Annotated in this window: 55 protein-coding genes and 1 pseudogene (1 of these 56 only partly in view); 17 read left to right on the forward strand and 39 right to left on the reverse strand. The window is 58.3% G+C overall.

Going from position 1 to position 55,767, the window contains the following annotated elements:
* Positions 1–201: 201 nt before the first annotated feature.
* Entirely contained in the window at positions 202–1,236 is a 1,035-nt protein-coding gene (locus ABIE32_RS16280; protein ID WP_429017675.1) for a dienelactone hydrolase family protein, read from the reverse strand.
* Between the two features lie 118 nt (positions 1,237–1,354).
* Here ABIE32_RS16280 and ABIE32_RS16285 point away from each other — a divergent pair, with 118 nt between their 5' ends.
* Positions 1,355–1,735, forward strand: a complete 381-nt coding sequence (locus ABIE32_RS16285) for a helix-turn-helix domain-containing protein (protein WP_429017676.1) — start codon at positions 1,355–1,357, stop codon at positions 1,733–1,735.
* A gap of 27 nt (positions 1,736–1,762) precedes the next feature.
* Here ABIE32_RS16285 and ABIE32_RS16290 read toward each other — a convergent pair whose 3' ends face one another.
* From ABIE32_RS16290 to ABIE32_RS16300, 3 genes are all read right to left on the reverse strand, one after another.
* Positions 1,763–2,494: a hypothetical protein gene (locus tag ABIE32_RS16290; RefSeq protein WP_429017678.1), complete on the reverse strand. Its 732-nt coding sequence runs from the start codon at positions 2,492–2,494 to the stop codon at positions 1,763–1,765.
* Positions 2,495–2,496: 2 nt separating this feature from the next.
* Entirely contained in the window at positions 2,497–2,916 is a 420-nt protein-coding gene (locus ABIE32_RS16295) for a type I restriction endonuclease subunit M (RefSeq protein WP_429017679.1), read from the reverse strand.
* Between the two features lie 170 nt (positions 2,917–3,086).
* The gene (locus ABIE32_RS16300) at positions 3,087–4,169 is read right to left on the reverse strand and encodes a hypothetical protein (protein ID WP_429017681.1); all 1,083 of its coding nucleotides are present in this window, start codon (positions 4,167–4,169) and stop codon (positions 3,087–3,089) included.
* 297 nt (positions 4,170–4,466) lie between these two features.
* Between ABIE32_RS16300 and ABIE32_RS16305 the strand changes: the two genes are divergently transcribed.
* From ABIE32_RS16305 to ABIE32_RS16340, 8 genes are all read left to right on the forward strand, one after another.
* Positions 4,467–4,766, forward strand: a complete 300-nt coding sequence (locus tag ABIE32_RS16305) for a type II toxin-antitoxin system Phd/YefM family antitoxin (protein WP_429017682.1) — start codon at positions 4,467–4,469, stop codon at positions 4,764–4,766.
* A 57-nt stretch (positions 4,767–4,823) separates the two neighbouring features.
* Complete coding sequence (locus ABIE32_RS16310; RefSeq protein ID WP_429017683.1) at positions 4,824–6,944, forward strand: site-specific DNA-methyltransferase; 2,121 nt, start codon at positions 4,824–4,826, stop codon at positions 6,942–6,944.
* A 28-nt stretch (positions 6,945–6,972) separates the two neighbouring features.
* Complete coding sequence (locus ABIE32_RS16315; protein WP_429017685.1) at positions 6,973–9,570, forward strand: DEAD/DEAH box helicase; 2,598 nt, start codon at positions 6,973–6,975, stop codon at positions 9,568–9,570.
* A 9-nt stretch (positions 9,571–9,579) separates the two neighbouring features.
* A complete protein-coding gene (locus ABIE32_RS16320; protein WP_429017687.1) occupies positions 9,580–10,857 on the forward strand; it encodes an SIR2 family protein in 1,278 nt (425 codons plus the stop codon).
* Positions 10,854–12,551: an ATP-binding protein gene (locus ABIE32_RS16325; RefSeq protein WP_429017688.1), complete on the forward strand. Its 1,698-nt coding sequence runs from the start codon at positions 10,854–10,856 to the stop codon at positions 12,549–12,551. The genes ABIE32_RS16320 and ABIE32_RS16325 overlap by 4 nt, the downstream gene beginning before the upstream one ends.
* Before the next feature lie 9 nt (positions 12,552–12,560).
* Positions 12,561–13,076, forward strand: a complete 516-nt coding sequence (locus tag ABIE32_RS16330) for a DUF6933 domain-containing protein (protein ID WP_429017690.1) — start codon at positions 12,561–12,563, stop codon at positions 13,074–13,076.
* A gap of 7 nt (positions 13,077–13,083) precedes the next feature.
* On the forward strand, positions 13,084–13,587 hold the full coding sequence (locus tag ABIE32_RS16335) for a hypothetical protein (RefSeq protein WP_429017692.1): 504 nt from the start codon (positions 13,084–13,086) through the stop codon (positions 13,585–13,587).
* 221 nt (positions 13,588–13,808) lie between these two features.
* Entirely contained in the window at positions 13,809–14,810 is a 1,002-nt protein-coding gene (locus ABIE32_RS16340) for a site-specific integrase (RefSeq protein WP_429017694.1), read from the forward strand.
* Positions 14,811–14,836: 26 nt separating this feature from the next.
* On the opposite strand, the gene ABIE32_RS16345 is transcribed toward ABIE32_RS16340, so the two are convergent.
* From ABIE32_RS16345 to guaB, 13 genes and pseudogenes are all read right to left on the reverse strand, one after another.
* Positions 14,837–15,910: a hypothetical protein gene (locus ABIE32_RS16345; protein ID WP_429017696.1), complete on the reverse strand. Its 1,074-nt coding sequence runs from the start codon at positions 15,908–15,910 to the stop codon at positions 14,837–14,839.
* Positions 15,911–15,952: 42 nt separating this feature from the next.
* Positions 15,953–16,216 (reverse strand): annotated as a pseudogene (locus ABIE32_RS16350) (helix-turn-helix domain-containing protein); the annotation flags it as partial.
* A gap of 32 nt (positions 16,217–16,248) precedes the next feature.
* Entirely contained in the window at positions 16,249–16,650 is a 402-nt protein-coding gene (locus ABIE32_RS16355; RefSeq protein WP_429017698.1) for a type II toxin-antitoxin system MqsA family antitoxin, read from the reverse strand.
* A 2-nt stretch (positions 16,651–16,652) separates the two neighbouring features.
* Positions 16,653–16,955, reverse strand: coding sequence for a type II toxin-antitoxin system MqsR family toxin (locus ABIE32_RS16360; protein WP_429017700.1), 303 nt, complete (start codon positions 16,953–16,955; stop codon positions 16,653–16,655).
* 388 nt (positions 16,956–17,343) lie between these two features.
* Positions 17,344–18,360, reverse strand: a complete 1,017-nt coding sequence (locus ABIE32_RS16365; protein WP_429017702.1) for a hypothetical protein — start codon at positions 18,358–18,360, stop codon at positions 17,344–17,346.
* Positions 18,361–18,883: 523 nt separating this feature from the next.
* Entirely contained in the window at positions 18,884–20,737 is a 1,854-nt protein-coding gene (locus ABIE32_RS16370) for a DUF927 domain-containing protein (protein WP_429017703.1), read from the reverse strand.
* Positions 20,734–20,976, reverse strand: coding sequence for a helix-turn-helix transcriptional regulator (locus ABIE32_RS16375; RefSeq protein WP_429017704.1), 243 nt, complete (start codon positions 20,974–20,976; stop codon positions 20,734–20,736). The genes ABIE32_RS16370 and ABIE32_RS16375 overlap by 4 nt, the downstream gene beginning before the upstream one ends.
* Before the next feature lie 184 nt (positions 20,977–21,160).
* Complete coding sequence (locus tag ABIE32_RS16380; RefSeq protein WP_429017705.1) at positions 21,161–21,844, reverse strand: hypothetical protein; 684 nt, start codon at positions 21,842–21,844, stop codon at positions 21,161–21,163.
* A 14-nt stretch (positions 21,845–21,858) separates the two neighbouring features.
* Positions 21,859–23,190, reverse strand: coding sequence for a tyrosine-type recombinase/integrase (locus ABIE32_RS16385; RefSeq protein WP_429017707.1), 1,332 nt, complete (start codon positions 23,188–23,190; stop codon positions 21,859–21,861).
* Between the two features lie 212 nt (positions 23,191–23,402).
* Positions 23,403–25,019 (reverse strand): glutamine-hydrolyzing GMP synthase, encoded by a 1,617-nt coding sequence (gene guaA / locus ABIE32_RS16390; protein WP_395024468.1) that lies wholly within the window; start codon positions 25,017–25,019, stop codon positions 23,403–23,405.
* A 32-nt stretch (positions 25,020–25,051) separates the two neighbouring features.
* Positions 25,052–25,492 carry a type II toxin-antitoxin system VapC family toxin gene (locus tag ABIE32_RS16395; protein ID WP_429017710.1) on the reverse strand — a complete coding sequence of 147 codons (441 nt, stop codon included), beginning with the start codon at positions 25,490–25,492 and terminating at the stop codon, positions 25,052–25,054.
* Positions 25,489–25,749, reverse strand: coding sequence for a type II toxin-antitoxin system Phd/YefM family antitoxin (locus tag ABIE32_RS16400; protein ID WP_224149334.1), 261 nt, complete (start codon positions 25,747–25,749; stop codon positions 25,489–25,491). Before ABIE32_RS16400 ends, ABIE32_RS16395 begins: the two co-directional genes overlap by 4 nt.
* Positions 25,750–25,842: 93 nt before the next feature.
* Positions 25,843–27,318, reverse strand: coding sequence for an IMP dehydrogenase (gene guaB / locus ABIE32_RS16405; RefSeq protein WP_224149335.1), 1,476 nt, complete (start codon positions 27,316–27,318; stop codon positions 25,843–25,845).
* A 141-nt stretch (positions 27,319–27,459) separates the two neighbouring features.
* On the opposite strand from guaB, the gene ABIE32_RS16410 reads away from it, so the two are divergent.
* Positions 27,460–28,014 carry a DUF4124 domain-containing protein gene (locus ABIE32_RS16410; protein WP_429017711.1) on the forward strand — a complete coding sequence of 185 codons (555 nt, stop codon included), beginning with the start codon at positions 27,460–27,462 and terminating at the stop codon, positions 28,012–28,014.
* A gap of 66 nt (positions 28,015–28,080) precedes the next feature.
* Here the strand turns inward: ABIE32_RS16410 and ABIE32_RS16415 are convergent, their stop codons facing one another.
* Together ABIE32_RS16415 and ABIE32_RS16420 are read right to left on the reverse strand one after the other, a co-directional pair.
* Positions 28,081–28,425, reverse strand: coding sequence for an RnfH family protein (locus tag ABIE32_RS16415; protein WP_429017713.1), 345 nt, complete (start codon positions 28,423–28,425; stop codon positions 28,081–28,083).
* The gene (locus tag ABIE32_RS16420; protein ID WP_395024463.1) at positions 28,418–28,858 is read right to left on the reverse strand and encodes a type II toxin-antitoxin system RatA family toxin; all 441 of its coding nucleotides are present in this window, start codon (positions 28,856–28,858) and stop codon (positions 28,418–28,420) included. Before ABIE32_RS16420 ends, ABIE32_RS16415 begins: the two co-directional genes overlap by 8 nt.
* Positions 28,859–28,992: 134 nt before the next feature.
* Between ABIE32_RS16420 and smpB the strand changes: the two genes are divergently transcribed.
* Entirely contained in the window at positions 28,993–29,466 is a 474-nt protein-coding gene (gene smpB / locus ABIE32_RS16425) for an SsrA-binding protein SmpB (protein WP_429017715.1), read from the forward strand.
* Between the two features lie 94 nt (positions 29,467–29,560).
* Positions 29,561–29,959, forward strand: coding sequence for a COG4315 family predicted lipoprotein (locus ABIE32_RS16430; RefSeq protein WP_429017717.1), 399 nt, complete (start codon positions 29,561–29,563; stop codon positions 29,957–29,959).
* 74 nt (positions 29,960–30,033) lie between these two features.
* On the opposite strand, the gene ABIE32_RS16435 is transcribed toward ABIE32_RS16430, so the two are convergent.
* From ABIE32_RS16435 to ABIE32_RS16460, 6 genes are all read right to left on the reverse strand, one after another.
* A complete protein-coding gene (locus ABIE32_RS16435; RefSeq protein WP_429017719.1) occupies positions 30,034–31,131 on the reverse strand; it encodes an enoyl-CoA hydratase/isomerase family protein in 1,098 nt (365 codons plus the stop codon).
* 227 nt (positions 31,132–31,358) lie between these two features.
* The gene (locus ABIE32_RS16440; protein WP_429017721.1) at positions 31,359–32,414 is read right to left on the reverse strand and encodes an acyl-CoA dehydrogenase family protein; all 1,056 of its coding nucleotides are present in this window, start codon (positions 32,412–32,414) and stop codon (positions 31,359–31,361) included.
* Positions 32,415–32,430: 16 nt separating this feature from the next.
* Positions 32,431–33,588, reverse strand: a complete 1,158-nt coding sequence (locus ABIE32_RS16445; protein WP_429017723.1) for an acyl-CoA dehydrogenase family protein — start codon at positions 33,586–33,588, stop codon at positions 32,431–32,433.
* Positions 33,589–33,602: 14 nt separating this feature from the next.
* Positions 33,603–34,580: a Bug family tripartite tricarboxylate transporter substrate binding protein gene (locus tag ABIE32_RS16450; protein WP_224149343.1), complete on the reverse strand. Its 978-nt coding sequence runs from the start codon at positions 34,578–34,580 to the stop codon at positions 33,603–33,605.
* A 78-nt stretch (positions 34,581–34,658) separates the two neighbouring features.
* Complete coding sequence (locus tag ABIE32_RS16455) at positions 34,659–35,168, reverse strand: MaoC family dehydratase (RefSeq protein WP_429017725.1); 510 nt, start codon at positions 35,166–35,168, stop codon at positions 34,659–34,661.
* 25 nt (positions 35,169–35,193) lie between these two features.
* A complete protein-coding gene (locus ABIE32_RS16460; protein WP_429017726.1) occupies positions 35,194–36,369 on the reverse strand; it encodes a CaiB/BaiF CoA transferase family protein in 1,176 nt (391 codons plus the stop codon).
* 106 nt (positions 36,370–36,475) lie between these two features.
* Between ABIE32_RS16460 and ABIE32_RS16465 the strand changes: the two genes are divergently transcribed.
* The gene (locus tag ABIE32_RS16465) at positions 36,476–37,375 is read left to right on the forward strand and encodes a LysR family transcriptional regulator (RefSeq protein ID WP_429017728.1); all 900 of its coding nucleotides are present in this window, start codon (positions 36,476–36,478) and stop codon (positions 37,373–37,375) included.
* Between the two features lie 59 nt (positions 37,376–37,434).
* Here the strand turns inward: ABIE32_RS16465 and ABIE32_RS16470 are convergent, their stop codons facing one another.
* The 8 genes from ABIE32_RS16470 to ABIE32_RS16505 all read right to left on the reverse strand — a co-directional run bounded on the left by ABIE32_RS16470 (position 37,435) and on the right by ABIE32_RS16505 (position 47,036).
* On the reverse strand, positions 37,435–37,929 hold the full coding sequence (locus ABIE32_RS16470) for a YcxB family protein (RefSeq protein ID WP_429017729.1): 495 nt from the start codon (positions 37,927–37,929) through the stop codon (positions 37,435–37,437).
* A gap of 181 nt (positions 37,930–38,110) precedes the next feature.
* A complete protein-coding gene (gene typA, locus ABIE32_RS16475) occupies positions 38,111–39,940 on the reverse strand; it encodes a translational GTPase TypA (protein WP_429017731.1) in 1,830 nt (609 codons plus the stop codon).
* A complete protein-coding gene (truB, locus tag ABIE32_RS16480; RefSeq protein ID WP_224149349.1) occupies positions 39,937–40,968 on the reverse strand; it encodes a tRNA pseudouridine(55) synthase TruB in 1,032 nt (343 codons plus the stop codon). Before truB ends, typA begins: the two co-directional genes overlap by 4 nt.
* A gap of 3 nt (positions 40,969–40,971) precedes the next feature.
* Entirely contained in the window at positions 40,972–41,349 is a 378-nt protein-coding gene (gene rbfA, locus ABIE32_RS16485) for a 30S ribosome-binding factor RbfA (protein ID WP_184709727.1), read from the reverse strand.
* Between the two features lie 95 nt (positions 41,350–41,444).
* Positions 41,445–44,291, reverse strand: a complete 2,847-nt coding sequence (infB, locus tag ABIE32_RS16490; RefSeq protein WP_429017732.1) for a translation initiation factor IF-2 — start codon at positions 44,289–44,291, stop codon at positions 41,445–41,447.
* A gap of 23 nt (positions 44,292–44,314) precedes the next feature.
* Positions 44,315–45,799 carry a transcription termination factor NusA gene (gene nusA / locus ABIE32_RS16495; protein WP_429017734.1) on the reverse strand — a complete coding sequence of 495 codons (1,485 nt, stop codon included), beginning with the start codon at positions 45,797–45,799 and terminating at the stop codon, positions 44,315–44,317.
* Positions 45,800–45,868: 69 nt separating this feature from the next.
* Entirely contained in the window at positions 45,869–46,465 is a 597-nt protein-coding gene (gene rimP, locus ABIE32_RS16500) for a ribosome maturation factor RimP (protein WP_224149352.1), read from the reverse strand.
* Positions 46,466–46,670: 205 nt separating this feature from the next.
* Positions 46,671–47,036 carry a thioredoxin family protein gene (locus tag ABIE32_RS16505; protein WP_429017735.1) on the reverse strand — a complete coding sequence of 122 codons (366 nt, stop codon included), beginning with the start codon at positions 47,034–47,036 and terminating at the stop codon, positions 46,671–46,673.
* Between the two features lie 203 nt (positions 47,037–47,239).
* Between ABIE32_RS16505 and ABIE32_RS16510 the strand changes: the two genes are divergently transcribed.
* Complete coding sequence (locus ABIE32_RS16510; protein WP_429017737.1) at positions 47,240–48,217, forward strand: DnaJ C-terminal domain-containing protein; 978 nt, start codon at positions 47,240–47,242, stop codon at positions 48,215–48,217.
* A gap of 2 nt (positions 48,218–48,219) precedes the next feature.
* Positions 48,220–48,546 (forward strand): MerR family transcriptional regulator, encoded by a 327-nt coding sequence (locus ABIE32_RS16515; RefSeq protein ID WP_429017739.1) that lies wholly within the window; start codon positions 48,220–48,222, stop codon positions 48,544–48,546.
* A 150-nt stretch (positions 48,547–48,696) separates the two neighbouring features.
* Here ABIE32_RS16515 and ABIE32_RS16520 read toward each other — a convergent pair whose 3' ends face one another.
* Positions 48,697–48,867, reverse strand: a complete 171-nt coding sequence (locus ABIE32_RS16520) for a hypothetical protein (protein ID WP_224149356.1) — start codon at positions 48,865–48,867, stop codon at positions 48,697–48,699.
* Positions 48,868–49,218: 351 nt separating this feature from the next.
* Between ABIE32_RS16520 and ABIE32_RS16525 the strand changes: the two genes are divergently transcribed.
* A complete protein-coding gene (locus ABIE32_RS16525; protein ID WP_429017740.1) occupies positions 49,219–49,833 on the forward strand; it encodes a lipocalin family protein in 615 nt (204 codons plus the stop codon).
* Between the two features lie 125 nt (positions 49,834–49,958).
* On the opposite strand, the gene ABIE32_RS16530 is transcribed toward ABIE32_RS16525, so the two are convergent.
* From ABIE32_RS16530 to ABIE32_RS16545, 4 genes are all read right to left on the reverse strand, one after another.
* Positions 49,959–50,711: an ABC transporter ATP-binding protein gene (locus ABIE32_RS16530; protein WP_429017742.1), complete on the reverse strand. Its 753-nt coding sequence runs from the start codon at positions 50,709–50,711 to the stop codon at positions 49,959–49,961.
* Positions 50,708–51,487, reverse strand: coding sequence for an ABC transporter ATP-binding protein (locus ABIE32_RS16535; protein WP_429017744.1), 780 nt, complete (start codon positions 51,485–51,487; stop codon positions 50,708–50,710). The genes ABIE32_RS16530 and ABIE32_RS16535 overlap by 4 nt, the downstream gene beginning before the upstream one ends.
* 66 nt (positions 51,488–51,553) lie before the next feature.
* Positions 51,554–53,194, reverse strand: a complete 1,641-nt coding sequence (locus ABIE32_RS16540) for an ABC transporter ATP-binding protein (RefSeq protein ID WP_429017746.1) — start codon at positions 53,192–53,194, stop codon at positions 51,554–51,556.
* Positions 53,187–54,335 carry an ABC transporter permease gene (locus ABIE32_RS16545; protein ID WP_429017816.1) on the reverse strand — a complete coding sequence of 383 codons (1,149 nt, stop codon included), beginning with the start codon at positions 54,333–54,335 and terminating at the stop codon, positions 53,187–53,189. The genes ABIE32_RS16540 and ABIE32_RS16545 overlap by 8 nt, the downstream gene beginning before the upstream one ends.
* A 50-nt stretch (positions 54,336–54,385) precedes the next feature.
* Here ABIE32_RS16545 and ABIE32_RS16550 point away from each other — a divergent pair, with 50 nt between their 5' ends.
* Complete coding sequence (locus tag ABIE32_RS16550; RefSeq protein WP_429017748.1) at positions 54,386–54,970, forward strand: DUF2127 domain-containing protein; 585 nt, start codon at positions 54,386–54,388, stop codon at positions 54,968–54,970.
* A gap of 22 nt (positions 54,971–54,992) precedes the next feature.
* Here the strand turns inward: ABIE32_RS16550 and ABIE32_RS16555 are convergent, their stop codons facing one another.
* Positions 54,993–55,767 carry the 3' portion of a microcin C ABC transporter permease YejB gene (locus ABIE32_RS16555; RefSeq protein WP_224149362.1) on the reverse strand. 254 nt of this gene lie beyond the right edge of the window, so only the last 775 of its 1,029 coding nucleotides appear in the window; the start codon falls outside the window, past its right edge; its stop codon occupies positions 54,993–54,995.

Below are 55,767 nucleotides of genomic sequence, written 5' to 3' on the forward strand. Positions count from 1 at the left end.
GAAGCGGATCAAGATATCCCTTGGCTCTCTCAGCCCTGTCGAATACCGGGCGAGCCTTGGACTTGCGGCGTAAACCAGTCCAAGTTTTTATCCGCATCCCCAGTGGGTCAGTTCTGGATGGAAATCAACACGTAGTCCAGAAAAACCCAACTACACCCTATTACATCCGAGCTTACAGCAAGTTTGACGGTATTTGGTTGTTCACTGCACCCCCATGAATTTGAGTACGTCCGCCACCACGGCATCGCTTTGCGCGGCATCGCCGCCCACAGCAGCGCGGACGTGCGCCATACAACCCCGAACCGCTGCGTGCCACTCGTCGTAGTTTTTAAGTTCTTGATTCTTCTTCAAGTCGCGGGCGTTCTTGCCAAGTCCGCTACCAGCAACCGTGGTCATCTGTAGCTCCAGATCGCAGGGCTTCGCGCTGTGGGCTTGTTCGTATCGGAACCGACGCCCACCGCCATCCCATGCGTGGTAAGCGCCCTTGTATTCCTTGGTCGTGACCGTATTCCCTGCATCGGCAAGCTCTTTGGCGTACCGCTGGCAGATTGACACGTCCTGATAGTCCTCGCGTTCGCGGTCAGGCAAGGCAAAGAAAATCGGCGCTGAGGCTTTCTCCGCATAGTCAGCACGGTATCGGATATTGCACATGCCGGGGTACATCGGAATGTGCCCAGCGAATTTGGCACCATTCGTGTTGACCGCCGCTTGGTACATCGGCCACGCTGCATAGAACGCCGGATTGCCTCCACGGCTCATTCCTATGACGTAGATTCGATTGCTGTCGATCTTGGGATGTGTTGCCAGCACGCGCAAGGCGTTCAGTGCATCGGCGGTTTGGGACGGCATCGTGACCTGATCGCCCAACTGATTGGTGTTCGTCTCTGACACACCTCGCGGCTTGTAGCTGTCCACCACGAACACCGCCACCCCAGCCGGATTCAGCTTGGCAGCCCACAAATCGTAAGCCCACGGCTCCACTCCGGCGCTGCCGTGCATGATGACAAGTGCGGGCACTTTGCCATCAACTTTCTTGGGCATCAGTAAATCGCCCCAAACGGTTTGCTGCGTGGTGTTGCTGGTGTTCTTGCGGGCGAACTGCCACATATCGGGGACGTTCGCGCTTTGAAATTCGATACGACCTGAACGTCCATCAGACAAGTTTTCCGATTGAGCAATGGCACCACCAATGAATGTGCAGCACAGTGCCGCAAAGATCAGTTTTCTGAAGTTCATAGATTCTCCTTTTTGACAAAACAGCTTGTCCAATAAATAGGCATATACACCTCATAGTGTCTCATACTGAGTAGTTAACTACGTCGCTTCACAGGCCACAGTTCTGCACCCTTGGGGCATGAGAACAGACCCCAAGACACAGGCCGTCGAGCCGGGTGTTGACGGTTCTTCCCGTGACCTGCCGAACTCCGTGACGCTGGCCTTGGGCCAGAGCGTCAAACGCCATCGGCATGCCGCCAAGCTCTCACAGATGAATCTGGCCTTTGAGGCCGAAATGGAGCGCAGTCACGTCTCGCGCATTGAGCGAGGCGTCTCCAACCCTTCGCTGTTTGCGCTGGCCACCATCTGCCATGTGCTCAAGATCACCCTGCCCGAGTTGTTCGAGGGGATCACCGACACCATCGCGCCAACTGCACAGGGTGGGCCAGTACGGCGCAAGAACCAATCGGTGTTGGAAAAAGCGCCGCCACCGCCCAGCCGCAAGATGCCGCTGCGCTGACCGCCTAGATTCCGTCAGCGTCGCGGATCAGCCGCTGCTCAAGTCGGTACGCTGGAACCTCACCGCGCCCGTCAGCCGCACGACCTCAGCAGGCCACTCCGGTGAGTCATACAGCCAATGCACGGGCTTGGATGGCGACTCGTTCAACAAGCCACGCGCAGCAGACGGCACTTGAACGCGCAGACGGGCATTGAATGCGCGAAACACCGGCTCGTCGGCGCTGGGGTCGATCAGCAGCACAGTATCGACAGCAGTCTCACGCCCAACTTGAGTGCCCTCCACGCCAACGCCAAGCGCCCAGTGGTGCGTCCTGCGGTTGAGCACACTCCTAAAACTCAGCATCACCAGATCGCCACGACTCAGGGAACGTACCGCGAAGTGATCCAGATCGGCATCACCTTTGAAACGCGCGGTCAGTTTGAGCGGCAAGCCCAGCCGGTTGACACGCTCCACCAGGTCGTCGGCCATGCAGCCCTGAAAGTACACATCATGGAATTCGCGCCACACATCGGCGGGGACACCGTATTTGCGTTGTGCCATGTGCGTCAGTGCCTCGGCTTTCGCCAGATTGAGTATGACCAATACACTGGCGAGGCAATGCACCGAACAGGCACCGTCGATTTCAGACTGACGAAAACACACGCCCATCGGCTCTTCGCGTTTGACTTTGACCGTCAGCACATGGCCAACGATCAGAGCCGGGTGTGTGCGTTGCCATCGAAAGCTAGGGCTGTGAGAGACTTCTTTGCGGGCCGCCATCGTCAATAGTCCTCCGGCAGCAGCAGGGTCGTCACACAGCGCACGCCAGCGTCATTGGCTGCATCGGTGATGATCCAGATAGTTGGTAGGCGGTCGCGCTTGTTGCGAGGGATGGTTGCCAATACTTCTGGGGACACCAAGCGGTATACCGAAAAAATCCTTGATCCGTCCTCCAGCGCCTGTTCATTGAGCTTGGCATCGTCGGCACACAAGTCGCCGCCATCGCCATGAACGTGCCGATTCAGCAGCATCAGCGGATTGCTTTGATGCTTTTCCAATAGTCGTAGCGCCGCAGGGGTTGCAACCACTTGCCCGAGGCCAAACTTCGCCGCATTGGTGATGAGGGTGTACCGTGGGGTGAATGATTCTTCTGGTTTGCCATCGTTGGACGGGATGGAATGCGTGTTGCTGGTTTGGTTCATAGTGTTCTCCAAGAGTGGTTGAAATGCGCACCGTGCTTGCCTGATAACGGACGTGAGTAAGCCTCCGAAGTCACAGGTCGGATCACCTCACGCACCGGCATCACCGGGGCACGGCAAGAAGAAAAGTCAGAAAGTCATACGGTCATGAGTTATGACCGTATCGGGCTTGGCTACGCCGCTGCGTACAGAGCTTTGAGCAGCGTCAGTGGCTTGACCACCGCATCGGCTCGGCGACAGTCGAGTACGGCTTGCGCCAGCGCCCGGCACACAGTCTCGAAGTCAAGTTGTGATGCCAGCGCCTGCACCGATTCGGCTGTCACTGTCATACCCGTTTGCCAATGCACCAGCGCAGCCAGTTGCTCGACTGTCAGATGCCGGGATTGACGTGCCGCGATGTAGGCATCGGCCACCAAGGGCGGCATGTACTCATAGAGCATGCCTTCAGGCATGTCATCAGGGTCCAAGCAGCGGTCAAACGGCAGTGATTGCAAGTCTGCCAGCATGGCCGCGTGCGTCAGGTACTGCGTTTCCAAAACTGCGAACAGCTTCTCGGTGGCAACCGCATACGCGAATGCGCCATTGCCCCGATGCCAGTCCGTGTTGTCGATCAGATGCAGTGCCAGCAACGTGGCCGGATTGGCTAACAACGCCGCCGCATCTTGGGGCGACACGCCCAACAGCACAGAAAACACATGGTCACGTTCGGCCAGATCACGCCAGTTCAAGCACATCAGTACAGCATGCAGCGCGTTCTGGTCAGGCTCAAATGTGTCTGAATCAGACTGCGGCCAACCATCCGGGCTGGCGGCATACGCCAGTTCGATCAGAGCGGTTTCCGCAGGCCGCAAGTGCAGCAGCGTTTCTAGCTTAAAGAGGTTGCGTTCAGCAATGCACGGCGGGTCAGGTGCTGGTTCCCACAGCGCCTCAATTTGTTCAGACAAGGCCACCACATCAACACGTGGCAACTCGTAACCACGAGGCCACAAGAATCGGGGCAATTCGGTCGGCAAGTCTGGGCATGTATCCAAGCCCAAATCACGCCTAAGGTAGCGCCTGAGCAGATGCGCAATCCACAGCCGATCAACGGACTCCGGCAGGGCTGCCAAGGACGTACCGATGCGCAGCATGAACTGGCGCTCCAGAAACTGCCTGTACATCAGGTTGTGACGGCTGGGCAGCCTGCTCAAAAAATCAGTGTGAAAGGCTGTCTCAAGGGTCGCAAAGGCTTGCGACACTGTGGGTTCGATTTGCACGGGGTTCTCCGTGCCCCGCTGACCAATGAAGGCGCAGGGCTGGACGGATCAGCCGGGGCAAATTGTGGGTGATGGAAGACAGCGCGGTCGAGCTTCAGCGGCACGCGCCAACGGACTGCAAAAGCACCGGAAAACGGCACCGCAGACGCTGGAAACTGTCAATTTTCAGTCATTGTACCATAATTTGTGCTAATATATGTGCAAATAAGCTGGATTTTGCTGCGTTACAGCAAAATACTGTATGAAATATCAGCCGTAGAATGAGTTGCACAAACTTTCGCACAAGCACCGACCACCATGCGCTTTAGCACCGATGAGATCAAGCCCTTCTATGAAGTGCGGCAGAACCTGTCCAAAGCCATCGACGAGGTGGAGCGAGACGGCGGCGAAGTCGTGATTGCAAAGCATGGCAAGCCAGTCGCCGCTCTGCTATCGGCTGCGGGGCTGTACCGCTACCGTGAGGTGGATCGGTTGATGGTGCAACTGCTAGATGTACTGGCGCAGAGAACAAACCTTGAGCCGGCCATCTCCGACGAGCAAATCGCCGCTATCGTCGAACAAGTGCGGTCAGCCAACGAACATACAAGAAAGCAATGAGCAGCCTTATGTCCATGATTTCAGAACAAATGGCATTGCTGCGCACGGAGGGAAGCCATGTCACGGCTCACTGACCTCATCGCGCAAGCCAAAGCCAAAGACACCCAGCTTGGCGCAGACCTTGAACGTGAGTTCAAGGCGCTTTCAACGCGCCTGCCTTTCGGTCTGAACTTTGAGCGCCACAGCCCCGAGGCGGTGGAACTGCCACTGCGCCCCATCCGCAAGGGCGACAAGGTGCGCGTCCTGCCTCCACGTGGCTCAGTCAAGAAAGGCGATCAACGCCTATGGCAAGTCAAGTCCATCCACAAGGCACAAAAAAATGCCGACCTTGAACTGATGGGCGTTGAGGCAGTGGAAATCCAGACCGTCGCGCTCGATGACTTGGTGGTTGTGGCCGAATTCCGCGACACCATTTATCCCGGTTTGGCCAGCACCGGAAAAGTAGAACGTGGTGGCGATGCACCGTTTCACACGGTCATCAATGGCGAAAACTACCATGTGCTCAAGGCACTGACCTATACCCACCGTGGCAAGGTGGATGCCATCTACATTGACCCACCCTACAACACGGGCGCAAAAGACTGGAAATACAACAACGATTACGTCGAAAGTGACGACCAGTATCGGCACAGCAAATGGTTGGCGATGATGGAGCGGCGTTTGTTGGTGGCAAAGGAATTGCTCAATCCTGCGGACTCGGTGTTGATCGTCACGATTGATGAGAAGGAATATCTACGACTTGGACTGCTCCTTGAGCAAATTTACGAGGACGCCAAAATTGAAATGGTTTCTTCCGTTATCAATCCAAAAGGAACGGGTAGGAGCGGAGATTTTGCTCGAACTAACGAGTTCCTTTTTTTCGTGCGATTTGGATCGGCAAAAGTAGGCGGTATGCCTGATGATGCAGATGTAGGCGCTGAAGTTGGATGGGAGACTATGCGCCGACGTAATCTCGCTTCTGTCCGCGGCAGGAAAGGAAAAGGTGCTTGCGGGCCAAATCAATTTTTTCCAATCTTTGTCGATGCAACGACAGGAGCGATAGTCGGGCGGGGTGACCCCTTGCCACCTGAAACCCTGCGCGAAAGCATTGTCCCCCCTCAAGGGGCTGTGGCTGTATTTCCTGTTCGCCCCGATGGCACAGAAATGAACTGGGAATACACGGATTCAGCTTTTGATAATTGGTGGCCAAAGGGTTTCATCCGTGCGAACGGCAAAAAGGATGAGCCGCAGGCTTACATCATTCAGCATCTGCCAAACAAAGCCAGAAAAGAAATAGACGCCGGAACGGCTGTGATTGAGAAACGACGTGAAGACGGTTCTGTAGTTGCAAAGTATATTGACGCGACTTTGAAGCATGTGACGACGCAGTGGGAGTTCACCTCACACAGCGCAGAGCATGGTGGCACTGGTGTTCTGAAGTCCGTCATACCCGAGCGAAGATTTCCCTTCCCTAAGTCTCTGTATGCCGTCGAAGATTCACTTAGATTTTTTGTGGGAAGCAAGCCCAACGCAATCATCCTCGACTTCTTCTCTGGCTCCGGCACCACAGCCCACGCTGTGATGCGCCTCAACCGTCAAGACGGTGGTCACCGCCAGTGCATCTCCGTCACCAACAACGAGGTTGCAGCGGACGAACAAAAAGCACTGCGCGAGCAAGGCTTACGCCCCGGCGATGCCGAATGGGAGAAGCACGGTATTTGCGACTACATCACTAAGCCCCGCGTAGCTGCTGCGATCACGGGCCAAGCCCCCAGCGGTGAACCGATCAAGGGCGATTACAAGTTCACCGATGAATTCCCTATGGCTGAGGGGTTTGAGGCCAATGCAGAGTTCTTTACGCTGACCTACGAAGCACGCAACGCGGTCAACCACAATCTGGCCTTTGCCCGCATCGCCCCTCTCCTCTGGCTCAGGGCCGGTTCTCAAGGCAAGCGCATCGACAAGCTGCCTGCCACTGGCTGGGCGTTGGCAGATACCTATGGATTGCTGAGCGAAGTTGATCAAGCCACGCCATTCATCCGTGCCGTGCAAAAAACGCCCAGCCTGCGGGTGGCCTACATCGTGACCGATGATGATCGGCGGTTTCAGGCGATAGCGAAGCGCCTACCAAACAAGGTGGAGCCTGTGCGACTGTATGAGTCGTACCTGACCAATTTCAGCTTCACGAATGGGGAATGAGCGTGGGGAATAAGAAGAGGAATCAAGCATGAAGTTCACCCTTAAAGACTACCAGCGCGACGCAGTACGCGATGCCTTGGCCAATCTCAAAGACGCCCGTGACGATTGGCTTCGCAAGTCGCGCAAGAGTGCGTTTTCGCTGACCGCCGTTACCGGCGCGGGTAAAACCGTGATGGCAGCGGCAGCTTTTGAGGCCCTGTTTCATGGTGACGATGAGTTGGACTTTGACGCTGACCCGGGCGCGGTGGTGATCTGGTTCAGTGATGACCCTTCGCTCAATGAGCAAACACGCTTTCGCTTGATGGAGGCGAGTGACCGGATCAACCACTCTGACATGGTGGTGGTGGAAAACACGTTCAACCAGCCACGGTTTCAGGCGGGAAAGATTTACTTCCTCAACACCCAAAAGCTGAGCAAGAACAGTCTGCTGGTGCGCGGCCATGATCCGGCAGAACTTCAAGCCAAGGGTGGCGACCTGCTCCCTGAGACGCGGCCAGATTTGCGCGCCTTCACCATCTGGGACACGATCCAGAACACGATTGAAGACCCCGAACTGACCTTGTATCTGGTGCTGGACGAAGCGCACCGAGGCATGGGCAAGCAGACCACTGCCGCAGAAAACTCCAAGAGCACCATCGTGCAGCGTCTCATCAACGGCTCCGGCGGGGTGCCCGGCATTCCGGTGGTCTGGGGTATCTCGGCCACCGTGGAGCGGTTCAACCAAGCCATCGTGTCAGCGGGCAAGCACATCAGATTGCCCAATGTTGTGGTCGATGCGGCAAAAGTACAGGAATCGGGTCTCATCAAAGACACGATCTTGCTGGACATTCCCGATGAAACGGGTGACTTTGATACCGTGCTTGTGCGTCGGGCAACGGACAAGCTCAAAGAGTCCACATTTGCATGGGCTGAATACGCCAAACAGCAAGAAGAGGCCCGAGTGGTCATTCCGCTGATGGTGCTGCAAGTACCCAACACACCAGACCCCAACGAAATTGGTCGTGCGCTGGATACCATTTTTGAACGCTACCCTGAGTTGCCTGCCGCCAGCGTAGCCCATGTGTTTGGCGATCACACCACGCAGCGGTTTGGCAACCGCGATGTGCCTTACATCGAACCGCAGCGGGTGCAAGAGTCCAATTGGGTGCGGGTACTGATTGCCAAAGATGCCATCAGTACGGGCTGGGATTGCCCTCGTGCTGAGGTCATGGTTTCATTCCGTTCAGCCAGTGACGAAACCCACATCACGCAATTGCTCGGGCGCATGGTTCGCTCGCCTTTGGCGCGTCGGATACCCGGCAACGACCGGCTCAACGCAGTGGACTGCTTGCTGCCCAAGTTCAACAAAAAGACAGTTGAAAAAGTGGTTGACGTGCTGATGAAGGGCGACGAGTCAGGGCCGCCCACAGGCCGCATTTTGATTGACTACGTGGAAGTCAAGCCCAACCCAGATGCGCCCTATGCAGTATGGCAACTGTTTGAGTCTCTGCCATCGCAGACCCGCCCACAGCGCGGCGCGAAGCCCGCCAAACGCCTGACTGCACTGGCACATGAACTGGCCTCTGACGGCATTCTGGCTGGCGCAGGCAGACAAGCGCACAGCAAGCTGCATGAAGCTCTGGATGCGTTTGCCACAAGCCAACAAGACAAGATTGAGGCCAAACGCAAAGCAGTGATGACCGTGGACGGCAAGACGGTCAAGGCTGATTTGAAAGGCAAAGAAAAGAGTTTTGACGAGTTTTGGGAAGATGCCGATGTGGCCGTCATTGATGATGCCTACCGGCGTGCCGCCCGCGTGCTGAGCCCTGACATTGCCAAAACCTACGTTGAGCATCTGGCACAGAAAACCGCCAGCATCGACGACGACCCCGAGGACTACCTTGAAGCCATCACCGAAGCACGGGTAACGGTCGCGGGCATGGGGTTGGTGACTGAAATCGGGCCTTATTTCGACGCCAAGGCCGATGAATTGGCGAAGACACTCCTTGAGACCTATTCTCCCCAAATCAAGACACTGAGTGACGACCGCAAAGAGACGTATCGGCAAATCATTGAGATGAGTACCGCCCCCCAAAGCGTCGATCTGGCCAAGCCAGAATCCCGCTATGAGGCAACGAAGGCGGTCGAGAACGGCCACTCGTCCACGTTCCCCACCTGGAAGAAGCATCTCTTGTGCGACAAAGATGGCAAGTACCCTGCGGAATTGAATGATTGGGAGCGAGCCGTTGTTGAAACCGAGTCCAAGCGTCCCAGCTTTCTTTTTTGGTATCGCAATCCACAGCAGCCCGGTCAGTCATCGCTGGGCGTGGCCTACAAAGAGGATGACGAATACAAAATCGTTCGCCCTGACTTCGTTTTCTTCTCGGAGCAGGACGGCAAAGTCGTTGCCGATATTGTCGATCCCCACGGCATCCATCTGGCGGACGCCTTGCCTAAGCTGAGAGGCTTGGCTGAGTATGCGCAGACCCATGCAGCAGCCTATCGACGGATTGTTTCGGTAGCCGAAGTCAACGGCAAGCTAAGAGCACTGAATTTGAAGGATGAAGGCATCCAAGAAGCCGTTCATAAGGCGGATAGCGCAAAGGGCTTGTATGAAGACGGGGCTGCGGACGACTACATCAACTGAGGGGAGAAAATGAAAATCCGGTCTGCATACACAAATAAATCGTGGCTGATGCCATTGCCGATAAGCTCAACGGCCTCTGATGAAAAGAAGTCAGACCGAGACATAGCAAAGGAGCAAATTCACCGCTCACTGGCAGAAATTGTCCGGTGTCAGAATTTAATTGTGTTGTCAGGTCTTGGGACTTCGCTTTGTCTGACGGATGATTCAGTACCTCCAAAAAGAAAAGCTCCGACAATGTCCGACCTCTGGGGACGGGTGAAGGCAGCCTATGCGTCAGGTGATGAAAAAAAGTGGAAGGAAATTCTTGAAAGCGTTCGCCATACAGCAGGCAGCGAAAACATCGAGGAATTACTGTCTGCTTGTAAGATCGCTGAGAATTTTCTCCGCGATGGCGAACTGAAGAAGCTTCAGGACTTTATCCAGTTGGCGGAAACTGAAATTCGGACGGCCGTCAATTTTTTAGTGAACACGGACTCGCTGCCGGTACATAGCGCATTCCTTCAGCGCATTGCTCGCCGCTCCACAGGTAAGAGTCGAGCAAAGATTTTCACCACAAATTACGACCTGTGCTTTGAGCACGCGGCAAAAGCTGGCCGATTCGTTGTGATTGATGGATTTTCACCCACGCTCCCGCCAACTTTTGATCCTGTCTACTTCACCTATGACATAGTTCGGCGCGGCTTGGATGGTGATGCGTCGGCATTCATACCCAATGTTTTCCACCTGTACAAGCTGCATGGCTCCATAGATTGGGAGCGCACTGAGGCCGAGATTGAAAAGAAGCACAACACCGACAAGCCGCTTCTCATCTATCCACGCAGCAGCAAGTATGAGCAAGCCTTTTCACAACCGTATCTTGAAATGATGGCTGCATTACAGGCTGTATTGAGGGAGCCGAATACGGGTCTGTTGATTGTTGGCTTTGGATTCAATGACAACCATATCGCCGAACCCATCCTGTCTGCGATACGTTCAAACCTTGGGCTCAAGGTTGTGATCGTTGATCCGGTCTTGGTCAGAAGTATTGATGCTCACAAATACGTGGCGGACGGTGGCGACAAAAATGACTTGAATGAAGACGATGAGCTAACCGTCAATTTAGGTACAGCCAGGACAAATGCGTACCTTTCCAAAATCATGGGTTTGATGGATCAAGGTGATGCTAGGTTGACATTTCTTAATGGAACATTTGAGGATGTAGCCAGAGAAATACCTGATATGGCTGCTGAAACCGATCTTGAGAAGCACATGCTGCGGATGCGTGTCATTGAGGGAGATTCAGTGTGAGCGGTCTGCCAATTGCACCTTTTGACCCAGCTCGTTACATTGGCACGGTTTGCCAAGTAGACCCGAACACTGTCAGAGTTAATCTTCCTCATGCCGCCTCTCCTGTGTCAGGTCATCATGCGGGTTACGGCATGCCTGCTGGGCAAGTGGGCGAATTCGTTCTGATCGAGAGTGAAGAACACGCGATTGTCGGACGGATCACGGAAGTGAAGCTTCCTGAGCGAGACAGATTGACCGTAGAACCCACTGCTCACAAAAACAACGATGCCAACCCTATAGGACTGATTCAGCTACTCACTTCTCTCGAACTGGCATCTGGAAAAGCTATTCGAGGAATCCCTGCGCATCCTCGCATCGCGCAGCATATATTTTCAGCACATCCTCTGCTGATAAAGCATGCGGTAGAGCAAGTACAAGAAGCAAGCCAAAGTATCCGGCTAGCTTTTCTACCTCACTCATTAAACACAACTGTGTCCCTCACTCCTGAGGCACTTTTTGGGCGTCACTGTGCCGTCTTAGGAACAACAGGCGGCGGCAAAAGTTGGACTGTTGCGCGCCTTGTCGAAGAGATAGTTCGATTGAATGGAAAGGCCATTTTGTTTGATGCGACAGGCGAATTCAAAGCATTGAGGGATGGCGTCAGGCACGTTCATTTGGGGGGCAAACCAGAAAATGACGATGACGACCGCGAGTTCGTCGGCTATCCATTTAATCATTTGAATGAGTCCGATGTTTTTGTGCTTTTTAATCCGACTGGGGCATCGCAAGCACCGAAGCTGCGTGAGGCATTGCGAAGCCTCAAACTTGCCCATCTTTGCAAGGCTCTAGCGCCAAACGGCTATCTTGCCAAAATTAACCAATCCAAAAAACCTATTGAGGATGCCTTGACGGCAAATGCCACCTCACTTGATGCGGATAATGCCCCCTACAACATACAGTTACTGGCACGACAAATTCAGGAAGAGTGCGTTTATCCATCAGCAAATTTTGGAAAAGACCACACTAAGTGGGGCGATGCTAGCAATGAGTTGACTTATTGCATCAGTCTTATTGCACGCATTGAAGCCACCCTCAAGTCTCCATTCATGGCATGCATATTTAAGCCAGATGGCTTGACCGCATTACCACAAGTAATAAACGATTTTCTAGGATCGAAGGATTCAGTTCTAAGAATTTCAATGGCAGACTTGCCGTTTGAACACAACACTCGTGAATTGGTAACGAACGCAATTGGTCGGTACTTATTGAAGTTGGCTCGTACTGGTTCTTTTCGTACTAACCCAACCGTAGTGGTACTCGACGAAGCTCATCAATTTTTAGATAAGTCTTTGGGAGATGAGTACAGTCGGGTGTCTCTAGAATCATTTGGACTTATTGCCAAAGAGGGGCGCAAATACGGACTAACCACACTGTTGGCCACCCAAAGACCGAGAGACATTCCAGAAGACGTACTCAGCCAGATGGGTATGTTTATTGTCCATCGGCTAATCAACGAAAAGGACAGGCAAGTGGTCGAAAAGGCATGTGGAAATATGGATGCATCAGCCGCCGCATTTTTACCAACACTAGGTCAAGGCGAAGCAATAGTTGTTGGTATTGATTCTCCCATGCCATTGCCTGTTCAAATAATCCCTCCTTCGGCTACTCCGCAGTCAGAGGGGCCGCAATACAAAAAACATTGGGTCCATCTGTGAGGAATCAGTGTGGGATATGCGCTGTTTTGTACCCAGAAGCTGCTTGATCGAATCAGGCCGTTGGTCACTGATCCGACTCCTGTGTCTGGCGGCATTCTGAGCAACTGGTATGCAACCGCCTTGTTCTGGAAGCCGCAACTTGCCCTGTTAGTCCACGAAGAAACGCTGTTGCCCGTGTTAGTGCCGTTGGCACCTGCCAGCAGTCTTGCAGAGCGGTTTCCGGCGCACCTTGCCGCAGTGCTGTATGCCCTCGACGTGGATGCCAGTTTCGTTGCCGTTCAGGTGGCGGCAATGGGTGAAGTGCAGTACGCCAAAACCAGCAGCCGTAGCGTGCTGGGCATCATGAACCAGTTCAGCTACTTGGCCGAGGGCTACCGCGAGTATTTGGAGACTACCGATCTTCTCGAACTGTCCTTGAAGCTTGCCCACGTGCCGTGTAGCCCACTGTACAAGCGAGAGACTTTTCCAGACCGTGAATTACATCGCTGGATCACGGACAAGAACCAAAACCACACGCATTTTTGAGGTAAACATGGCCGCAAAACCAAAGCGAATCAAAGGCAAGCTACTCCACGAGGCTTACACGCCCGCCGAGTCTGACGCTGATGGATATTCAGATGGCATTGACTACGCTGCTGTGGTGGGCAACAAGCGGTTCCATTCCTTTCAGGTCTGGCGCGAAAAAGCCGGGGAAAAGCCTTCTTATGTGTATGGCCTGAGTTTGAACCAGATCAAGGCGATTCGAGCCCAAGCTGATGCCGAACTATCTGCCCAAAACGCAGAATTGCGAAAGCAGATTGAGGCAATGCGTCACGCGTTGTCTGAACTCGAAAAGCAATCTGCGGCCAAAGGGACGGCGCTTCAAGAGGAAATTGCGAAGCTTCGACACGATCAGCAATGGCTCGTTCAGGAGTTGAAGCCTGTCCTGAAAAAGAGAACAAATGACTCTCTGGACAACGGCGGTAAAAGCATCCGCGCAACGTCAATACCGATGGGTGGTGCTCCAGTCTATCGACTGAGAGTAAAACGCCGATAGGCAATCCCTACGTTTTCTTGATATTTGCCTTGGGCAGAAAGTCCTGCGAAACTCATTAAAACTTGCTGCAAGTGCAGCAGTCAGAGCGCCCACAGATAGAGAAAATTCTCCGAATTTCAGGTAGCGATAAGACACAGTTATCGACTACCAGCGACCACCAAAGACGGCCCCTTTCGCGGGCCGTTTTTTATTGTTTTTCCAACCCGTCCAAAGGACTCACCATGAAGAAAATTCGCACTCCACGCGAGGGCGCTGGCGCAGCTTTGTCTACGCACAGCACCACTACATCCAACAGCACGCCAGAAACGCCGCCAGAGGCCGTTTTGAGCGGTTTTTCCGGCACTGCCGAGCACTTTCTGGCGGCAAGCCAGTCAGCGGCCACAAAACGCGCTTACGCCTCGGACTTGCGCCATTTTTTCGCCAATGGCGGGAGCATTCCGGCAAGCCCGACCATTCTGGCCGCATACCTGGCCTCATCCGCTGAAAAATTGTCCGTGGCGACCCTTGAGCGGCGCTTGACCGCGATCCACAAGGCACACCTTGAGAAAAATCTTGAATCCCCGGCCCAAAGCGAAATGGTCAAGCGTGTAATGCAGGGCATCCGACGCACGCTGGGCACCAAACAGCGGCAAGTGACCCCGCTGGTCAAAGACGATCTGCTGGCCGCGCTGGTCATGGTCAACCAGCAAAGCCCCGTGAAAGCCGCACGCGACCGTGCGTTGCTGTTGGTGGGCTTTGCCAGTGCCATGCGCCGATCCGAGTTGGTAGCAGTCAAGGTGGAGCACATCACGCACCTGCCCAGCGGCATGGAAATCTTCTTGCCGTGCTCGAAGACCGACCAAGACCGGAACGGGCGCACGGTGTTCATCCCTCATGCCAACGATGAAAGTCGGTGTCCGGTCAGGGCATTGGGTGAATGGCTAGAGATTTCTGAAATAACGGAGGGGTTTGTTTTTCGAGCCGTCACCCGCCATGACCGCGTTGCACGGAACGGCTTGTCAGCGCAGTCGGTGGCGCTGGTGGTGAAGGCGTCGGTGGCGCGTGCTGGCGGTAATGTCGCCAACGCTAGCGGCCACAGTCTCAGGGCTGGCTACTGCACCAGTGCAGCGGAGAAAGGTTTGCAGCCGTGGCAAATACGAGAACAAACCGGGCACAAATCGGATGTGACGCTGGCGAAGTACATCAGGCCAGTGGCGCGTAGGAAGATCCCCAGCTTGTTGTAAAACAGCCCAGCAAGTCGAACAAAACGCTAACTGTAAGCTCCGTACTCTATGCCTGCTTTCTTCAATCGCTTCAAGTCAAAGAGCGGATGCCCATACAGGAAACTGGGGGCAATTTGCTCCACTTTCTTGCCGGGTCGATCATGCTCGTGGTCTGGAAAAAATGGCAAGTCTGGATGATCTGGAGCGGAATCTGCTCGGTATCTTTCCGATTTTTCATTCGGAGCGAAAAGCAGATAGGCGTAGTCACTAAAGGAATTCAGGCGTAGCAGCCATTTCCATTGTGAGTCAAGGTCAAGCCACAAATGCCAGCCTCGTGCGCGTTTCTCTACCCGTCCAACGTATGCCTTCAATTCATCAGCAACCGCCTGATGGATGACCGGAATCATCGCATCGGGAATATGATCCAACTTTGGAATTTGCTCCCAATCAAGTGATAACTGAAATAGCGAGGCAAGAAAAACAAAAACCGACGGGTATTCCCTTGCAGCAAGCATATGCGCATGGCAAACTGGAAGCTGCAATAACAATGCCGCTTGCTGCGTTCCTTGCGTTGTAGCTGCATAGCAGGTCGCCTTTGCACCACAAACAACACATCCATCGCCTTTGGAAAAGATAAAAGCTTTTTCAACGTTGGTATTGTTCAACCGGCCACTCACAAAAATGGTGGGAAGATTGGTAACCTGCTCTTGGTGCGCCACCCACGCTTCAAACACCTGCTTGGCAGCCGGGTCGTCCATAACACTGTAAAAGGTGTTTACGTCCTTGATTGATTGCCATTCAAATCCCGGGGTTGGTTCTTGCGACTTGCTGAACCCAGTGAGCCGATATGTTCGTACACACCCACAGTCTTTGGATGCATGAAAAACGAGAACCGCTTCCTTGGCTGATCCGATCCAGTAACGTCGATGCGCCGCTTCGGTCAGCTTTCTCCAGCTTGATGCTGTGCTCGTACACAATTCGAGAACAAATGGGAGTACGCGAGGGACTGAGTCAAAATTCTTGAACGCCATGCTGGAGACACGAGCGTCGATTACTGCCGCTGTGATTTCATCCTCCGTGAGGGACTTTAGGGACGAATCAATGTTTATGAGCGGCGTCATGTGCTGACTCCACAATTATGCAGGGGACGGTGTTTCAGGCTCCAGCCGCGTCAGGAAATCCATCAACTTGCATTCAGACAAGTTGGTGAAGTCACCACGCATCATGTCAGAGACCTTGGGCTGACTGATGCCCATCAGTTTGGCTGCCTATTGTTGAGTCAGGCCACGGCTTTTCATGGCCTTCCTGATTTCAATGACCAAGCCGGTTTTGATTTTGAGCTTCTCGGCATCAGCAAGGCCAAGGTCAGCAAACACGTTGCCAGAACCACGATGCACTTCCACGCCTTCGATCAGTCGGGTTTCCATGTCTAGCAGCAAAGCCAACGCCCTACCCTTTCTCAAGCTGTTCGGATTTCGTTCAACAAATCGGGATGCCGATCCAGCACCTTGAGCAATTTGACCAAGGCCAGCGGCGGCTTTGTCTTGCCGTTCTCATAGCGGGAAAAGGCGTTCACTCCACCACCAAAAATGTCAGCCGCTTCACGCTGGTCAAGGTCGAGCTTCTTGCGCACCTTGGCAATGTAGGCCGGGTCAACATAGGCCGCATTGACTTGGCGCTGAAACGCGCCGATCAGGTCACTGTAGCGGTCGCCATGCTCACGGTTCAAAACCGCTTCGCCGCAAGCAGGACAAAAGTCGCCCGTGACTTCTGGGATGGTGGTGTGTTCGCCCTTGTAGACGTAGGGCATATCGCGGGTGTCGTGGATCAGTTCAGCCGCTCCACAGCTAGGGCATTTCATGGTCACAACTCCTTGAAGGAAACAATCAGAACATCGTCAATCACCGTCAGCTTGAGGTAGACCTCATCGCCGCCAGTGGTCTTCGCGTGGTACACGTCCTGCCAAATCCGGTGGTCAGCGTAGGTCGTCATGCTCTTGTAGAAGTTGGCAGTCGTCAGAGACATGACCACGGCACACATCCCAGCCAGGTCGTTGATGCCAATCTCACGAGCACCACTAAAGGCCGTGGCCGTGGCTCGAACTTGGCCACGTTCGACCATGCCCTGCACTACCGACAGCTTGCAGTGAGGTGTGCTTTTTTCCATAGGATGATTATAACCAAGTTGGTTTATTTTACAAGTAGGTTAATTTTAGACTGAGGTGGTTGAGCTTCAATCGCCGCCCCACCCTCAACCACCAGTCCATGTGTCTGGGTCGTGGCGCAACCGCTCACGGTACTCAGCGATCAAGGCGTTGACGCGGGGCACAAGCTCATTGGGCACGCGGACAGTGCGCGATGCGCTGCTCCGTCGATATGTTTTTCTAACGGGTATGGCTGGGGCTGCAACAGGGGCGCTTTGTTGTGTCAGCGGCTTGCGTGCTGACACAGCGTTGTTGCAGCGGCTTTTGTCGGCTTTGACGTGCTTGGTCATGCTGGTTTCCAATAGTTGTTACAGCATGAAATTAGCCGTGCAATGCCATTGCCGTCAGCAGTTACGGAGCAACGAACGCCTCAGGTGGGAAAAGATTGGTGGCCTTGAGAAGTCCGTCAACCTGTCCCCACATGCGTTCCGGCTGCCACCAAGCTGCCTGTCTTGACCGCCAAAATGCATTGATTTTGCGGACTTGCCTGCTGCCTTTGAATGCCTTCAGTGCAGCAGCAGCCCCTATGTCTCGGCACATCGAGACAAACGCCTGCTCCAGTATCGGAGGCAGGTCGCTGCCCTCTGCATTCAAGTCAATGAAGTGAAACCACGCAAATCGGTTGCTCAGTGTCCCCACATTGTGAAGCGCCATGCCTCGCAACTTTTGCCCGCGCACTTCAACGCGCATCCGCTCCGGTACACCTTTGGCCGTGTAAAACTGAGTGACGCGATTTGCCTTTAGCGACTCATCGGCACTGCGCCCCGCGCGTAACAGAGCCTCGACGGCACGGTGAATGCGCTCTGTTTTTTTGTCATACACAGCGGCCTGATAGTCGCTGCCTTTTGCGCCAAAGTTATAGCCTTCGATCAGTCCAGCTTTGTTCAGGCGCTTGCAGATCACTGATAGCTTTTCGGCGTACTGGTAATACACAAGGACACGGCGAAGGTCAATTCCATGCACATCAACTGCGACATGCAGCTTGTTGATTACTGCATCGACGAACAACTCACGCAAGCGTTGGGTATTGATGGCAAGCACCCGCCGCAGAATGCCTCGGAAGAACGCCGCATCACCCTTTTCCATTTGGGACGGATTCAGTTCGATGCGAAGACCGCCCTTGTTGCGGCTTTGGTCGAAAGCGCCCAACTGCACGAGCACTTTGTGTCCACCGGGCAAGATAACGCGGAAACGAACAAAGTAGCGACTGCCTTTGATGTGCGCGAATTCACAGTCACCCTTGTCAATCAGCTTTTGCAATCGGGTATTCAGTTTGTCGATCTTGGCCTTGTCCACACGGGGATCAATGTCCCATGGCAGCAGAAAGACGATTTTGTCCAGAATGGGGGAAGCTACTCGAATAGCCATAACGGTTACCTCTCAAAAGACGAGTTCGGAAATCAGCGGACATGCCGCCAGCGGTTGCTGATGTATTTACAGTCTTCGTGAGAGTGCTACTGGTGTGTGATTCACTGCCCAGCAATTCAAGCGATGCTGTTGGTGAAACAACCCTCAGCAAGCTTTAATTCGGATGCAGTGGAAACACACATGCTGCACTGAATCAGTGCTTTGCCAAGCTAATGACAGTTAGCGTGTTCAGCAGTTGGATTGCTCTCAACCGTTCACACTGTCACCACCATCACATACTTCAGTACATGTACCGATTGCACTCTTATTAGACCGTGTCGGCAAAGTCAAATTAGTGGCCACAGAACATGACCGACTTGCACTCTCACGGCGTTGAGAAACATGCCTGCCTCCCTCGAAATCTGTACAGGGATGCAGAGAAGTTTCTGCACTTTTGCTTTGCGGTTCGCTCGCCCCGCCCTGTCCTCGCCTCTGCCATATCTGTACAGGGATGCAGATATGGCAGGTTGGCGGTCAGCATTTCTTAGTTCAACAGTATCGACCTGCGGACGGCGTAGAAGCTGCTCTTGCGTTTGTCAGTGCCGGGCAGGTGCACTTGCAGTGTCGGCACACCACGCGGGCCTTCGATCAAATAGCCAGCCTTGCGCAGCGCCTGCAACACGGCTTTTGCCTCATGGTCACCGCGCAAGTGCTTCTCGAAGTACGGCGGATGGATGAGAAATACAGGCTCACCCTTGCGCAACACATGTTCATAGCCAGCCACGACGCCCGCACTGTCCTCATGCCACTGCTTGAGTGGCTTGAACTTGTTACCGCGCTGCGATTGAAGGAACGCGCGCACCGGCATCAGCAAGGCGTCATCTTTAATGGGTTGATTTCGCTGGTACTCGGTGTGCCACAGGGCGTAGCACTTACGAATCGCACCCATGATGCGACGTTCCGTCCACGGCAGGATTTCGTGGTGTGCTGCCACAAGCCCAGCATATGCGAACAACGCGAAGCTTTGCAGCACACGCTCTGGCACGTTGTCGTTGGGGTCGATCACAATGTCGCCACGCAATTCGTCGGCCAAATCACTGGCTACGTTCTCGAACGTGACGGCTAAGTCATCAATCTCGGGTATTACTTTTCTGCAAAAGCCCTTTACAGCGATGGCTTGTAGGCCTGGAAGTCGCTTGAGCACTTCGGCAGACTTTTCTGCACCGTTGGCGAATTCATCGAGACAAGACCAGACGCCGTAGTTTTCCTGAACAGGAATGGGGATCAGGCGCGCTTCTTGACCCTTTTGAATAGTCAGTCCTGCTTGCCGCATAAGATCGAATGGCGACTGCTCACCAGCGGAAATCAACACCGTGCGCGTGTTCACGCTGGACTGAGCCTGACCATTGGGGTTGGCACGCAGCTTACTAGCACCGTTGAGGAGGCGGTAGGCCAGGTGGCTAAATTGACGCCCGTTAGACTGACCCACCTCGTCCACAACAAATGGCTTGTCGGTGTGTTCCGCTAAATGGGCTTCAAAACCGTTGTCGGTGCCCGACCAAGTCATGACCTTGTCGATGGTGGAGAAGATGGCGCTCGCCAGTTTGAGCAGAATGCTCTTGCCGATGCTGGAGGTGCCGATCAGGAATAGCGCCTTGCTGGACTGGCCGGTGGGCCTGAGCAGTACAGAGGCAAATGCTGCGCATACAACCAACACCGCCAAGGCATCGCGCTTGAGCAAACGCATCAGCGCAAGGAATTCTTTCTTACGTCCCACGCTTTGTTGAGGAAGCTTCTGCCCCGGTGATGCATGCAGTACGAATTTTTCCGATGCGCCACCGTAGACAATGCCGTTCTGTATGTACCCCGATGAGCCATCAGGCAGCATTTGCCATCCGGGAGAGCGCGAGCGGATGCCGGTCTTGTCGATTGGGCAGGCATGTTCGACAAATACCTTGATGACAAAGGCTGCTTTAGAGCTTTCTGTCAACGCGAACCCAAATCCAGCCTTGAGCAGGGTCTTGTGCAGCGTTTTTTCGTCAATGAAGGCTTCCACTGGGATTTCGCGTGTGACCCACTCACCCGTCTGGTTCTTGAACTTGATGAGGTAGGCGCGATGAGTACCGTCTTCATTGCAAATCATGCTCTGCGGCCAGAGATCGTCGCACACACGGACAAATTTTCCGGGTATCCCATCAACGAAGTTACGCAGGTACAAACCATCGTCCCGGATGCAAGTCACTTTGCCGTAGCTCTCGAATTCACCGGGAATGTTCTCAGTAGGCTCATGACTGGCACTAGCGTTGGCAAACTGACGCTTGGTCGAAGCCGTTGCAGCGGGTTTCTGCAATGCTGGCTTCTTGGATTGGCGTAGCGGCATGGAAGTTTTGGCGTTCATGCTGCATCTCCTTCCGTATTGCTATCGCGCTTTGCAATACACGACTGGATGTAAGCCTCAATCTCGCTGGCTGGCCAGCCTTTGATACGCGGCCCAATCGGAACTCCGGGTTTGATTACTCCTTCTTTTATCCGAACGTAGAGCGTACTGTTGCTCCACCCCGTCATGCGCAGAACTTCGCGCTTACGAAGAAGGGTTTCGCGCTTGTGGGCAAGCGCCTCTTGAATCAGTTTTTGCATGAATATCTCCAAATATTCTGTGGTATCGCCACAAATTTGATGCAAGTGAGGCGTCCCTGCCTGCATCGGTTGCTTGGTATCGCGATGGATGTATTGGGAACTCTTTGGGCGAAAAAAAATACCGCAATTGCGGTATTTCGTTAGTAGTTGCGGTTGATCTAGGAAGGGAAAATCGCCTTAACCACTATTCTTGCTTCCTGTCATCCGGATCGCGCATTTGCTTGAACCAGTTGCGCAGAGTCGGTTCTTTCACAATTGACTCCTCACCGTTTTCTTTCAACCACTTGAGCACAGCAGCGGGACTGCGTCCACTCTTCCCATCCATGTAGCCCTTCACGGCACATCGGAAGACGGCGTCAAGCACTCCCATTACATTGTTCTGGTGACGGGCAGTGAGATTCAAAGCGGGTGGCTCAATATCTAGGCGAAGACCTTTGCGCATGGCTTCCATATCGGGCCACTCTAGGCTTTCTGCGTATCGACAATACTCCGCGAGTTCGATGTACTTTTCATTAGCGCCATCACCTTCACGCACGTGATTTTCGTAGATCCCGATTTCTATCCCCATAAGGGTTTGCAGTATGTCGAGCCTGTCTCGATACGTTTGGTACCTATCTGGGTCGTGAATTTTCAGAATTCGTCGGGCATTAGAAATTGGCTCAATGTTCATTCCAAGCAAGGTAGCCTGCCACGGGCGTGCTAGCTTTCTTTGATACCAATGGTTCCAACGCGGCTCAACCAGAGTGTCGGGCGTTGGCAAATCATCAGGCTCATCTGCCGCTACCCCTTGGTCTGAATCGCGATCACGCAGTAACCGTAACCCATCTGCTGTGTGTTTAAGTATGTAGGTCTTTTCTATACCGCTCATTTTGATTTCCCGGATCAGTTCAATTCCATCGTCACATCAGCCGCAGCCACCTTGGCTGCACGCACAATCTCACGAACGCCTTCGCCTCGACTCCAAGCGTCGATCATGTCTGCCCACGCTTGAAGCATCACGCGACGTTGGTCACCGTACTCAGCTTTGTTGTAAACGCCCCGGATACTGCCCTCTTCGTGCGCGAGGCATTTTTCGATCCAATCGCGGTTAAAGCCAGCCTCATTCAGTAGCGAGGATGCTGTGCGCCTCAGGTCGTGAACGGTGAAGCTCTCGAAGTCTTCACCCTTGGCTCGAATGGCTTCCACTGCGACCTCAATCACGCGGTTCAGTGTTGCGTTGCTGATGGGCGTATCCATGTCGTATCGACCGGGGTGCAGATAGCGTGATGACGCAAAGCAGGTCTTAAAGGTCACGAGCACGTCTTGCGCCTGCGTGCTGAGGTACACCAAATGAGGTTTGCCGGTCTTCATCCGTTCTTTGGGGATCGTCCAGATGCCGTTGTCAAAATCGACTTCATCCCATGTCGCGTTGACAAATTCGCCCTTGCGCACCATGGTCAGCATCACGAACCGCAACGCCAAGCGCAGCGTCGCAGCGGTTGCCGTTGTGTCCAGAGCGGCAAGGAAGCGACGAATTTCTGTGGGATTCAGCGCACGGTCGCGTGCCTTGAATGTGGCAATGTCGCTGGGTCTGATTGCTTCAGCAGGATTCGTCACAGTGAGTGACTTGTCCTTGGAAACAGCGAAGCGGTACACCAGCAAGACGATCTCGCGGACTTGGACGGCTGGGGCAGCGGCTCCCTTCTCGCGGATGCTCTCGCAATGCTTCATCAGTTGGGCTGGACTGATTTCGTCCAGCTTGAGCTTGCCAAACTGCCCTTCCAGATACCGCCTGTAGACCGAGCGCCGCATCGCTAGCGTGGAGTCCGCCAAACGAGCGCCGTTGTTGGGGTCGGCCTTGTCTGCGAAGTATTTTTCAGCCCAGCGCCCGAACGTCAGGGAGTCTGCGGCCTCTTGGCGCTTTTCGACTTTGGTTCTGGAGGGTGACTCGCCGCGTTCCACACAGCGCCTTGCAACGGTGAGCAAGGATCGAGCTTCGGCCAGCGATACGGTCATGCCAAAGTCGAGTTCGGCGGGGTCACGGGGATGCTTGGCACCAGCCGTGTCGTCGTATCGGCCAATGGTCAGCGTTTCGCGTCGGCCATTGAGGCGGTAGTCATAGCGAAACGACTTCGTGCCAGTGGTCGAGACGGTCACGTACATGCCGTCTCGATCAGCGACTTTGAAGGTTTTTTCTTTCGGGCGCAGTTTGCGCAGTTCTGTGTCTGTGAGCATGGCGGCTTTCCTTGTAAAACTTTACCGTCAAGGCCCTTGTCGGTAAAGGAAAGCAGCGCCGTAGAGATTCACAGATCTACCGTCACAGCTACCGTCGAAAACTTTGGCTTTGGCTGCATCCCGCTGGGTGCCATTGGATGCATAAACTGTTGATTTTCAATGTAATTTTGTGAAATTCAAGACGCTGCTGAACGTCTTGAAATCACTGTACATTATTCCCACTCAATGGTCGCAGGCGGCTTGCTCGATACGTCGTAGGTCACGCGGTTGATACCGCGCACTTCGTTGATGATGCGGTTGGACACGCGCTTGAGCAGGCCGTAAGGCAGTTCGGCCCAGTCGGCGGTCATGAAATCGCTGGTCTGCACGGCGCGCAGGGCCACCACGTAGTCGTAGGTGCGGCCATCGCCCATCACGCCCACGCTCTTGACGGGTAGAAAAACGGTGAAAGCCTGACTGGTCAGGTCGTACCAGCTCTTGCCGCTTTTTTCGTCGATCCAGTTGTTCAGCTCTTCAATGAAGATGGCATCGGCGCGGCGCAGCAGGTCGGCGTACTCCTTCTTTACTTCACCCAGAATGCGCACGCCCAGGCCAGGGCCGGGGAACGGGTGGCGATACACCATGCCACGGGGCAGGCCCAGGGCTACGCCCAGTTCGCGCACTTCATCCTTGAACAAATCGCGCAGCGGCTCCAGCAGTTTCAGGCCCAGTTGCTCCGGCAGGCCACCCACATTGTGGTGGCTCTTGATGGTGACGGCCTTCTTGCTCTTGGCGCCGCCCGACTCGATCACATCGGGGTAGATGGTGCCCTGCGCCAGGAAGGTGGCGCCCTTGCTGCCAGCTGTGGCAGCCTTGAGCTTGGCGGCCTCGGACTTGAACACATCCACAAAGAGGCGACCGATGATTTTGCGCTTTTGCTCGGGATCGGTCACGCCGGCCAGCTCGCCCAGGAACAGCTCGGACGCATCGACCCGCACCACCTTGGCGTGCAGCTTGCCCTCGAACATCTCCATGACCATGTCGCCCTCGTTCAGGCGCAGCAGGCCGTGATCGACGAACACACAGGTCAGCTGGTCGCCGATGGCGCGGTGAATCAAGGCAGCGGCCACGGAAGAATCCACGCCGCCAGACAAGCCCAGAATCACCTCTTCATCGCCGACCTGCTCGCGGATCTTGGCAACAGCCTCTTCGATGTAATCACCCATGATCCAGTCGGCCTGGGTGCCGCAGATGTCGAGCACGAAGCGGTTGAGCAGCGCCTGGCCCTGCACGGTGTGCGTGACCTCGGGGTGGAACTGCACGGCGTAGTAGCGGCGCGCTTCGTCGGCCATGCCCGCGATAGGGCAGGACGGCGTGGAGGCCATGATCTTGAAGCCTGGTGGCAGCTCGGTGACCTTGTCACCGTGGCTCATCCAGACCTTGAGCATGCCGTGGCCTTCGGGCGTCGTGAAATCCTCGATGCCCTTGAGCAGTTCGGTGTGGCCGTGGGCGCGGACCTCCGCGTAGCCGAATTCGCGGCTGTTGGAGCCTTCGACCTTGCCGCCCAACTGGGTGGCCATGGTCTGCATGCCGTAGCAGATGCCCAGTACCGGCAGGCCCAACTCGAACACCGCGTCAGGGGCGCGGTCGTCTACTTCGTAGACGCTGGCATGGCTGCCCGAAAGGATCACGCCCTTGAGCTTGCCGTCTGCGGCAAATTCGCGCACCCATTCGCTGCTAACGTCGCAGGGATGGACTTCGCAATACACATGGGCCTCCCGCACGCGGCGAGCGATCAGCTGGGTGACCTGGGAGCCAAAATCAAGGATGAGGATCTTGTCGTGTTGCATGGTGTTCAGGGGCTAGGGTGACAGAAAGGGAATCAGAAATCTTCGGGCGCCAGCAGTGCAATGCCGCGCTTTTTTGCAGCAGCCTGCTGGGCTTGGTCAAAAGTGGCCAGCGGCAGGCGCAACGATTGCGCCAGCCACAGATAGGCGGCATCGTAAACAGGCAATCCGGTATCCAGCGCCACATCGAGCACGGCCTTGTGCTGCGCGGGAGCGAGATCGTGCAGCTCCACGCGGTGACGTATGGCTTCCAGCACGCTCCACAGGCCTTCAACGCTGGTGGTGGGGATGCGGCCGTTGTTCACGCCCGATGCGATCAGGTTTCCGCACTCCCATTGCCAGAGGTTGGGGGCCTGCGGATCAACCTCGTCGCGGCGGATACGGGTGTAGAGGCGCTGGGTATGCAGGCTGGCGTTGTCGGGCAACAACCAGGCGGCGGTGACCGTGGCGTCCAGAATGAAGGCCGTTGCGCTCATGCCTGGCTCCTGCCTGTCTGGCGCATGGCTGCTACACCATTCGCAGCATCTGGCGCGCGAACAGTCTGCTGCAGCGCGTGAATCTGCTGCAACTCCCGGGCAATCTGCTCATCGGTGATCACGGGCTTGCGGCGTACCGGCAGCATGCGCACGACTTCCTTGCCGTGCCGTGTGATGCGCACTTCCTCACCCTGCTCCACCGCCTCGATCAGGGCGGAGAAGCGGGTCTTGGCTTCGTAGATACCGACAGATTGCATGGGCTGAAAATAAAAAATCTGGCCTGAAATTGAATTCAGACCAGATTTTATCACAAAGACCAGAATTTGGGATTCTGATCAGATTAGCACTGTTTAGTCAGCCCGGTAGTTCGGCGCTTCCTTGGTGATCTGCACGTCGTGCACGTGCGATTCACGGATACCGGCAGCAGTGATTTCAACGAACTCGGCCTTGTTGTTCATCTCTTCGATGGTGTTGCAGCCGCAGTAACCCATGGCCGCGCGCACGCCGCCTGCCATCTGGTAGACGATGGAGACCATCGAACCCTTGTAGGGAACGCGGCCTTCAATGCCTTCTGGCACCAGCTTGTCGGCATTGGGGTTGCCCGTGGAGGATTCCTGGAAGTAGCGGTCTGCCGAGCCTTGCTGCATGGCGCCGATGGAGCCCATGCCACGGTAGCTCTTGTACGAGCGGCCCTGGAACAGAATGACTTCGCCCGGCGCCTCTTCGGTACCGGCGAACATGCCACCCATCATCACCGACGATGCGCCAGCGGCGAGCGCCTTGGCAATGTCGCCCGAGAAGCGGATGCCGCCATCGGCGATCAGCGGCACACCCGTGCCGGCCAAAGCCTTGGCCACGCTGTCGATGGCCATGATCTGTGGCACGCCCACACCTGCCACGATACGCGTGGTGCAGATCGAGCCAGGGCCGATACCGACCTTGACCGCATCGGCGCCCGCCTCAGCCAGCGCCAGCGCAGCAGCGCCGGTGGCGATGTTGCCACCCACCACATCGATATGTGGATAGTTCTGCTTGACCCAGCGCACGCGGTCGATCACGCCCTTGCTGTGGCCATGGGCTGTATCCACGATGATGGCATCGACACCGGCCTTGGCCAGCAGTTCGACACGCTCCTCGGTACCGGCACCCACACCAACGGCAGCGCCCACGCGCAGCGAACCTGCACGGTCTCGCGCGGCATTCGGGAACGTGGTCTGCTTGGTGATGTCCTTGACGGTAATCAAGCCCTTGAGCTCGAATGCGTCATTGACGACCAGGATGCGTTCGAGCTTGTGCTTGTTAAGCAAAGCCTTGGCCGCTGCAGGCGTGGTGTCATCCTTTTCATTGACGGTGATCAAACGCTCGCGCGGCGTCATGATGTCACGCACCTTGACGTCGTAGCGGGTTTCAAAGCGCAGATCGCGACTGGTCACAATGCCAACCACCTTGCCGCCGTCGCACACCGGAAAGCCCGAGATACCCAGGTTTTCCGATAGCTCCAGCACCTGAAGCACGGTGTGCTCAGGCGTGATCACGACAGGATCGTGCACCACGCCAGATTCATGGCGCTTGACCTTGGATACTTCGACGGCCTGCTGTTCGGCTGTCATGTTCTTGTGAACAATCCCGATACCGCCTTCCTGGGCGATGGCAATCGCCAGGCGCGCTTCCGTCACCGTATCCATGGCGGCAGACACCAGGGGCAGGTTCAGCGTGATATTGCGGGAGAATTTGGTAGAGAGAGAGGTGTCCTTGGGCAGGACTTGGGAGTATGCGGGCACCAGCAACACATCGTCGAAGGTGAGCGCTTTTCCGATCAGGCGCATTGTGAAAGCTCCAAAAAAAGGATTCTACCGTCTTTTGCAAATGGTCTGCAGGAGGCAGAATTTTCTGCAAGGGGACACCCAGTGTTTTGCGCAACCAACAACTTGGTGCGCCATTTATAGATGGCGCGCTACACTGCTTCCATGAAATTAATCAAGCTGCTTCTCATCTGCGCGGCCCTGGGTGTGGCTGCGCCCGCCATGGCCCAATGGCAGTGGATCGACAAGGACGGCCGCAAGGTCTTCAGCGACCGTCCACCAGGGCTGGATGTGCCTGATAAAAACATTCTCAAACGGCCCAAGGGCTATGGCGGTGTCCCAGGCGCCAAGACTTCGGGTACCGGCCCTGCCCTGCGCGACGTTGCTGCACCGGAGGAAGACGAAGCGACGACCACCTCCGAAGGCGCCGCCCCCGCAGCCAAGCCAGCGGCCAAGACCGCCAGCGGCAAGGACAAGGAGCTGGAAGCCAAAAAGGCCGCAGAAGACAAGGCCAAGGCCGATGCAGACAAGGCAGCCAAGGAAAAACAGGTGGCCGCCAAGGCTGACAACTGCAAGCGCGCCCAGCAGGCCAAGGCCATGTACGACACCGGCAAGGCAGTGCGCATGCCCAACGAAAAGGGCGAAATGGTGTTTCAGAACGCCGAACAGCGCGCAGCCGAGATCAAGCGCACCGACGACGCGATTTTCAACAACTGCTAAACCGTCGGCCAGCCGGCAAAAAAGCCACGCAATGCGTGGCTTTTTCATGCGTAGGTCTGCCCTGTATCAGGCGCCATAGCCTTGCTTGGACTGCGGCCTGCGCCGCGAAAACAGCCCTGCCCGGCGCGCGCCCTGCTTGGCAAAACGCTCACGGCGCGCCTTCTTGGGATCTACCTTGAGGGGCTGGTACAACTCGATCCGGTCTCCATCGGCCAATACCGTATTGCGCGGCTGCACCCTGCCCCAGATGCCAACATCCTGCTCCGCACCCAGCACCTGGCCACTGCGCTGGGCAGCTACTGCCAATGCATCAGCCACTGTGGCCCCCACCTGCAACTGCAACGCAAACGACTGCACCTGCCCATCGCACGCCCATGCCACCTCGACATCGATAAAGGCGGACTCAACCATAGATCTTCTCGGCGCGCTGGATGAAGGCGTCCATCATCGTTGCGGCAATCTTGTCAAAAATGGGGCCCACCACGGCGGCGAGCGTCATGCTGTCAAACCCGTAGCTCAGATTCAGCTCCACCTTGCAGGCGCGCTGGCTACCATCGCCCACCGGATAAAAATGCCAGTCACCCTGCAGATGGGAAAACGGGCCCTTGACCAATTGCATCTGCAGGCGCCTGCCAGGCTCGTAGGTATTGCGGGTGATGAAGGATTTCTTGATTCCTGCCAGCGCAATACCCACTTCGGCCGTCACTCCGTCTGCATGCTGCTCCAACACGCGCGCATGATCGCACCAGGGCAGAAACTCCGGGTAACGGGGCACATCGGCCACCAGATCAAACATTTCCTGGGGGCTGTACCAGATCAGAACGGACTTGTTGACGGTTTTCATGCAAACGCTGGAGGCGGACCGCATGCGAGGACGCGGCCCTGAATATTCATGGAAAATCACGGATTGGGCAAAAACGCCAGCGCCAACAGCCTTACAGCTCTTGGAAACCTCGTTTTGCCCCTAACATTGCAATTATGTCGAAGACGAACAACACCAACAGCCGCATAGCCGATAACAAGAAGGCGGCATTCAACTATTTCTTTGAAGAGCGCTTTGAAGCAGGCATGGTGCTGCACGGCTGGGAAGTGAAAGCCCTGCGCGAAGGCAAGGCCCAGCTGACCGACGGCTACGTGCTGATCAAGAACGGCGAACTGTTCCTGCTGGGCTGCCAGATCAACCCTCTGAAAACCGCCTCCACCCACGTCAACCCGGATTCGGCACGCATCAAGAAGCTGCTGATGAAAAAGGACGAAATTCGCCGCCTGATCGGCAAGGTCGAGCAAAAGGGCTACACCCTGGTGCCCATCAATCTGCACTGGAAGAATGGCCTCGCCAAATGCGATATTGCCTTGGCCAAGGGCAAGGCCGAGCACGACAAGCGCGATGTGATCAAGGAACGCGAAGGCAAGCGCGAGGTCGAGCGCGCGATGAAGGTGCATACGCGCTAGGCAAAACGGCCCATATCGGGCATCTGTCCCACACGCGGGCGCTCCGTCTTCTGGTTAGAGTGGCTGGGTCTCTTGTCCACCAAGGAGCTCACCCATGTTCTCCCGCATCTCGACTCTGGCCCTCCCTTTGTCCGCCCTGCTGCTGGCCGCCTGCAGCTCAACCGGCACCATGCACAGCAGCGCCAGCACGCCCGTCAAGGCAGCTGACGGCAGTCTGATCGGCCCCAATGGGCACACGCTCTACACCTTCAGCAAGGATGCCGTGGGCAGCGGAAGCTCTGCCTGCTATGGGCAATGCGCCACCAACTGGCCGCCGCTGCCTGTTGCTGAATCGGCCAAGCCTGTTGGAGATTTCAACATCATCGTCCGCGATGACAACAGCCGCCAATGGGCGTACAAGGGTCAGCCGCTGTACTACTTCGTCAAGGACGGCAAGCCTGGTGACAAGACCGGCGACGGTGTAGGCGGCGCCTGGAAGATTGCACGCCCCTGACAGCGACAGCGCCACTGGCAAAAAAGCCGCACGATGTGCGGCTTTGCTTTTGAAGGGGCGATCCTTTACTCAGCTCAGCCCTTCAGGTGCGCCAGCGGATGCGCAGGCGCGGGCCAGGGGCTCACGAACATCCGGGCCACTTCGCCCAGATCCACCTCTTCAATCCGCGCGGGGCTCCAGCGCGGGTTGTGGTCCTTGTCCACTGCCAGCGCGCGGATGCCTTCGAGCGTCTCGCTCTTGCGATCTGCCCGCAGGTAGAAGCAGTGGCGAACCATGTCGCGTTCCATGCGCAGATCGTCGGCCAAGGTCTGCTGGCGGGCGCGGCGGATCTGCTCCAGCACCACAAACAGCATCAGCGGCGAGCGCTTGCGCAAGGTCTCTGCTGTTGCCTTGGCGAAATCGCTGTCAGCCGCTTCCAGGGCCTGGATGATGGTGGGCACATCGCCTTTGGAAAAATATTGGTCAATTTCAGCATCAGCGCCCGCTTGGCGAGCGGGAGCAGCTACCAATTTTGAAGCAACATAGTCTTCCACCGCCTTGGCATCGACAAAGCTGCCAGCGGCCAGCCCATCCCATACGGCTTCCTGCTCACTGCTGGGCAGATAGCCGTCGGCAAGCTTGTATGCAATGGCGTCGGCTGCGCCGATCATCTGGCCGGTCAGCGCCAGGTATTCGCCCACGTGGCCGGGGCAACGCGAGAGGAAATACCCGCCGCCCACGTCGGGGAACAGGCCAATCGCCGTCTCCGGCATGGCCATCTTGGTGCGCTCGGTCACGATGCGCAGGGTGCCGCCTTGGCTGATCCCCATGCCCCCACCCATCACGATGCCGTCCATGAAGGCGATGTAGGGCTTGCCAAAGTGGTGGATCAGGTGGTTGAGCGCATATTCCTCGGTAAAAAAGTCTTCCAGCTCGGGGTTGCCCGCCATGCCCGCTGCGTGCAGAAAGCGGATATCGCCGCCTGCGCAAAAGGCTCCGAACGCGCCCTCCTTATTGCTGCCGCGAATGGCGACGGCAACGATGTTCTCGTCCTTCTGCCAGCGCAGCAGCACGTCCATCAGCTCGCGCACCATCGCCAGCGACAGCGCGTTCAGCGCTTTGTGGCGGTTCAGGGTGATGAAACCGATGCGGCCATGCACCTCGCTTTGTACGTCTTCCGTGTAAACCGACATACTGACTCCTTATCGTTATTCCGCCTCGCAATCATCCGATTACTTTGTCGGCGTGGGGGCGCCGAGCCTTGTCGTGCGTCAGCACTGCCTGCGCTTTGCCTTCGCGTACTCGAATGATTGAGAAACGGATGTAAAAACAAAACCGCAACCATAGCCGAAAAAAGGCGCTGGCTGCGGCCAATCAGGTGCCAAATCCGGCTGCAGACAGGGGTGGGCGTGGCGCCGCGTCAGACCGCAGCGGCGCTGTCGGTGATCTGACGGATCACATCCAGGCTCATGCCGCCAGCTGCCACCAGGGCCTGGCCTGCCTGCAGCTGCCAATAGCTTTCGCTGCCTGCCGTCTGGCGCCACAGGTGCAGCCTGCGGGTGAACAGTTGCAGGTCAAACTCGGTGGTGAATCCAATCGCGCCATGGATGGAATGCGCAAGCGACGCCACCTCCACCGCCGCCTCGCCCGTGCGCGCCTTGCCCACAGCCACTTTGAGCGGATCGGCCAGCACGCCACCTGCCTCGCAGGCGATCTGCGCTGCCATGCGCGCCGCGCTGACGTGCTCGGCCATTACCGCCAACTCGTGCTGAATGGCCTGAAACTTACCGATCGGCCGGCCGAACTGCTGGCGCTCGTTGGCAAAATTGAGCGTGCTCTCGAACGTGGTGAGGAGGCTGCCTGCCAGCAGCGCCGACACCAGCCCCGCCTGCGCCACCAGCAAGGATGCAGGCGCGGCCACGCGCGTGGCCGATGCCAGGGCTGCGGCCTTCCAGTGCAGATCGGCATCGAGTACAAAAATGCTCGGGCTGGCCTGCGCACCAGCCACAGGCAACAGCACTAGTTCACCGCCGTGCTGGCCCAGTACCCATTGCGCCACGCGGGCGCCGCGTACACCAGATGCACCAACGCCGCCGCCTTCCACCAACAGATGCGGTGCAAGCGCAATCGCGCCCTGCGGTACAGCCACGCCAGCTGCCACCAGCCAGCCCCGCGCCAGCATGGTTTCTGCCAGTGGCAGTGGCATGGCGTGCTGGCCGAGCAGATCCCAGACGGCAAACGCGTCGCGCAGCGCAAGGCCAGCGCCGCCCTCGTCCTCGGGTAGCAACAGATCGGCAAAGCCGGTGTCCTCGATCTGCTGCCACAGGGTTGCCGCCGTGGCAGAGATTTTGGTCAAATCCGTCTCTGGCGCGCAACCATTGTGCGCTGCCACTTCATTTTCTATAGCACGCACTATCGCGGGCGTGCATTGCCCGGTCAGCACATCACGCAGGGCATCGATGATCAAATGGTCCATGTTCTTCTCCTTGCGGTCAGCGCAGGCCCAGGCCGCGCGCGATCATGCCGCGCAGAATGCTGCGGGTGCCGCCGCGCAGCGTGTAGCACGGCGAGACCAGGGTGAGGTAGTTCAGCGTCAGCATCAGTTCGTGCGGAATGGCGACGCCTTCCCGCGCCATCAGATCATCGGCAATCGCGGCGGGAATGTACTGCTCCAGCACCGTGCCCTGGTCTTTGACAAGAGCTGCCTCCACGATGGGGCTCTGGCCCTGCACCAGCTTTTCCTGCACCGCCACGGACAGCACGCGCAACGGAGCCAGCCGCGTCAGGATCTGGCCTGCGAGCCTGAGCGATTCAGCGCGCGGCGTCGCCTCGGTGCGCAAAAAGGCCAGCCACTGGTCGAACAGCACCACCGATGAGAACAGGCGCTCGGGCCCGCTGCGTTCAAAGGCCAGCTCGGCCGTCACCTGCTCCCAGCCCTGCCCTTCGGCACCCACCAGCGCATCGGGCGCCAGTTGCACGTTCTCGAAAAACACCTCGCAGAAGTGGCTGTCACCCGACATGTCCTCGATCGGCCGCACGGTCACACCGGGCAGGTTCAGGTCGACAATCAGTTGCGACAGGCCCTTGTGGCGGTCTGCCGCCTCGCCCGAGGTGCGTACCAGCGCAATCATGTACTGGCAGTGCTGGGCGTTCGTTGTCCAGATTTTCTGGCCGTTGAGCAGCCACCCCGCATCATTGGGCACGGCGCGCGTGCGCACACTGGCCAGGTCCGATCCGGCGTTGGGCTCGCTCATGCCGATGCAGAAAAAACTCTCGCCCCGTGCCACGGGCGGCACATAGCGCTGCTTTTGCGCCTCGGTGCCGTATTTCAAGATCAGCGGCGCACTCTGGCGCTCTGCAATCCAGTGCGAACCCACGGGCGCGCCAAAGTTCAGCAACTCTTCCACCACCACGTAGCGTGCAAAGGCGCCCTGCGCATGGCCACCGTAGGCGGTGGGAAAAGTCATGCCCAGCCAGCCTTTTTCGCCCAGCCTGCGGCTGAAGGCCGGGTCATAGCCACTCCAGGATTTGGCGCGGATATGCGCAGGAATGTCCTTGACCGCATCCTGCAGAAAGGCGCGTACTTCGGCGCGCAGTGCCTCGCCTTCCGGTGGAATGCGCGTCAGGCCCAGTCCGTTGAGAATTGTCATGGTCTTGCTTTCAATCAATCCAGAGACACGCCCGTGCTTTTCACCACCCCCGCCCAGCGCTTGATTTCGCTCTGGATGTAGTCGCCATACGCCTTGGGGGTCGAGCCCAGTGGCTCGGTGCCTTGCACGCGCAGCTTCTCCAGCACGCCCGGGTCCTTGAGGGCCTTCATCAACTCTGCATTGAGGCGTTCCACGATCGCATCTGGCGTTTTGGCGGGCACCATCACGCCTTGCCACGCGCCAGCCTCGAACCCTGTCATGCCGCTTTCAGCCAGCGTAGGCGCATTGGGAAAATTGGGAATGCGCGCCGCGGTACTCACAGCCAGCAGCTTGAGCCTGCCGTCCTTGATGAAGGGTGCTACCGAATTGATGGTGTCGGTCATGAAATCGATCTGGCCTGCTACCAGATCCACATCGGCCGGAGCGCTGCCCTTGTAGGGCACATGACTTGCATCAATTTTGTAGTGCTGCACCACCTGAAACGCCGCCAGATGGGTGACATTGCCGTTGCCGGCCGAGCCATACGAGAGCTTGCCCTTGTTGTCCTGCGCGTACTTCACGAATTCCTGCACGGTGTTCGCGGGCACCTTGGGATTGACGACGAGCCCCAGCGGTACCACCGCCGTCAACGCCACCGGGCGCAGGTCCTTCGCCACGTCATAGCTCAGTTTTTTGTAGAGCGATGGGCTGAGTGCAATCGACGAGGTGTTGTAGAGCACGGTATAGCCGTCAGCCGGCGCCTTGGCCACCATTGCATTGCCGATATTGCCATTGGCCCCGGGGCGGTTGTCCACGATGACCGACTGCCCCAATTGCTGGCCCACCTGCTGCGCCAGCACGCGCGCCACCATGTCCGTGGGCCCTCCTGGCGGAAAGGGTACGATCAGCGTGATCGGCTTGCTTGGCCAGGCATCCTGCGCCTGCGCCGCACCACAGACGGCCGCCACGGTGACGGCGAGCAGCGCCGTGCCACGTAAAAATCCGCATTTCATACTGTGTCTCCTGTCGTTTTCTCATCAAGGCGCTAAAAGATAGGCAAAAGGTACAACGCCAACCACAGCCGCGCAGGCCTATGCCCCTCGGCCCGCCAGCAGGCGCACGGCGGTATACACCATCACCTGCTGCTGCCGCTGGTTGTAGACCTCGATCCGCGATGTCACCACCGCGCGGCCACCTTTGCTCGTTGGTTTGATGTCGGTCACCTCCACCAGCGCCTCAACGGTGTCGCCTACCACTACCGGGGCCAGAATCTTCTGGTACAGCTCCAGCATGGCCAGGCCCGTGCCCTGGATCATGCTTTGCAGGATGAAACCTTCGATCAGGGTGTAGGTGAGCGCACCGGGCACCGGGCGGCCCTGAATGGCGCCGCCGTCGTAGCCGTCTTCGATGAAGATCGCTTCGAGCATGCCCGTGGTGTTGATGAAATTGACCAGATCGGTCTCGGTCACCGTGCGGCGGAAAGTGCGCAGCTGCTGGCCCACCCGCAGGTCCTGCCAGACAAAGCCTTGCCCCATGCGGGGCGTGCCTGCCAGCGCAGCCGCACGGTTTTCAGTAGAAGAAATCAGGTTGCTCACGCTCATTCTGTCTCCGCTTCATGCTATCTATTCAGGAGTCATTCGACTGCAAGGCCGCAATGCGCGCCTCGTCCCAGCCAGCCGCGCGCAGCAGCGCCTGCGTGTGCTCGCCCAGGCGTGGCGGCATGCCGATGGGTGGTTGCGCGCCATTGATACGCACGGACGAACGCGGAAACTTCACAACACCCATCGCGGCGTCTTCCTTTTCCACAAAGAAGCCCGTGGCCTGCAGGTGCGGGTCATGGGACAGATCGTCCATGCGCGCCACCGGCGCAGCAGGAATCTCCAGCTGCTCGCAGGTGGCCAGCCAGTAGGCCGTGTCCTTTTGCGCAACGTAGCCGCTCATCGTCTCGAGCAGCAGGGCAATGTTGCGGGTACGCATTGCCTGCGTGGCAAAGCGCTCGTCCTGCGCTAGCTGGGGCTGGCCAATGGCCGAGAAAAAGCGGCGCCAGTGCGCGTCGGTATACGGCATCATGCAGACATGGCCGTCCTGCGTTCTGTAAGGCTTGCGCCAGGGTGCCATCACGCGCGGATAGCCTGCCCCGCTGAGTGCAGGGGTGAAATGCATGCCGTAGAAATGCTCCACCAGGTTGAAACCCACCATGGTTTCGTACATGGGAACCTCGACAAAGCTGCCCTCGCCCGTGCGCTCGCGCTGGTAGAGCGCCGCCAGAACCGCATGCGCGCCCACGAGGCCGCAGGTCTTGTCGGCCGCAATCGTGGGCAGGTAACGGGCCTCGCCCGTCTGGCGCTCCATAAGGTCTGCGAGGCCGCTCATGCCCTGGATCACGTCGTCATAGGCAGGCAGGCCGGCATAGGGGCCGTCTTCGCCAAAACCGTGCAGGCCCACGTAGATGAGGCGTGGGTACTGCCTGCGCAGGCTGTCCGGATCAAGCCCCAGCCTGGCGAGCTTTTGCGGCCGCATGCTGTGCATGAAGACATCGGCACCCTGCAAGAGTGCATGCAGCGCCGCCTGCGCCTCGGGCTTCTTCAGATCCAGCACCACGCTCTTCTTGCTGCGGTTGGAGCCCATGAACATCGCCGCCATGCCCGGCTCCACCGCCGGACCGGTGTAGCGCGTGGAATCGCCCCCCGGCGGCTCGATCTTGATCACCTCCGCACCGTAATCGGCCAGCACCTGGCTGGCCATGGGGCCGAAAATCACACTGGAAAGGTCCAGCACCCGCACGCCTGTCAATGCACCCAAGGCTTGTCTCCGTCGTTGTGGTGATAGCAATGGAGGCGATTATTTGATATGTTTGACACACGTGTCTATGTCGTAATTGACAGCTGCTGATATGCAGGAGGTATCAATGGATCTGCGCCAACTGCGCCACTTCGTCACCTTGGCGCAAACCCTGAACTACCGGCAGGCAGCCGAGCAGCTGCATATGTCGCAACCCCCCCTGTCGCAATCCATCCGCAAGCTGGAAGACGACCTGGGCGTGCAATTGTTTGAGCGCGACCGGCGCGGCACCGTACTGAGCACTGCAGGTGTGGCCGCGCTGGAGAGCGCCAAACTGGCGCTCTACCATGCCCGGCAGGTCAAGGCCGTATCGCAGGCCACTGCCAGTGGCGAAATCGGCCGCTTGCACATAGGCTTCATCGGTTCAGCCACGTTTTCGCTGATTCCGCAGCTGGTACAAGCGTTCCGGGCGGCCTACCCTGCCATCGACCTGGTGCTGACCGAATCGACCACGCGAGAAATCTGTGCCCACGTTGCCAGTGGCGATTTCGATGCCGGCCTGCTGCGCTACCCGGTCACACAGGCCACTGATCTGTCCATCACCATGGTCGAGCCCGACCGCCTGATCGCCGCCCTGCCAGCCGGCAACCCTCTGCTGATCAAGGACGAGCTGCGACTGATCGACCTGGCCCATGAACCCTTTGTGAACTACCGCCCGAGCGAAGTGCCCGGCTTGCACGCCCTGGTGGTGCTGGCCTGCCAGAATGCGGGCTTTCTACCGCAGATCAAGCAGCATGCCGTGCAGGCGCAGACCCTGGTGAGCTTGGTCGGTGCGGGCCTGGGGGTTGCGCTGGTGCCCGCCGTGGTGGCCAAGGCAGCCACGCCCGGTATCGTGTTCCGCGAACTGGCCGATACCGCCAATCTGCCGCAGATCGGCATTGCACTGGCGCTGAACCAAAGGCAGCCGGTGGCAACAGCGCAGCGGCTGCGCGAGTTGCTGATGCATCAGCAGTACGGCGCGCCTTGAAGCTTCTGGCGTTGTGCAGCAATTGCCGGGATACAGGCAGCAACGGAAAAGCAGAAAAACTAAGGCGTCGGCGGTCCGATCTGCGAGGCACATTGCCGAAAATCATCGACTGCAGCGGTATCGGAAAACCACGCCTTGGGCATCACCTCGTACAGGTTGTCTGCGATGTACAGCAGGAAGACATGCCTGTCTTCCTTCCATTTGCAGTAGTCGGCCCAAGGCCGCTGGCTGCGTCCGCTCGGACCTTGTCCCTGCAGGTGTTGCGCGTCCCATGTCATCGTGAACGCGCCCGAAAGATCCTTGTACTGCCCATGGAGCTTGTTCACCTTGTAGGGCACATAGAACTTCTCGGCAATCCACTGGCCCAGCAGACCGCCGATACCCGCCGCCAGCACAACCAAGCCCCACCGATACGCCAACGCAATACCCACCGCGCCTGCCAAGGCCAGCACTGCACAGCAGAGGTATGCAATCCTGACCGCCCGGGCCCGGTGCAATTGCTGCGCCTGCAGGTAAATCGTGGGAGTTATCCGGCCTGAAACAGTGTTTGCCATGGTCTCGCTCTACAACAGTTGGGGATTTATACCATTGCATCTGTCCAATACCGCAGCAGGTACGGCAGCGGATCGCCAGGCACCGCTACAGATTGGGTGGCTTGGCTGCCCAGAACGTGAAAAAGGCCGCAAATGCGGCCTTTGGGAAGTATTGGAGTGCTCTGCGGCACCCCAGCACGGATTACATACCTTCGCGCTGTGCACGCTTGCGGTCGTGTTCCTTCAGGTGGCGCTTGCGCACGCGCAGGCTGACGGGGGTGATTTCCAGCAGTTCGTCGTCCTCGATGAACTCCACGCCGTATTCCAGCGACAGCTCTATAGGAGGCGTGATCTTGATTGCATCTTCCTTGCCCGAGACACGGAAGTTGGTCAACTGCTTGGTACGGGTAGCGTTCACCACCAGATCGTTGTCGCGGCTGTGGATGCCGACGATCATGCCTTCGTACACGGGATCGTTGGCCTTGACGAACATGCGGCCACGGTCATCCAGCTTGCCCAGGGCGTAGGTGAAGATTTCACCGTCGTCCATCGAGATCAGCACGCCGTTCTTGCGACCGCCGATTTCGCCCTTGTAAGCCTCGTAGCTGTCAAAGATGTTGGAGATCAGGCCGGAACCACGGGTCAGGTTCAGGAATTCGTTGGTGAAACCGATCAGGCCACGGGCTGGAATGCGGTATTCCAGGCGGACACGGCCACGGCCATCGGGCTCCATGTTCACCAGTTCACCCTTTCGCTCGCCCAGAGCCTGCATCACGCCACCCTGGTGGCCTTCTTCGATGTCGGCGGTAACCAGCTCGATAGGCTCGTGCTTTTCGCCGTCCACCATCTTCATCACCACGCGGGGCTTGGAGACGGCCAGTTCATAGCCTTCGCGGCGCATTTCTTCCAGCAGAATGGTCAGGTGCAGTTCACCACGGCCAGACACTTCGAAGATACCGTCTTCGTCGGTTTCCTTGACGCGCAGCGCCACGTTGGAGCGCAGCTCCTTCTGCAGACGGTCCCAGATCTGGCGGCTCGTCACGAACTTGCCTTCGCGGCCAGCCAGCGGCGAGGTGTTCACGCAGAAGTTCATGGTCAGCGTGGGCTCGTCAATCTTCAGCATGGGCAGCGGCTGAGGATTGGAGATGTCGGTGATGGTTTCGCCGATACCGATGTTTTCAATACCGCTCACCAGCACGATCTCGGAAGGACCGGCTTCGGTGGCCTGCACACGGTCGATACCCTGGAAGGTGTGCACCTGGTTGATCTTGCCGTTGTAGCTCTTGCCATCCGGGCCGGCCATCACGGCAACTTGCTGGCCGGGCTTGAGCGTACCCTGGGTGATGCGGCCCACGCCGATACGGCCCACGAAGGTGGAGTAGTCCAGCGCCGACACCTGCATCTGCAGCGGTGCCGTAGCATCGCCTTGCACCGACGGCACGTGTTCCAGAATGGTTTCGAAGAGGGCCGACATGTCAGGACCCCATTGCGCGCCGGGCTCGCCCTCTTCCTTGGACGACCAGCCATTGATACCCGAGGCATACACCACGGGGAAATCCAGCTGTTCATCGGTGGCGCCCAGCTTGTCGAACAGGTCAAAAGCGGCGTTCACGACCTTGTCGGGGTTGGCACCGGGCTTGTCCACCTTGTTCACCACCACGATGGGCTTGAGGCCCAGGGCCAGCGCCTTCTTGGTCACGAAACGCGTCTGGGGCATCGGGCCTTCCTGCGCATCGATCAGCAGCACCACACCGTCCACCATGGACAGCGCGCGCTCCACTTCACCGCCGAAGTCCGCGTGGCCGGGGGTGTCGAGGATGTTGATGTGGGTGCCGTTCCACGACACGGCGCAGTTCTTGGCCAGAATGGTGATGCCACGCTCGCGTTCGATGGCATGGTTGTCCATCACGGTGTCCACGACCTTTTCGTGCTCGGCAAAAGTGCCGGACTGGCGCAGCAGTTGGTCAACCATGGTGGTCTTGCCATGGTCAACGTGGGCGATGATCGCAATATTGCGGATTTGTTTGCTCATGATGTTTCCAAAATGCCGCTGGCTTGTGGACGCGGCGTTCCTTCCAAAATTTGTTGAATCTCGATGGGGCTGAGAAGCCGGTCGGGAATGAGTTCCCGCGCCCGGATGTGCGCCACGCCCAGCAGTGCCGGTAGGTGGTCATTTGCCTCCAGGCCGCCCAGCGGCACATCGCCATAGACGGCGACAGCCTCCGCATCCGCCCAATCACCCCGCCGGCGCAGGCCGGACAGAAATCTGGCTGCATTATCGCCATCGAGCATGACACGCGTGTGCGCCGCCAGCAATGTATCTGCCGGCAGTGCATATTGCAGGCGTTCGGCATCAGGCGTTGCTTCGATCTGCTCGATGGTGACGGTGCGCGAGAGGTCAATGCCACCGGTCTCGATGCGGCGCAGGCTGCGCAGATGTGCGCCCGCCCCCAAGGCCGTGCCAATGTCTTCCGCCAGGGTACGCACATACGTGCCCTTGCTGCATTGAACGAGCATCTTGATGGCAACGAACGATTGCTCGTCTTCGCAGACAGCCAGTTCCAACCGATAGATGGTGACCGCGCGCGCTTCGCGCTCGACAGTGATGCCGGCACGCGCATACTCATACAGGGCCTTGCCATCGCGCTTCAAGGCGCTGTACATCGGCGGTACCTGCTGAATGTCGCCGGTGAACTGCGCGGCAACCAGGGCCAGGCGTTCAGCGGTCAGAGCAGCGCGTTCTGCAGCACCCAGCTCCCATGTCTGCACCACATCCCCTTCGGCATCGCCGGTGGTGGTGGTGGCGCCCAGGCACACCAAGGCCTCGTAAGTCTTGGGCGCATCGAGCTGCAGTTGGCTGAACTTGGTGGCCGCGCCAAAACACAGCGGCAGCACGCCGGTCGCAAGCGGATCAAGCGTACCGGTGTGGCCAGCCTTTTCAGCGCGCAGCAACCACTTCACTTTCTGCAAAGCGTCGTTACTGGACAGGCCAATGGGTTTATCGAGCAGCACCACCCCATGCACAGGGCGCCGCTGCACCCTGGTGCGAGTGGCGTTCATGCTTCAACCTTCTTCGGGGCCGCGCGACGCCACTGCCTTGGCGATCAAGGCGTTCATGTCAGCCGCACGCTCGGTGGTACGGTCGTAGATGAAGTGCAAGGTCGGCACGGTATGGATGTGCAGGCGCTTGAACAGCCCATTGCGCAGGAAACCTGCGGCCTGGTTCAGCGCGTCCTGGGTCTGGTCCGGATCACCCACCAACAGGCTGAAGTACACCTTGGCGTGGGCATAGTCCGGCGTCACCTCTACGGCTTGCAGAGTCACCATGCCGACGCGCGGATCCTTCAACTCGCGGGCGATCAACTCCGACAGATCCCGCTGGATCTGGTCGGAGACTTTGAAGCTGCGGTTCGGTGCAGCAGATTTGCGTTTGGTTGCCATGTATAAAAAGTGAGCTGAAGGCGCTTGTCGCACAAGGGATTCAAGGTCTTCTCAACCTCCAATCCTTGCACGACTTGCGCCAGCAGCTATCGCCTTTAGAGCGTACGGGCGATTTCCTTGATCTCGAAGACTTCCAGCATGTCGCCTTCTTTGATGTCGTTGTAGTTGCGCAGCTTGATACCGCACTCGAAGCCTTCCTTGACTTCCTTGACATCGTCCTTCATGCGGCGCAGCGACTCGATCTCACCCGTGTAGATGACCACATTGTCGCGCAGCAGGCGGAAGTGCGCACTGCGGGTGACATGGCCCTGGGTGATGTACGAACCCGCCACAGTACCGATCTTGGAAGCCACGAACACGGTGCGGATCTCAGCCATACCGATGATCTCTTCGCGCTGCTCGGGCGCCAGCATGCCCGACATGGCTGCCTTCAACTCATCGACAGCGTCGTAGATGATGTTGTAGTAGCGGATGTCGACATCATTGCCTTCAGCCGTCTTGCGTGCCTGGGTGTCTGCACGCACGTTGAAGCCGATGACGATGGCCTTGGAAGCCAGTGCCAGGTTGACGTCGGATTCGGAGATACCACCGACTCCGGCATACACCATCTGCACCTTGACCTCGTCGGTCGACAGCTTGAGCAGCGAAGCAGCCAGTGCCTCCTGCGAGCCCTGGGTGTCGGCCTTGATGATGATCGGCAAGGTCTGCACATTGCCTGCGCCCATCTCGGCGAACATGTTCTCCAGCTTGGCGGCTTGCTGCTTGGCCAGCTTGGTGTTGCGGAACTTGCCAGCACGGTAGGTGGCAATTTCACGGGCGCGACGCTCATCGGGCAGCACCATGAAGTCGTCACCAGCTTGCGGCACGTCGGACAGACCCTGGATTTCGACCGGGATCGAAGGACCTGCGTCCTTGGCAGTCTTGCCGTCCTCGTCCACCATGGCGCGCACACGGCCATAGGTCTGGCCTGCCAGCACCACGTCGCCCACCTTGAGGGTACCCGATTGCACCAGCACCGTGGCCACAGGGCCGCGGCCCTTGTCCAGCTGGGCTTCGATCACGATCCCCTTGGCATTGGCGTCCACCGGAGCCTTCAGCTCCATCACTTCGGCCTGAAGCAGCACCTGCTCCAGCAGCTCGTCGATGCCCTGGCCGGTCTTGGAGGACACGGCAACGAATGGCGAATCACCACCGTATTCTTCAGGCACCACCTCCACCACCACCAGCTCCTGCTTGACGCGGTCTGGATTGGCTTCAGGCTTGTCTGCCTTGGTGATGGCCACCACGATAGGAACACCAGCCGCCTTGGCGTGCTTGATGGCTTCCTTGGTCTGTGGCATCACGCCGTCGTCGGCTGCCGCCACCAGAATCACGATGTCCGTAGACTGGGCACCACGGGCACGCATGGCCGTGAAGGCCTCGTGACCCGGGGTATCCAGGAAGGTGACCACGCCGCGCGGCGTTTCCACATGGTAGGCACCGATGTGCTGGGTAATGCCGCCGGCTTCGCCCGCAGCAACCTTGGTGCGGCGGATGTAGTCCAGCAGCGAGGTCTTGCCGTGGTCGACGTGACCCATCACGGTCACCACAGGTGCACGTGGCAGGGCTTCGGCTTCGGCCTGGTTCTCTTCCTCGACGGTGAATGCTTCTGGATCATCCAGTGCGGCCACGTGCGCCTTGTGGCCCATTTCCTCCACGACGATCATCGCGGTGTCCTGGTCCAGCGGCTGGTTGATGGTGACCATCTGGCCCATCTTCATCAGCGCCTTGATCACTTCGGATGCCTTGATGGCCATCTTGTGGGCCAGTTCGGCCACGGTGATCGTCTCAGGCACATGAACGTCCAGCACGCGAACTTCCACGGGCGCAGCGGCCTGGTGGTGGTCGTTGCGGCCATTGCCTCGGCGACCGCCGCCACGGGGGCCGGCGCGCCAGTTATTGCCACGGTTGCCCACCCCGCCGGAGCTGTCGCCACGGGTCTTGATTTCCTTTTTCTTGCCGTTGTCGTTCTGGTTGCTCCAGCTCGACGACAGCTTGGCCGACTTGACTTCCTTGTTGACGCCAGCGCCCGGGCCGGTCTTGGCCGCACCCGCTGTACCCGTAGTGGCAGGCTTGTGCAGGGTACCCTTCTTGGCGTCAGCCGGCTTGACTTCCTTCTTCTCTTCCGAAGGCTTCTTGGCCACGAGCACCTTCTTGGGCGCATTCATCATGGCACGGATGGCCTCGGCTTCGGCCAGCGCCTTGCGGCGACGGTCGTCCAAATCTGCGGCGCGCGCAGTCTCTTCCGCAACACGGGCCTGGGACTCTTCCTCGGCCTTGCGCTTGGCATCAGCCTGCGCTTCGGCGCGAGCGGCAGCTTCTGCGGCATGCTCACGCTTTTCTTCTTCCTTGGCAGCCTTGGCTTCAGCAGCCTTGGCGACTTCGGCAGCAGCGTAGGCAGCAGCGCGCTCTTCGGCTTCACGCTCCTTGCGTTCGCGCTCTTCACGCGCAGCACGTTCCTGAGCCAGGTCAGCCTCCTGCTGGCTGATCGAATCGGCTTCGCGGCGGGCTTCTTCCTCGCGCTTGACCAGATCGGCCTTGTGCTCGGCTTCCTTCTGCTTGGCTTCGGCGTGCTTGATGGCTTCTTCCGAATTGGCTTCCACCACATCATCGCGCTTGACGAAGGTGCGCTTCTTGCGCACTTCGACCTGGATCGTGCGAGCCTTGCCCGTGGCATCGGCCTGCTTGATCTCGCTGGTCGACTTCTTGGTCAAGGTGATCTTCTTGCGATCTGCAGAGCCATGAACAGCCTGCAGATGCGTCAGCAGCTTTTGCTTGTCTGCCTCAGTCAGTGCATCGGACGCAGCTTGCTTGGGCAGGCCTGCAGATTGCAGTTGCTCCAGCAAGGTTTCCGGCGATTTTTTGAGTTCAGCGGCGAACTCAGCAACAGTATTACTCGACATATCTTGTTCCGTGCCTCCCGACCTTATTCCTGTCCATCAAACCAGTGCTCGCGTGCCTTCAAAATCAAGGCCTTCGCGTCTTCTTCTGACTGGCCGGTCAGCTCGGTCAATTCATCAATGGCCAGATCGGCCAGGTCGTCGCGCGTGTGGATTCCACCAGCTTCCAGTTGGGTCACCAACTCAGGCGTCATCCCTTCGAGATCACGCAATTCTTGGGAAACACCGGCAACACTCTCTTCGCGGGCAATGTCCATCGTCAGCAGCGCATCCTTGGCGCGCGAACGCAGTTCATTGACCGTTTCTTCGTCAAAACGCTCAATCTCCAGCATTTCCTGCAGCGGCACATAGGCCACTTCTTCCAGGCTGGAGAAGCCTTCTTCGATCAGGATGTCGGCGATTTCCTCGTCCACATCCAGCTTTTCCATGAACAGCTTGCGCGAGGTGCTGGTTTCCTCTTCCTGCTTGAGGGCAGATTCGGCAGCATCCATGATGTTGATCTTCCAACCCGTGAGGTCGGAAGCCAGGCGCACGTTCTGGCCGCCGCGGCCGATGGCAATGGCAAGGTTTTCCTCGTCCACCACCACATCCATGGCGTGCTTTTCTTCATCCACCACGATCGATGACACATTGGCAGGTGCCAGTGCACCGATCACAAACTGGGCAGGGTCCTCGGACCACAGCACGATGTCGACACGTTCGCCAGCGAGCTCGTTCGTCACCACATTGACCCGGCTGCCGCGCACGCCGACGCAGGTACCGATCGGATCGATTCGCTTGTCGTGGCTGAGTACGGCAATCTTGGCGCGGCTGCCTGGATCACGGGCGCAGCTCTTGATCTCGAGCAGGCCTTGTTCGATCTCGGGCACTTCGTTGCGGAACAGCTCCACCATGAATTCGGGGGCCGAGCGCGACAAGAGGATCGGTGCGCCACGCAAGGTCAGGTCCACGTCCATGATCATGGCGCGCACACGGTCGCCATTGCGCAGATTTTCCTTCGGAATCATTTCCGCACGACGCAGTCGGCCTTCGACACGGCCCGATTCCACGATCAGGTCGCCCTTGTCCATGCGCTTGACGGTGCCCGAGAAGACCTTGTCGCCACGCGCCATGAACTCGTTGAGCAGCATTTCGCGCTCGGCGTCACGGATCTTTTGCAGGATGACCTGCTTGGCAGCCATCGCGCCGATGCGACCGATGGGCAGGGATTCGATCTGCTCTTCCAGGAAGTCGCCGATCTGTGCATCGGGCTTGCGGTCCACCGCATCCATCAGCATTTCTTCGGCTTCCGGGTTCTGCAGACCAGCGTCGTCAGGCACCACCAGCCAGCGGCGGAAGGTGTCATAGTCGCCCGTATCGCGGTCGATGGCCACACGCACATCCACTTCGCCTTCATACAACTTCTTGGTTGCCTGGGCCAGGGCAGATTCCACAGCGCCAAAAACCACATCGCGCTCAACGTTCTTTTCGCGCGCGATGGCATCCACCAGCATCAACAATTCGCGATTCATGCGACGACTCTCCTATTTCAATCTTCAAACAGAAAGTGGAGAACAGACCCACTTCCCATAGCACTCGATTCAGCCCTGCTCATCGGCAGCAGGCGCTGCAGCACGGCCTTTGAAACTGACAATGGGCGCCAGGCGCGCCTCGCGCAACTCCTCCAGCGTGAACCCCATGCTCTGCAGCGGTGCAGGCGGACGCTTCTTGCTGACACGCGCACCAGGCTTGACCGGCGGCGCATCGCTCCAGACGATCTGCCAGCCTCCAACCTCGGTACGCTCCAGCGTGCCGCGAAACTTCTTGCGATTTGCACTGATGCCGGTACCTTCGGCGGCAGCGCCAATGGCTTCCTTCAAGGTCAGGTCAATCACTTCGCCGGTAAAGCGGATGAAATCCTGCTCATGGCGCAGCGGACGATCGATACCGGGCGAGGACACTTCCAAGCGCGTGTAATCGACTCCGTCGACTTCCAGGGCAAACTGCAACTGGCGGGTGACTTTCTCGCAATCCTCAACCGTCACAAACTGCTCTGGCACACCCTCGGGGCGGAGGTCTTCCGCAGTCCAGGGCAGATCAATGGTGATGCGCAAAAGGCCACCAGCGGAGCGTTCGATCTCCACCAGGTCATAGCCCAGGCCAGTCACCGTTTGTAAGGCGATTTCTTGCAAGCTCACGTGTAATATTTATCCCGCAAATACGAAAAACCCGAGAGCCACGGAAAGTTACACATTCCGCAGCTTCGAGCCGAAAAACATGCGACCAAAAAAAACGGGCGGTTGGCACCGCCCGGTTGGTCGTGTATTGCATCCATTATAGGGGCAAACCAGTAGCTTTGCAACGACTGGACACCGATTGCGTACCCGCGTGCGTTCCCTGCAATCAAGCCCGCGCAGCCAGCAGTTGGCGCACATTGGCCAGCAATGCGTGGGCTGCATCCCCGGGAGGCAGCGCAGGCGCTCCAGAAGCGGCAAAACGCTCCAACATGCGCTGCAAGACGCCGATCTGCGGCAGCAACGGCCCCAAAAACACCGGCTGGTCGCCCTGCCCCACAAGCACCGTGGGAAACGTTGCAATATCCAGATCGCCCACCACGTCTTCCTCGTCTTCCACATCCAGCCAGGCGAACTGCATGGAAGGCAATTGCACTGCCAGCGCATCGAACACCGGCTGGTACTCCTTGCAGGTACCACACCACTCAGCGCACAGACACACCACCAGCCAGGGTGCAGACGCAGCCTCTGTCATACAGACTTTCCCCTTCAGCAATTGCAAAGCCGTGTTTGTACCACCATTGGCAAGCCCGAATCCCAGGTATTAATTTGCAAAACTTGCCGTTGCAGGCTTGAATCATTGAAAAAAACTACCATTTTGTGCTTATTCGGTTGCACACTGGACAATGCAATGGTCAGTGAACGCAGCCAGCAAAAAATCGGGAGCACTCATTCACCATGGATAGCAAAAACTACTACCAAGTTCTCGGAGTGGAAAAAAAGGCCTCGGCGGACGATATCAAAAAGGCGTACCGCAAGCTGGCCCGCAAATACCACCCCGACATCAGCAAGGAAAAGGATGCCGACAAACGCATGGCCGAATTGAACGAGGCCAATGCCGTGCTGTCGGATGCGGAAAAGCGCGCAGAGTATGACGCCATGCTGGACGCGCCGCGCGGCTTTGCAGGCGGGGCGCGTGGCGGCAACCCTTTCCAGAATGCCGAGGGGTTCAATCCGGGCGATTTCAACTTCAGCCGCCAGCACATGGACGGCGACGCCGACTACAGCGATTTCTTCAACCAGATGTTTGGCCAGGCCCGTGCACAGCGCGGCGCTGGCGGGCCCGGCAGTGCGAGCGGCCGCATGCCCCCCATGCGCGGCGAAGACCAGCACGCCAGCATTGAGCTGGATCTGATCGACAGCTACCAGGGGGCCGAACGCATGCTGACCCTGCATGGCCGCCAGGTGGACGAGCACGGCGACGTCGTCACGAAAGAGCGCCAGTTGCAGGTCAAGATCCCCAAGGGCGTGCGCGAAGGGCAGATGATCCGCCTGGCCGGCCAGGGCGGCCCGGGCTACAACGGCGGCGAAGCGGGCGACCTGCTGCTGGAAGTGCATTTTCGCGCCGACAAGCGCTGGCGCACGGAAGGCAAGGATGTCTACATGCCTCTGCCGGTGGCGCCATGGGAGGCTGCGATTGGCGGCTCTGCGGAGGTGAATACGCCTGCGGGCACGCTGGAAGTGACCATTCCCGCCGGCTGGTCAGCAGGGCGAAAGCTGCGCCTCAAAGGCAAGGGGCTGCCCGCAGCAACGCCAGGTGACCTGTATCTGGAGCTGCAGTTGACCACACCGCCAGCCGACAGCGCCGAGGCCAAGGCCGCCTACGAGGCGTTTGCCCAGGCCTTCCCTCGCTTCCAGCCCCGCCAAGGAGTCTGAACATGGACCACTACACCGCCAGCATTCACACCACTACGCTGGAAATCCTGGACGACGACGCACTGGACGCCGTCACCCTGGCCCGCGCCTGTCACCGCAGTGTGGAATGGGTGCAGGCCCGCGTCGTGGACGGTGTGCTCACCCCCAGCACCGGCACGCGCCACGCAACTGCCGTAACCAGTTGGCGCTTTGCCAGCCCCTCCATCGTGCGCGCCAGGCGCGTGGCACAGCTTGAGCGCATGTACGACGCCGACCCGCAACTGGCCGCGATGACCGTGGATCTGATGGAGGAAGTGCTGGACCTGCGCCGCAAGCTCCAAGGCTTCTGACAGTACCGCAGGCAATAAAAAACCGCACCCTATGGTGCGGTTTTCTGTATGACAGCCGGCGGAAAATGCGCCATCCGCATGCCGCGCCTGATCGTGGCAAGCGCGGCATGCGGACGGCACAAAAACGGTTCGCCGCCGCTACGGGGCGAATTAACCGCCCTTGTGCGTACGCTTGCCTGGGTTCTTCTTGGTGCGGGTAGCCACACCGCGAGCGCGGCTCGACTTTTGACCACGGCCTGGGGTAGGCAGGCTCTTGCCATTGGGCAGCGCTGGTTGAGGGGTGAACTTGCGATCAGCTTCCGTAACGATTTTATTGCCCATGCTGGGACCTCGCGATAAAGACAAAACCCTTATTAGGCCACAGAAGCAGCGGAACAAAGAAAAACCAGAGACTAAATCCCACGCATTCGTGCGAAATTAGCCGACTAAACCACGCCAACACCTTGTTTTTCAATAGCCTCATTGCATGGCATTCACGAGGGTGCTTGTAAATTTCTTGAACCTGCTTACGATCCTGTGATCAATCAAGCCATCGAGACTTGCACAAATTCAGCCCAGGCCCCATGTTTTGGCCGCGAGAATATGGCTGTAGAGGCCCGCTTGCCTGGTTGTCTGTCTGTTTGTTTGTACCAGTGCCGCCCATTGTTTATTGCTTGAGGAGAAAGGTTTTCTATGGATGAGCGAGAACCGCAAGATTCCCAGCCCGGTCGCGCGCCGTGGCTGCCTGTGGTCACTGTGGGTCTGTCGGCCCTTGCGGCCTATGCGGTGTACCGGTGGTTCGGCAACCATTCCAGCAAGGTGGTGCCCGCCGCGCAGATCGAGCCGGTGTCCGACTTTGACGTGGAGCGCTTCGTTGGCGACTGGTATGAGATCGCGCGCATCGAAAAAGGCCTGGGCAAGCCGCTGACCCGCTCGCGCATCGAGTACGAACTGCAAGATGACGGCAGCCTGTCCATCACCATGCGGGGCTTTCATGCCGGCACCCACCGCTGGGTGGAATCCACTGGCAATGCGCGCTTTGTCGGGTCCCCACACTTTGGTGCGATGAAGGCATCTTTCCTCGGCCCGTTCTATGAGGGCTACCACATTGTCGCCATCGATCAGAACTACCAGTGGGCCATGATCATGGGCGACACCACCGATTCGTTCAAGTTGCTCTCGCGCGAGCCGGTACTGGACGGCGAAACCACCGAACTGCTGCTCTACCAGGCGGAGCTGATGGGCGTGGAGGCCGAACGCATCCATTGGGTGATGCAGGACGGCGTGAATCCGACGGGGCAATGGTAAGGGATAGAAATCCATTCTGGCGAGCATCCATAAAGCGCCAATAGCTATCAAATTGATATCAAAAAGGAGCATTTCTGCTCCTTTTTGATTTTCAGGCCTTGCACTGACCTTGCCCTGGCCTTCCGTTACACACCAACCAGCCGGGCCCCAGCCCTCTCCCGCTCCAGCAATGCCACCATGCTGCCTTCGAACTGGATTTCGCCCTTCTCCAGCACATAGGCCCGGTCGCTCACCAGTTGGGCGAAGTGCAGGTTCTGCTCGCACAGCAGGATGCTCACGCCATGCGCCTTGAGCTGCAGGATCATCTGCACCATCTGCTCCACGATGACCGGCGCCACGCCTTCCGAAGGCTCATCGAGCAGCACCAGGTAGGGGTTGCCCATCAGGGTGCGCGCCACAGTCAGCATCTGCTGCTCACCGCCGCTCATCTGGCCCCCTGGGCGCTCGGGCATGGCTGCCAGGTTGGGAAAGAAGGCCAGCAGGCGCTCTGCCGTCCAGTCGCTCGCCACCGTGCCGTCCGGCCAATGGCGGGCGGGCTGGCGGCCCACCTCCAGGTTCTCCAGCACCGTCAGTTCGGTGAAGATGCGGCGGTCCTCTGGCACGTAGCCCAGGCCCAGGCGGGCAATCTGCCAGGCTTCATGGTGCGAGATATCGCTCCCGCAAAAACGCACCTGCCCGCTGCGCCGTGCCAAAAGACCCATGATGGCCTTGAGCGTGGTGGATTTGCCCGCACCGTTGCGCCCCATCAGCGCCACCACCTCGCCACGCCGCACGCTCAGTGACACATCAAACAGGATATGGGCCGCGCCGTACCAGGCGTTGAGCTGGCGGGCCTCCAGCAGCACATCTGCGTTTGCAGCATTCACGGCGCCGTTCATGCCGCCTCCCCGTGGGCTGCCGCCTCGTAAGTAGTGCCCTTGCCCAGGTAGACAGCCTGCACTTCGGGGTTGCTGCGCACCTCGTCCGGCGAGCCTTCGGCGATCAGGCGGCCACGCGCCAGCACGATGATGCGGTCCGCATAGGCAAACACCACATCCATGCTGTGCTCGGTGAACAGTACCGCCATGTCGCGCTCGCGCGCCAGGCGCTGCGTCAGCGCCATCAACTGGTGGCGCTCGGCCTGGGCCATGCCGGCCGTGGGCTCGTCCATCAGCAAAAGTGCCGGTTGGTGCGCCATGGCAATGGCCAGTTCCACGCTTTTCACGTCGCCATAGGCCAGTTCGCTGCAGGGGCGCTCTGCCTGGGCCTGCATGCCCACCAGCGCCAGCAGGGCAAGCGCCTCGTCACGCCGGAAATCACGTGCCTTCTGCCACAGCCCAAAGCTGCGGCCTGCCGCCGACAGCAGCGCCATCTGTACGTTTTCAACCACTGTCAGCGACGCAAAGGTTTCCGCAATCTGGAAGGTGCGCCCGACCCCCAGGCGCCAGATCTCGCGCGGCAGCTTGCCCACCAGCTCGGTGCCATTCAGGCGCACCGATCCGGCGTCTGCCCGCAACTGTCCACCCACCATGTTGAAGGTGGTCGTCTTGCCTGCGCCATTGGGACCGATCAAGGCCAGCACTTCGCCGCGCCGCAGCGAAAAGCTGACATCGGCCACCGCCTGCACGCCGCCAAAGCGCTTGCCCAAATGGCTCACCTGCAGCAATTCCGTCATGATTTATGCATCAAAACAATATCCAGCCCTTGCCCATTAAGCGCAATCAGCTATTAAAACAATAGTTCACGGGGCCACCGGCGACAGCTCCAGGCTCGAAGCCATCAGGCGCTGGGTATAGGCCTCGCGCGGGGCGTCCAGCACTTGCATCACTTCGCCCGATTCGACAATCCGCCCGTCCTTCATTACCAGCACCTGGTGCGCCATGGCGCGGATCACCGCGACATCGTGGGTGATCAGCAAATACGACAGCCCGCGCTCCTTTTGCAGCCGCTGCAGCAAGGCCAGCACCTGCTGCTGGATGGTGACATCGAGCGCACTGGTGGGCTCATCGAGCACCAGGATATCGGGGTTCACGATCAATGCACGGGCAATCGCCAACCGCTGGCGCTGGCCGCCCGAGAATTCGTGCGGGTAGCGCTCAAGCAGACCAGGGAACTGCTCCTCGGTCAGGCCCACTTCTCGCAACAATGCCAGCACCTGCTGCTGCAGATCGGCGGCGGGCATGCGGGGGTGGGCCAGTTGCAGCCCCTCGCCAACGATCTCCTGCACCGTCATGCGCGGCGACAGGGACGAGAACGGATCCTGGAACACCACCTGCACCTTGCGGCGCAATTGCTGGTTGGCAGCCGTGTTGCGCTGCGCGGGCAATTGCCAGGGCTGCTGCTCGATGCGCAGCTCACCCGTGCTGGGCAAGAGGCCCAGAATGGCCTGGGCCAGGGTGGATTTGCCCGAGCCCGACTCGCCAATCACGCCCAGTGTCTGGCCCTGCGCCAGTTGCAGGCTGGCTTCGCGCACCGCCTCGAACCGCCCCTTGCGGAACCAACCCTGGAAGCCCGACAGCGGCGTGGCATAGGCCACGGACAGGTTCTGCGCCTGCAGCACAGCCTGCGCACCCGCCTGGGGCGCGACGACATCGCGCTGCGGCGTGCTGGCCAGCAGCTTGCGTGTATAGGGATGCTGCGGCGCAGCAAATACCTCGGCCACACTGCCCTGCTCTACCAACAGGCCTTTTTCCATCACAGCCACCCGGTCGGCAAAGTGTCGCACCAGTGGCAGGTCGTGCGTGATCATCAGCACCGCCATGCCCGTCTCGCGCTGCAGCTCGTTCAGCAGATCCAGAATCTGCCCGCGCAGGCTCACGTCCAGCGCTGTGGTGGGTTCATCGGCAATCAGCAGCTTGGGTTTGCAGGCCAGTGCCATGGCGATCATGGCGCGCTGGCGTTGCCCGCCACTCAACTGGTGCGGATAGCTGCCCGCTCGCCGCTCGGGCTCGGGGATGCCTGTAGTGGCAAGCAGTTGCACGGCCTGCGCCCAGGCAGCCTTGTCCGACAGCCCTTGCTTGAGTTGCAGAACCTCTGCAATCTGCGCGCCCATGGTCATCAACGGGTTGAGTGCCGTCATCGGCTCCTGAAAGATCACCGCGATCTCATCGCCGCGCACGGCCTGTATCTCTCGCTCTGAAATTTGCAGCAGGTTGCGCGCACCCATCAAGGCCTCGCCGCGCAATTGCGCGTCTCCCACCAAGCGCAGCAGCGACAGTGCCGTCACGGATTTCCCCGATCCGGATTCACCCACCAGCGCCAGCTTTTCGCCCGCGTGCATCGAGAAGCTCACGCCCTTGACCACGTCCTGGCCACCAAAGGCCACATGCAGGTCGCGCACCTGCAACAGCGGTGCTGGCTCCGCCCGATTGGTGTCAACCATGGCGCACCTCCGCGTGTCCTGGCTGGGCAGGCAAGGCTGCCGCTATGGTTTGCGTAGCTGTCTGCGCTTTGTTGGAGGGCGCTGCCGGGGTATTGAGCTGTTTTCTCGGATCGAGTGCATCGCGCAGCGCATCGCCCATGAAAGTGAGCAAAAGCAAGGTGATCACCAGAACACCAAAGGTGGCAAGTGATATCCACCAGGCGTCAATGTTGTTCTTGCCCTGCGAGAGCAGCTCGCCCAGGCTTGGCGTGCCGGGAGGTACGCCCAGGCCGAGAAAATCGAGCGAGGTCAGCGTCAGGATTGCGGCACTCATGCGGAAAGGCAGAAAGGTCACGACCGGTGTCAGGCTGTTGGGCAGAATGTGCCGCCACATGATCTGCCAATTGGGCACGCCCAGCGCGCGAGCAGATTTGACATAGTCCAGCTGCCGGTTGCGCAGAAACTCGGCGCGCACATAGTCTGCCAACCCCAGCCAGCCAAACAGGCTCAGCAGAATCAGCAGCAGCGCCACGCTGGGCGCAAACACCGCGCTGAAGATGATCAGCAGGTACAGCTCGGGCATCGAGCCCCAGATCTCCGACAGGCGCTGCAGCAGCAAGTCGGTCTTGCCGCCGAAAAAACCCTGAATGGCGCCCGCCACCACGCCCAGCAGCACGCCAATGGCCATCAGCGCCAGGCCAAACAGTACGCTGACGCGAAAGCCGTACAGCAGCTGCGCCAGCAGGTCGCGCCCCCGGTCATCAGTGCCCAGCCAGTTGTCGCGCGACGGCGGCGAAGGATTGGGCGCCTTGGCAAAGTAATTGATGGTGGATTTACCGTAGCGGTTGATGGGGAAAATCGCCCAATTGCCATCCTTGGTCAGTTGCTGCTGGATGAAGGGATCGAGAAAATCGGTAGTGGTATGGAAATCACCACCAAACGTGGTTTCCGGGTAATCCTTGGCCAGCGGAAAGTAGGTGTGCCCTTCGTAGCGCACGACAAGCGGCTTGTCGTTGCTGATCACCTCTGCAAACAGGCTCACCACCACCAGCACCACAAAGACCACCAGGCTGCAGAACCCCAGCTTGTTGGATTTGAAGCGGCGCCAGGCACGGGCGGCGGGAGAGCGGCCCGGGGCCGCAGTGGAAACACGCTCGGTCATCGGTATGGTCTGCGGAGACTGTGCTGGCACAGCTCCCCTCCTGTCGCTGAATGGTTGGGCCTGTAGCCGACTATATCGTCATTGAAAGCAGCATTGACAGCACTATTGATAGCGCCATTGGCCGACAGCAAAACGGCGCGCCTTCGGCCATGCTGTGCGCCATGCCTGCTGCCAATCCCCCCCATGCCCTGCGCACTGCGCTGCAGGGCATTGCCGTCTTTGAAGCCCTCAAGGGCGTTGCTGCACTGCTGGGCCTTCTGGGTCTCTTGAGCCTGCTGCACCACGATCTGCACCGCCTCGCGCTGGAACTGATCGGGCACTTCGGCCTGTCGCCCGAAGCCCGCTACCCTGCAGTGCTGATCAACTGGGTGGACAGGATCAATGCCAGCTCCATCCACACCCTGGTGCTGCTGGGCTCCCTCTACATCGCACTGCGCTGGCTGGAGGCCTGGGGCCTGTGGCACGACAAGGCGTGGGGCGAATGGCTGGGCGCGCTGTCTGCGGGCCTGTACATCCCATTGGAGATTCGGCACCTTCTGGCGCATCGCCACTGGCAGGGTGCGCTGGTGTTGCTGCTCAACCTCGCACTGGTGGCCGTGCTGCTGCGCCGCCTGTATCTGCGGCGCAAGGCGTAAGGGGTGGCTGGGCATGCGCGCCTCAGTCAAACTTGACACGCGGATCCACCCACACGTAACACAGGTCGCTGACAAGCTTGGTGACCAGGCCGATCAGGGTGAACAGGTACAGGGTGCCCAGCACCACCGGGTAATCGCGGCGGATCACGCTCTCGTAGCTGAGCAGGCCCAGCCCGTCGAGCGAGAACTGCGTCTCGATCAGGAGCGAGCCGGCAAAGAACGCGCCAATGAATGCCGCAGGAAAGCCGGTCACAATGGGCAGCAATGCATTGCGGAACACGTGGCGCCACAGCACCTGACGCTCCGACAGGCCTTTTGCGCGCGCCGTCATCACATACTGCTTGCGGATTTCCTCCAGGAAGGAATTCTTGGTGAGCATGGCGGTCACCGCAAAACTGCCCGCCACCATGGCCGTCACCGGCAAGGTGATATGCCAGAGGTAATCGATGATGCGCGCGCCCCAGCTCAGCGCCTCCCAATTGGACGAGGTGAGCCCGCGCAGCGGAAACCATGCCAGTTGCCCGGCAAACACTACCAGAAGCAGCACGCCCAGCACAAACCCCGGAATGGCATACCCCACCAGCACGAACAGCGAGCTGACCAGATCGAAGCGTGAGCCTGCCCGCACCGCCTTGGCAATGCCCAGCGGCACGGCCACCAGATAGCTGATCAGAAAGGTCCACAGGCCCAGGCTGATGGAGACCGGCAGCTTTTCCTTGATGAGTTGCCAGACGCTCTTGTTCTGAAAGAAGCTGCGGCCCAGGTCAAACCGGGCAAACTGGCCCACCATCTGCACA

It is taken from the genome of Comamonas sp. 4034, assembly GCF_050434545.1.
GTDB classification, from domain to species: domain Bacteria; phylum Pseudomonadota; class Gammaproteobacteria; order Burkholderiales; family Burkholderiaceae_C; genus Comamonas; species Comamonas odontotermitis.

What these genes read in the sequence shown, in the direction of transcription:
- ABIE32_RS16280 (WP_429017675.1), bottom strand. Translation starts at nt 1,236, where the DNA reads ATGAACTTCAGAAAACTGATCTTTGCGGCACTGTGCTGCACATTCATT.
- ABIE32_RS16420 (WP_395024463.1), bottom strand. Translation starts at nt 28,858, where the DNA reads ATGAAAACCGTCAACAAGTCCGTTCTGATCTGGTACAGCCCCCAGGAA.
- truB (WP_224149349.1), bottom strand. Translation starts at nt 40,968, where the DNA reads ATGAACGCCACTCGCACCAGGGTGCAGCGGCGCCCTGTGCATGGGGTG.
- ABIE32_RS16465 (WP_429017728.1), top strand. Translation starts at nt 36,476, where the DNA reads ATGGATCTGCGCCAACTGCGCCACTTCGTCACCTTGGCGCAAACCCTG.
- ABIE32_RS16305 (WP_429017682.1), top strand. Translation starts at nt 4,467, where the DNA reads ATGCGCTTTAGCACCGATGAGATCAAGCCCTTCTATGAAGTGCGGCAG.
- ABIE32_RS16365 (WP_429017702.1), bottom strand. Translation starts at nt 18,360, where the DNA reads ATGGCTATTCGAGTAGCTTCCCCCATTCTGGACAAAATCGTCTTTCTG.
- ABIE32_RS16340 (WP_429017694.1), top strand. Translation starts at nt 13,809, where the DNA reads ATGAAGAAAATTCGCACTCCACGCGAGGGCGCTGGCGCAGCTTTGTCT.
- ABIE32_RS16315 (WP_429017685.1), top strand. Translation starts at nt 6,973, where the DNA reads ATGAAGTTCACCCTTAAAGACTACCAGCGCGACGCAGTACGCGATGCC.
- guaA (WP_395024468.1), bottom strand. Translation starts at nt 25,019, where the DNA reads ATGCAACACGACAAGATCCTCATCCTTGATTTTGGCTCCCAGGTCACC.
- ABIE32_RS16400 (WP_224149334.1), bottom strand. Translation starts at nt 25,749, where the DNA reads ATGCAATCTGTCGGTATCTACGAAGCCAAGACCCGCTTCTCCGCCCTG.
- ABIE32_RS16335 (WP_429017692.1), top strand. Translation starts at nt 13,084, where the DNA reads ATGGCCGCAAAACCAAAGCGAATCAAAGGCAAGCTACTCCACGAGGCT.
- ABIE32_RS16285 (WP_429017676.1), top strand. Translation starts at nt 1,355, where the DNA reads ATGAGAACAGACCCCAAGACACAGGCCGTCGAGCCGGGTGTTGACGGT.
- ABIE32_RS16370 (WP_429017703.1), bottom strand. Translation starts at nt 20,737, where the DNA reads ATGAACGCCAAAACTTCCATGCCGCTACGCCAATCCAAGAAGCCAGCA.
- ABIE32_RS16440 (WP_429017721.1), bottom strand. Translation starts at nt 32,414, where the DNA reads ATGGACCATTTGATCATCGATGCCCTGCGTGATGTGCTGACCGGGCAA.
- ABIE32_RS16345 (WP_429017696.1), bottom strand. Translation starts at nt 15,910, where the DNA reads ATGACGCCGCTCATAAACATTGATTCGTCCCTAAAGTCCCTCACGGAG.
- ABIE32_RS16375 (WP_429017704.1), bottom strand. Translation starts at nt 20,976, where the DNA reads ATGCAAAAACTGATTCAAGAGGCGCTTGCCCACAAGCGCGAAACCCTT.
- ABIE32_RS16530 (WP_429017742.1), bottom strand. Translation starts at nt 50,711, where the DNA reads ATGAACGGCGCCGTGAATGCTGCAAACGCAGATGTGCTGCTGGAGGCC.
- guaB (WP_224149335.1), bottom strand. Translation starts at nt 27,318, where the DNA reads ATGCGCCTGATCGGAAAAGCGCTCACCTTCGACGATGTGTTGCTGGTG.
- ABIE32_RS16525 (WP_429017740.1), top strand. Translation starts at nt 49,219, where the DNA reads ATGGATGAGCGAGAACCGCAAGATTCCCAGCCCGGTCGCGCGCCGTGG.
- ABIE32_RS16545 (WP_429017816.1), bottom strand. Translation starts at nt 54,335, where the DNA reads ATGACCGAGCGTGTTTCCACTGCGGCCCCGGGCCGCTCTCCCGCCGCC.
- ABIE32_RS16385 (WP_429017707.1), bottom strand. Translation starts at nt 23,190, where the DNA reads ATGCTCACAGACACAGAACTGCGCAAACTGCGCCCGAAAGAAAAAACC.
- ABIE32_RS16310 (WP_429017683.1), top strand. Translation starts at nt 4,824, where the DNA reads ATGTCACGGCTCACTGACCTCATCGCGCAAGCCAAAGCCAAAGACACC.
- ABIE32_RS16445 (WP_429017723.1), bottom strand. Translation starts at nt 33,588, where the DNA reads ATGACAATTCTCAACGGACTGGGCCTGACGCGCATTCCACCGGAAGGC.
- ABIE32_RS16430 (WP_429017717.1), top strand. Translation starts at nt 29,561, where the DNA reads ATGTTCTCCCGCATCTCGACTCTGGCCCTCCCTTTGTCCGCCCTGCTG.
- ABIE32_RS16355 (WP_429017698.1), bottom strand. Translation starts at nt 16,650, where the DNA reads ATGAAATGCCCTAGCTGTGGAGCGGCTGAACTGATCCACGACACCCGC.
- ABIE32_RS16470 (WP_429017729.1), bottom strand. Translation starts at nt 37,929, where the DNA reads ATGGCAAACACTGTTTCAGGCCGGATAACTCCCACGATTTACCTGCAG.
- ABIE32_RS16395 (WP_429017710.1), bottom strand. Translation starts at nt 25,492, where the DNA reads ATGAGCGCAACGGCCTTCATTCTGGACGCCACGGTCACCGCCGCCTGG.
- ABIE32_RS16455 (WP_429017725.1), bottom strand. Translation starts at nt 35,168, where the DNA reads ATGAGCGTGAGCAACCTGATTTCTTCTACTGAAAACCGTGCGGCTGCG.
- ABIE32_RS16320 (WP_429017687.1), top strand. Translation starts at nt 9,580, where the DNA reads ATGAAAATCCGGTCTGCATACACAAATAAATCGTGGCTGATGCCATTG.
- ABIE32_RS16450 (WP_224149343.1), bottom strand. Translation starts at nt 34,580, where the DNA reads ATGAAATGCGGATTTTTACGTGGCACGGCGCTGCTCGCCGTCACCGTG.
- ABIE32_RS16505 (WP_429017735.1), bottom strand. Translation starts at nt 47,036, where the DNA reads ATGACAGAGGCTGCGTCTGCACCCTGGCTGGTGGTGTGTCTGTGCGCT.
- rbfA (WP_184709727.1), bottom strand. Translation starts at nt 41,349, where the DNA reads ATGGCAACCAAACGCAAATCTGCTGCACCGAACCGCAGCTTCAAAGTC.
- ABIE32_RS16295 (WP_429017679.1), bottom strand. Translation starts at nt 2,916, where the DNA reads ATGAACCAAACCAGCAACACGCATTCCATCCCGTCCAACGATGGCAAA.
- ABIE32_RS16540 (WP_429017746.1), bottom strand. Translation starts at nt 53,194, where the DNA reads ATGGTTGACACCAATCGGGCGGAGCCAGCACCGCTGTTGCAGGTGCGC.
- nusA (WP_429017734.1), bottom strand. Translation starts at nt 45,799, where the DNA reads ATGAATCGCGAATTGTTGATGCTGGTGGATGCCATCGCGCGCGAAAAG.
- ABIE32_RS16520 (WP_224149356.1), bottom strand. Translation starts at nt 48,867, where the DNA reads ATGGGCAATAAAATCGTTACGGAAGCTGATCGCAAGTTCACCCCTCAA.
- typA (WP_429017731.1), bottom strand. Translation starts at nt 39,940, where the DNA reads ATGAGCAAACAAATCCGCAATATTGCGATCATCGCCCACGTTGACCAT.
- ABIE32_RS16550 (WP_429017748.1), top strand. Translation starts at nt 54,386, where the DNA reads ATGGTTGGGCCTGTAGCCGACTATATCGTCATTGAAAGCAGCATTGAC.
- ABIE32_RS16410 (WP_429017711.1), top strand. Translation starts at nt 27,460, where the DNA reads ATGAAATTAATCAAGCTGCTTCTCATCTGCGCGGCCCTGGGTGTGGCT.
- ABIE32_RS16290 (WP_429017678.1), bottom strand. Translation starts at nt 2,494, where the DNA reads ATGGCGGCCCGCAAAGAAGTCTCTCACAGCCCTAGCTTTCGATGGCAA.
- smpB (WP_429017715.1), top strand. Translation starts at nt 28,993, where the DNA reads ATGTCGAAGACGAACAACACCAACAGCCGCATAGCCGATAACAAGAAG.
- infB (WP_429017732.1), bottom strand. Translation starts at nt 44,291, where the DNA reads ATGTCGAGTAATACTGTTGCTGAGTTCGCCGCTGAACTCAAAAAATCG.
- ABIE32_RS16515 (WP_429017739.1), top strand. Translation starts at nt 48,220, where the DNA reads ATGGACCACTACACCGCCAGCATTCACACCACTACGCTGGAAATCCTG.
- ABIE32_RS16360 (WP_429017700.1), bottom strand. Translation starts at nt 16,955, where the DNA reads ATGGAAAAAAGCACACCTCACTGCAAGCTGTCGGTAGTGCAGGGCATG.
- ABIE32_RS16415 (WP_429017713.1), bottom strand. Translation starts at nt 28,425, where the DNA reads ATGGTTGAGTCCGCCTTTATCGATGTCGAGGTGGCATGGGCGTGCGAT.
- ABIE32_RS16535 (WP_429017744.1), bottom strand. Translation starts at nt 51,487, where the DNA reads ATGACGGAATTGCTGCAGGTGAGCCATTTGGGCAAGCGCTTTGGCGGC.
- ABIE32_RS16435 (WP_429017719.1), bottom strand. Translation starts at nt 31,131, where the DNA reads ATGTCGGTTTACACGGAAGACGTACAAAGCGAGGTGCATGGCCGCATC.
- ABIE32_RS16380 (WP_429017705.1), bottom strand. Translation starts at nt 21,844, where the DNA reads ATGAGCGGTATAGAAAAGACCTACATACTTAAACACACAGCAGATGGG.
- ABIE32_RS16510 (WP_429017737.1), top strand. Translation starts at nt 47,240, where the DNA reads ATGGATAGCAAAAACTACTACCAAGTTCTCGGAGTGGAAAAAAAGGCC.